The following is a 56,823-nucleotide window of genomic DNA, read 5'->3' on the forward strand; positions in this document are numbered from 1 at the left end:
CTGACCCCATGCCGAACTCAGAAGTGAAACGCCGTAGCGCCGATGGTAGTGTGGGGTCTCCCCATGCGAGAGTAGGGAACTGCCAGGCATCAAATTGCAGTAAGCCGGGGTGACAACCGGTGGAAGTACAGTAAAAAAATTCGGTGGAGCGGTAGTTCAGTCGGTTAGAATACCTGCCTGTCACGCAGGGGGTCGCGGGTTCGAGTCCCGTCCGTTCCGCCACCCTATTAGGGGCGTAGTTCAATTGGTAGAGCACCGGTCTCCAAAACCGGGTGTTGGGAGTTCGAGTCTCTCCGCCCCTGCCAGAAAAAAATAATCCTTTGCTTCGGCAAAGGATTTTTTTTGTCTTTAAAATAGGGATCTCCCGCCGTTTTGCGTATCGCATTCCTTTGCGATATCTCCGCATCCATAGTAGTACAAATCAATCTATCATACTGATTTTCAACAACTCTTTGACCTGCGCCTGCTTGTCACTGTTCTGCAGCCAGATAGCATATAAAGGGCGAGATAGCGTCGAACCGTCGGCAACGACATGTAAATTTTCCTTCTCTTTCGCCCACTGCACGGGCAGCCAGGTGCAGCCATTCAGCCCGGCAAGTTGGCTACGCGCAAGCTCGGCGGAGCTGGTTGTCAGCACGGGAATATCCTCGCTAGAGATCAGCCCAGCCTCGTGCTGCTGGAAGTCAGGCCCCCATTCCAGACGTAAATAATTCAGATCGGCTTTGTTGCGCGACGGTTCAGCACTGTAGAGTGCCAGCGTGAAATGTCCCAGCAACTGGCTGCTAAATTCGTCCATCTTGGGCGATTCTGTCGTGATCAGCAGATCAAGCTGTCGTTCATGAAGTTGCTTAACCAGCGACTGTCGCTGTGCGATCCGGGCATCAAATTGCAGGCTGGTATGCGTCTGATAGAGTTTGCTCAGCCACTCGCTGAGTATGCACTCCCACAGAGACGCGCTGGCGCCGATGGATAACTCGTTATGCCGGGAGGTATGCGCGACTTCTTTGCGTGCGGCCTGCCATGTGCTCATCAGCGTCTCGGCATAAGGCAGTAGTTTCTCTCCGGCATTGGTCAGACGGATGTTATTACGATGACGCGTGAACAGATTCACGCCAAGCTGATTCTCCAGCTGACGAATTCGAAAACTGACGGCTGACTGTGTCAAATAGAGCGCTTCAGCGGCCCGACCGAAGTGCCTGGTTCGACTGACTTCCAGGAAAGTTTTAAGCAAGTCCGTATCCACAGTTTTCTCCACAAAATAATTTGTCGTTATGATTTAAATCTTTTGTTTTACACGATGTCAAGCCTAACTAATACTCCGCGCCATAAATAGCTCGGCCAAAGAATTAGGAGCGTGTAGGATGGCGGAAAGCTTTACGACAACTAATCGTTTTTTCGATAATAAAAATTATCCGCGCGGGTTCTCTCGTCACGGGGATTTCACCATTAAAGAAGCTCAGCTGCTTGAGCGTCTGGGATATGCCCTGAATGAGCTGGAACTGGGCAAGCGTGAGCCTGCAACGGAAGAAGAAAAACATTTTGTCGCGGTTTGCCGTGGCGAAGATGAACCGAATTCCGAGACGGAGCGTGTCTGGTTTAAGTACATGGCACGCATTAAGCGTCCTAAGCGTTTCCATACGCTGTCCGGCGGTAAGCCGCAGATGGAAGGTGCAGAGGACTACACCGAATCTGACGATTAAGAACAGGGGCGAAAGCCCCTTTTTTACGCCAGAAGCTTTTGCAGATGGATAAGCATCCTGTCGATGGCACGATAGCTGAGCGCCTCCTGCAGATGCTGGCGCTGAATAGCGTCACACTGCTCAATGTCCGCAATGGTACGTGCCACCTTCAGCAGCCGCTGCCAGGCGCGAATAGAGAGCCCCAGGCGGGTGAAGGTTTCCTCCAGCCACTGCGCATCCTTAAGCCGTAACACACAGTGAGCGGCTATCTCGCGATTTTCCAGCCGGGCATTCAGCTTATGCTGCCGTGTAAGCTGTCGCTTCTGAATCTGCATGACACGCTGCCGCACCACGGCACTTTTCTCTCCACCCCGATCCGCCTGGCTCAGTACGCCCGGTGGGGGAAGGGGAATTTCCAGAGACAGGTCGAAGCGATCGAGAAAGGGGCCTGACAGCCTGCCCAGATAGCGCAGGGTCTGCTCCGGCGTACAGCGGTTGTGTTTCCCCTGATAGTGTCCTGTCGGGCTGGGGTTCATCGCCGCGATCAGCTGAAAGCGGGCGGGATAGGTTACCTTTGCCCTGGTGCGGGAAATATGGATCTGCCCGGACTCGATAGGTTCCCGCAGCGCATCCAGCGCACGCCTTTCGAACTCGGGAAGTTCATCCAGAAACAGAATGCCATTATGCGCCAGCGAGATCTCGCCGGGCGCGGGTATCGAGCCGCCACCAACGATAGCCGTCAGTGACGCGCTGTGATGTGGGGCACGAAACGGGCGCTGTCGCCACTGTCGGGCGATTAAAGTGGAATTGACCAGGCTTTGTATGGCCGCGCTCTCCAGCGCCTCCTGGTTGCTCAGAGGAGGCAGAAGCCCGTTAAGTCGGCTGGCCAGCATGGTCTTCCCCGTACCGGGCGGGCCAATCAACAGTAAGTTATGTCCGCCGCTGGCGGCAATTTCCAGCGCCCGCTTTCCCTGCTGCTGGCCAATCACATCGCACAGATCGTCCGAGCTGGCGGGCGGCTCTTCCCGGTTTTGTTCCGGTGAGGGCAGCGTAAACTTTCCTTCGAGAAAGGCGCAGACCTCCTGCAGATGGCTGGCAATAAAGCAGTCTTTACCTTCCAGCAGGCCCACCTCTGCTGCGTTTTCGCTGGCGACGATAATACGTCGACCGGACCTGATGGCCTCCATCGCACATGAAATTGCGCCCGGAACGCCGCGCAGTGCGCCCGTAAGCGCCAGTTCGCCAACCAGCTCATACGAAGCCAGTTCCGGCGCCGTAAGCTGCTCAGAGGCTGCCAGGAGCGCAATGGCGATAGGTAAGTCGTATCGTCCGCCCTCTTTTGGCAGATCGGCAGGAGCGAGGTTGATGGTTATCTTCTTCGCCGGGAAGGTATAACCGCTGTTGATAATCGCGCTGCGCACGCGATCCCTGGCCTCTTTTACCGTGGTTTCCGGTAGCCCAACCAGCGTTAGCCCCGGTAGCCCGTTACTGATATGGACCTCGACGGTAATGGACGGCGCTGAGACGCCAAGCGCCGCCCGGGTATAGACGATAGATAGTGACATAGCCCCTCCTGAAAGGGGATTATGCTGTGAACTCGTTACGCCGTAATCTCGTCAATCGCGTATTTACGCGCAGGTTTCCTGCATTTTACCCACGGAATGTACGTTTTCTTTTGTATGGCGAGCTGGCTCGCAAAAGGTGATTTTAACTGGGCTGACGCGCCTGTACGGCGAATAACGGAGGCTGTGAATTCTCAAAATATGGCTATTTTCTTTTTTTCTTATGAAAAACAATTGTTTCCATAGGAAGTATTTGCCCGCTCAGAAAATTAAATGCAAATATTTCTTGTGTCATAACCTCTGTCTATGGTAACTCTTTAGGCATTCCTTCGAACAAGAAGCCAAAAGAACACAAAATGACAGCCCTTCTACGAGTGATTAGCCTGGTCGTGATTAGCGTGGTGGTGATTATTATCCCACCGTGCGGGGCTGCACTTGGACGAGGAAAGGCTTAAAAATCAAGCCTTAACGAACTAAGACCCCCGCACCGAAAGGTCCGGGGGTTTTTTTATGACCTAAAAACATAAGCGAGGAGCAGAGAATGATAAGTAGCATAAAATTCTGTTTCTCTCGATTCACGACGGGGAAGTAACTATGAACGGGGCACAGTGGGTGGTACATGCTTTGCGAGCGCAGGGTGTCGATATGGTCTTCGGCTATCCGGGCGGCGCAATTATGCCGGTTTACGATGCACTGTATGACGGCGGCGTGGAGCACCTGCTGTGCAGACACGAGCAGGGCGCTGCGATGGCCGCTATCGGCTATGCGCGTTCCACCGGCAAAACCGGCGTGTGTATCGCCACATCCGGCCCGGGCGCGACTAACCTGCTGACCGGACTGGCCGATGCGCTGCTCGATTCCGTACCGGTTGTCGCCATCACCGGGCAGGTTGCCGCTCCGCTGATCGGCACCGATGCCTTCCAGGAAGTCGACGTGCTGGGCCTCTCGCTGGCCTGCACCAAGCACAGTTTCCTGGTTGAATCCCTTGAGGACCTCCCGCGCGTGATGGCCGAAGCGTTTGAGGTTGCCAGCTCCGGCCGCCCTGGCCCGGTACTGGTTGATATCCCAAAAGATATTCAGTTAGCCAGCGGCGACCTGGAGCCGTGGTTATCCACCGTAGAAGATGAAGATGCGCTGCCGCATAGCGCGCTGCAGCAGGCCCGCGACATGCTGGCCAGCGCGGAAAAACCGATGCTCTACGTCGGCGGTGGTGTCGGTATGGCTCAGGCCGTTCCTGCTCTGCGCGAATTTATTGCCGTCACAAGTATCCCGTCGGCCGTGACGCTGAAAGGTCTTGGGGCTGTCCCGGCTGAACACCCTTTTTACACCGGTATGCTGGGGATGCACGGTACCAAAGCGGCGAACCTGGCAGTTCAGGCGTGCGATCTGCTGATTGCCGTTGGGGCACGCTTTGACGATCGCGTCACCGGCAAGCTCAATACCTTTGCGCCACATGCGAAAGTGATTCATCTGGATATCGACCCGGCCGAGTTCAGCAAGCTGCGTCAGGCGCACGTTTCTCTGCAAGGCTCCCTGAATCGACTGCTGCCTGCCCTCCAGCAGCCGTTGAAGATTGCCGCCTGGCAGCAGGAGGTTGCCGCGCTGAATGAAGCAAATCCATGGCGCTACGATCATCCGGGCGAGGCTATCTATGCGCCACTCCTGTTGAAACAGCTTTCAGAGCGTATGCCTGCCGAGAGCGTGGTGACCACCGACGTGGGCCAGCATCAGATGTGGACCGCGCAGCATATGGCCTTTAGCCGTCCGGAAAATTTCATCACCTCCAGCGGTCTCGGTACGATGGGCTTTGGCCTGCCTGCGGCGGTTGGGGCTCAGGTTGCAAGGCCGGATGACACGGTAATCTGTATCTCCGGTGACGGCTCCTTCATGATGAATGTTCAGGAGCTCGGCACCGTAAAACGCAAACAGCTGCCGCTGAAAATCGTCCTGTTGGATAATCAGCGCTTAGGCATGGTCCGCCAGTGGCAGCAGCTGTTCTTCAAGGAACGCTACAGCGAAACGACCCTCACCGATAACCCCGATTTCCTCATGCTGGCTCAGGCCTTTGGTATTCCCGGCCAGCACATCACTCGTAAAGACCAGGTTGCTACGGCTCTCGACACTATGCTGAACAGCGAGGGGCCTTACCTGCTTCATGTCTCAATCGATGAGCTTGAAAATGTCTGGCCTCTGGTGCCACCTGGCGCCAGTAACTCGCAAATGCTGGAGAAATTATCATGATGCATCATCAGGTCGCCGTAGAAGCCCGCTTCAACCCCGAAACATTAGAGCGCGTGCTGCGTGTGGTACGCCACCGTGGTTTCCAGGTGTGTGCCATGAATATGGAGCTCGCCACCGACGCCCGTAACATAAATATCGAATTGACCGTTGCCAGCCCCCGACCTGTCGACTTACTGTTTAGTCAGTTAAATAAACTGATCGACGTGGCTCGCGTAGAGATCCAGCAACAGACAACATCATCACAACAAATCAGCGCCTGAGCGCAATAGGAACGAAAATGACGACGAAAAAAGCTGACTACATCTGGTCCAACGGTGAAATGGTGCGCTGGGAAGACGCGAAGGTTCATGTCATGTCCCACGCCCTGCACTACGGTACTTCGGTGTTTGAAGGCATCCGCTGCTACGATTCTCATAAAGGGCCGGTCGTTTTCCGTCATCGTGAACATATGCAGCGCCTGCGCGACTCCGCAAAAATCTACCGTTTCCCGGTTTCTCAGAGCGTTGATGAGCTGATGGAAGCCTGCCGCCAGGTCCTGCGCAAAAACAACCTGACCAGCGCCTATATTCGTCCGCTGGTCTTTGTCGGTGACGTGGGCATGGGCGTAAACCCGCCTGAAGGCTACACCACCGATGTGATCATCGCTGCGTTCCCGTGGGGCGCATATCTGGGTGCGGAAGCGCTGGAGCAGGGCATCGATGCGATGGTCTCCTCCTGGAACCGTGCGGCACCGAACACCATTCCGACGGCGGCAAAAGCCGGCGGTAACTACCTTTCCTCTCTGCTGGTTGGCAGCGAAGCGCGTCGCCACGGCTATCAGGAAGGTATCGCTCTGGACGTGCAGGGCTATATCTCCGAAGGCGCAGGCGAAAACCTGTTTGAAGTGAAAGACGGGATTCTGTTTACCCCGCCGTTCACCTCCTCCGCGCTGCCGGGCATTACCCGCGACGCCATTATCAAGCTGGCAAAAGATCTGGGTATCGAAGTGCGCGAGCAGGTGCTATCCCGCGAGTCGCTCTATCTTGCGGATGAAGTCTTTATGTCCGGCACCGCCGCGGAAATTACGCCGGTGCGCAGCGTCGACGGCATCCAGGTCGGTGAAGGTCGCCGTGGTCCGGTGACAAAACGTATTCAGGATGCATTCTTTGGCCTCTTCACCGGTGAAACGGAAGATAAATGGGGCTGGTTGGATCAGGTTAACTAAGACAGATAATAATGGGGCGGCACGCACCGCCTCATTCAACAGAAAGATTGGGAGTAACAAAGCATGCCTAAGTATCGTTCCGCTACCACAACCCACGGCCGTAATATGGCGGGTGCCCGTGCGCTGTGGCGCGCCACCGGGATGACCGACGACGATTTTGGAAAACCGATTATTGCCGTGGTGAACTCGTTTACCCAGTTCGTGCCGGGGCACGTGCACCTGCGCGATCTCGGTAAGCTGGTTGCGGAGCAAATTGAGGCGTCAGGCGGCGTCGCCAAAGAGTTCAACACCATTGCCGTCGATGACGGTATCGCTATGGGCCACGGGGGGATGCTTTACTCTCTGCCGTCCCGCGAACTGATCGCCGACTCGGTTGAGTATATGGTGAATGCCCACTGCGCCGACGCGATGGTGTGTATCTCCAACTGTGACAAAATCACCCCGGGGATGCTGATGGCTTCCCTGCGCCTCAATATCCCGGTGATCTTTGTTTCCGGCGGCCCGATGGAAGCCGGGAAAACCAAACTCTCCGACCAGATCATCAAGCTGGATCTGGTCGATGCGATGATTCAGGGCGCGGACCCGAAAGTCTCCGACGAGCAGAGTGACCAGGTTGAACGTTCTGCCTGTCCGACCTGCGGCTCCTGTTCCGGGATGTTCACCGCCAACTCAATGAACTGCCTGACCGAAGCGCTGGGCCTGTCCCAGCCGGGCAACGGCTCTCTGCTGGCGACCCACGCCGATCGCGAACAGCTGTTCCTCAATGCCGGTAAGCGCATCGTTGCGCTGACCAAGCGTTACTACGAGCAGGACGATGACAGCGCGCTGCCGCGTAATATCGCCAACAAAGCCGCATTTGAAAACGCGATGACCCTGGATATCGCCATGGGTGGCTCGACCAATACCGTTCTGCACCTGCTGGCTGCGGCTCAGGAAGCGGAAATCGACTTCACCATGAGCGATATCGACAAGCTCTCCCGCAAAGTGCCGCAGCTGTGTAAAGTGGCGCCCAGCACCCAGAAATACCATATGGAGGACGTTCACCGTGCCGGTGGCGTACTCGGTATCCTCGGCGAGCTGGACCGTGCCGGGTTGCTGAATCGCGAAGTGAAAAATATTCTGGGCCTGACGCTGCCCCAGTCGCTGGAGCAGTATGACGTGATGCTGACCAAAGACGAGGCGGTCAAAGAGATGTTCCGCGCCGGTCCGGCGGGCATTCGCACCACTAAGGCGTTCTCGCAGAGCTGCCGCTGGGATACCCTCGATGACGATCGCGCCAATGGCTGTATCCGCTCGATGGAACATGCCTACAGCAAAGACGGCGGTCTGGCGGTGCTCTACGGTAACTTCGCTGAAAACGGCTGTATTGTAAAAACGGCGGGCGTGGATGACAGCATTCTGAAATTCACCGGTCCGGCAAAAGTCTACGAGAGCCAGGACGATGCGGTCGAGGCGATCCTCGGCGGTAAAGTGGTGGCGGGCGACGTGGTGGTGATCCGCTACGAAGGCCCGAAAGGCGGACCGGGGATGCAGGAAATGCTCTATCCGACCACCTTCCTGAAATCAATGGGCCTCGGTAAAGCCTGTGCGCTGATCACCGACGGACGTTTCTCCGGTGGTACGTCGGGCCTCTCTATCGGCCACGTTTCTCCGGAAGCGGCCAGCGGCGGCAGCATCGGGCTTATCGAAGATGGGGACCTGATCGCTATCGATATCCCGAACCGCGGCATCCAGCTGCAGGTCAGCGATGCGGATCTGGCGGCACGTCGTGAAGCTCAGGACGCGCGCGGTGACCAGGCCTGGACCCCGAAAGCGCGCGAGCGTGCGGTGTCCTTCGCCCTGCGTGCCTATGCCAGCCTTGCGACCAGCGCGGATAAAGGCGCGGTTCGCGATAAATCCAAACTCGGAGGTTGATGATGGCTGAGCCGCAACCTCTTTCCGCCACGCCTGACGGGGCGGAATATCTCAGGGCGGTGCTACGGGCACCGGTCTATGAAGCGGTGCAGGTCACGCCGCTGCAGAAAATGGACAAGCTCTCTTCGCGCCTCGATAACGTGATCCTGGTGAAGCGCGAAGACCGCCAGCCGGTCCACAGTTTTAAGCTGCGCGGCGCCTACACGATGATGGCCGGTCTGACGGAGGAGCAGAAAGCGCAGGGCGTGATCACCGCCTCGGCGGGCAATCATGCTCAGGGTGTGGCGTTCTCTTCTGCAAGACTGGGCCTGAAGGCGCTGATTGTGATGCCGGTTGCGACGGCCGATATTAAAGTCGATGCGGTGCGCGGCTTTGGCGGCGAGGTCCTGCTGCACGGGGCAAATTTCGACGAGGCGAAAGCCAAAGCGATTGAGCTGGCGCAGCAGCAGGGCTTTACGTGGGTGCCGCCGTTCGATCATCCGATGGTGATCGCCGGTCAGGGAACCCTGGCTCTGGAGCTGCTCCAGCAGGATGCGCATATTGATCGGGTCTTTGTCCCAGTCGGCGGCGGCGGCCTGGCGGCGGGCGTGGCGGTACTGATCAAACAGCTGATGCCGCAAATCAAAGTGATTGCGGTGGAAGCGGAAGATTCCGCCTGCCTGAAGGCGGCGCTGGATGCCGGGCATCCGGTGGATCTGCCTCGCGTCGGGCTGTTTGCCGAAGGCGTGGCGGTGAAGCGTATCGGAGACGAAACCTTCCGCCTGCTCCAGGAGTATCTCGACGACATTATCACCGTCGACAGCGACGCTATCTGTGCGGCGATGAAAGACCTGTTTGAAGATGTGCGTGCGGTGGCTGAACCGTCCGGCGCGCTGGCGCTGGCGGGAATGAAAAAATATATCGCGCAGCACAATATTCGCGGTGAACGACTGGCGCACGTGCTTTCCGGCGCGAACGTCAACTTCCACGGCCTGCGCTATGTGTCCGAGCGCTGCGAGCTGGGCGAACAGCGGGAAGCGCTGCTGGCGGTAACCATTCCGGAAACCAAAGGCAGCTTCCTCAAGTTCTGCCAGCTGCTGGGTGGTCGGTCGGTCACCGAGTTTAACTATCGCTTTGCCGATGCCAAAGACGCCTGCATTTTTGTCGGGGTACGTCTGAGCCGCGGCCTGGAAGAGCGCAAAGAGATCATCAGCCTGCTGAATGAAGGCGGCTACGGCGTGGTGGATCTGTCTGACGATGAGATGGCGAAGCTGCACGTGCGCTATATGGTCGGCGGACGCCCGTCGAAACCGTTGCAGGAGAGATTGTTCAGCTTTGAATTCCCGGAGTCACCGGGTGCACTGCTGAAATTCCTGCATACGCTCGGCACCCACTGGAATATCTCCCTGTTCCACTACCGCAGCCACGGCACCGACTATGGCCGCGTGCTGGCGGCTTTTGAACTGGGCGAGCACGAGCCGGATTTCGAAACCCGGCTCAACGAGCTGGGCTACGACTGCCACGACGAGAGTCAGAACCCGGCCTTCCGCTTCTTCCTCGCGGGCTAGTTGCCAGGCAGGATTTTCCAGAAAGCTTCAATAAGCGGCTCATGCAGCCGCTTTTTTTGTGCGCAGACGCCCAGCTCAAACGGGGTTTTCTCATCGCTGCGCTCTAAAATCATCACGCGGTTGCGTACCGGCTCCGGGCTATTTTCCAGCACGATTTCCGGCAGCAGCGCCACGCCACAGCCGAGCGCCACCATCGACACCATCGCCTCATGGCCGCCGACGGTGGCGTAAATCGACGGGTTGCTGATTTTCATGCGTCGGAACCACAGCTCAATACGACGGCGGACCGGGCCCTGATCGGCCATGATAAACGGCACCGTTGACCAGTCTGGCTCCGGTTGCGAAACCTGACTACGCACCGGGCAGGGCAGCGCCGGGGCGATCAACACTACCGCCAGATTCTCCAGCATCGAAAACGCCACCGCACCCGGCAGGGTTTCCGGTTTACCGGCAATGGCCAGGTCCGCTTCGCCGGTGGCGACTTTTTCCATCGCATCGGCGGCATCCCCGGTGGTGAGCTTAATTTCCACCGACGGATGCTCGGCGCGGAAGCGGTCAAGGATCGGCGGCAGATGGCTGTAGGCGGCGGTGACAGAACAGAAGATATGCAGCTCGCCGGAGAGCGACGGTCCCTGCTGATCGATGGTATGACGCAGCTGCTGATACTGCAGCAGGGTTTGCTGGGCGAAAGTGCGCAGTTCTTCACCCGCTTCGGTGAGCGTGACGGTGCGGTTATCGCGGACAAACAGCGGCTGGCCGAGATCCTCTTCCAGGCGCTGGATCTGCCGGGAGAGCGTGGAGGCACTGACATGCATGGCGCGGGCGCTGCGGCCAAAGTGGCGGCTCTCTGCCAGGTGCAGGAAGGTTTTCAGATCGCGTAAATCCATGAGACAGACTCCACATTTTGGCGTTGCAGTTCTTGCAACATAACGTTGTTAATATATCAATTTAAGCAACGCATTTCCTGTCATATAGTAAGTACATTCTCGCAAACGCGAACCGAACAATAAGCACAACATCACAACGAGGTTTCACCATGGCTAACTACTTTAATACTTTGAACTTGCGCCAGCAGCTGGCGCAGCTGGGTAAATGTCGCTTTATGGGCCGCGACGAATTTGCCGATGGCGCAAGCTACCTTCAGGGTAAAAAAGTGGTCATCGTCGGCTGTGGTGCTCAGGGTCTGAACCAGGGTCTGAACATGCGTGATTCCGGTCTGGATATCTCTTACGCCCTGCGCAAAGAAGCCATCGCGGAAAAACGCGCCTCCTGGCGTAAAGCGACCGAAAACGGTTTTAAAGTCGGTACCTACGAAGAGCTGATCCCGCAGGCGGATCTGGTGGTTAACCTGACGCCGGACAAGCAGCACACTGACGTTGTGCGTGCGGTACAGCCGCTGATGAAAGACGGCGCGGCGCTGGGTTACTCTCACGGCTTCAACATCGTTGAAGTGGGCGAGCAGATCCGTAAAGACATCACCGTGGTAATGGTGGCACCGAAGTGTCCGGGTACTGAAGTTCGTGAAGAGTACAAGCGTGGCTTTGGCGTACCGACCCTGATCGCGGTTCACCCGGAAAACGATCCGAAAGGCGAAGGCATGGCGATTGCCAAAGCCTGGGCTGCGGCGACCGGCGGTCACCGTGCGGGCGTGCTGGAATCCTCTTTCGTTGCCGAAGTGAAATCTGACCTGATGGGCGAGCAGACTATCCTGTGCGGTATGCTGCAGGCGGGTTCTCTGCTGTGCTTCGACAAGCTGGTGGCGGACGGCGCTCAGCCAGCCTATGCGGAAAAACTGATTCAGTTCGGCTGGGAAACCATCACCGAAGCGCTGAAGCAGGGCGGCATCACCCTGATGATGGATCGCCTCTCCAACCCGGCGAAACTGCGTGCTTACGCGCTGTCCGAGCAGCTGAAAGGCATTATGGCTCCGCTGTTCCAGAAACATATGGATGACATCATCTCCGGCGCATTCTCGTCCGGCATGATGGCTGACTGGGCTAACGACGACAAAAACCTGCTGACCTGGCGTGAAGAGACCGGCAAAACCGCGTTCGAAACCGCAGCGCAGCAGGAAGGCAAAATCAGCGAGCAGGAGTACTTTGACCACGGCGTGCTGATGATCGCAATGGTGAAAGCGGGCGTTGAGCTGGCGTTTGAAACCATGGTCGATTCCGGCATCATCGAAGAGTCGGCGTACTACGAGTCTCTGCACGAGCTGCCGCTGATTGCCAACACCATTGCCCGTAAGCGTCTGTATGAAATGAACGTGGTTATCTCCGACACGGCAGAATACGGTAACTACCTGTTCTCTTACGCTTGCGTACCGCTGCTGAAAGAGTTTATGACCACGCTGCAGGCGGGCGATCTGGGCAAAGCGATTACCGAAGGTGCGGTAGATAACGCCCAGCTGCGCGACGTGAACGAAGCCATTCGCAGCCACGCTATCGAGGAAGTGGGCCAGAAACTGCGCGGCTATATGACGGATATGAAACGTATTGCCGTTGCTGGATAAGTTCTCTGAATAACAAAAAGGCCGCGATTGCGGCCTTTTTACATTGCTGAATCAGTTGCGGTACAGCACTTTAATGATGTGGTAGCCGAACTGGGTGTGCAGCGGGCCGGTTGGCTCCAGCACCGGGCAGGAGAACACGACCTTATCAAAAGCCGGAACCATCTGGCCCTGACGGAATTCACCTAAGTGTCCGCCTTTTTTGCCTGACGGGCAGGTGGAGTGTTTCTTCGCCAGCTTCTCAAAGTCGCCGCCGTTTTTGATCTGCTCCAGAAGTTCCAGAGCCAGTTTCTCTTCTTTTACAAGAATATGCATTGCTGCCGCTGTTTTTGCCATGATCGTGCCTTGAGTCGTATGGATTACGCTCGCTATACTACCACGCACTTTTTTCCCCCTCCCGACTTTCGTTGAAGGACTTCATGCGTTTAAACCCAGGCCAACAACAAGCCGTCGAATTTGTCACCGGGCCCTGTCTGGTGCTGGCGGGCGCCGGTTCCGGCAAAACCCGCGTTATCACCAATAAAATTGCGCACCTGATCCGTGGTTGCGGCTATCAGGCGCGGCATATCGCGGCGGTGACCTTTACCAACAAGGCGGCGCGGGAGATGAAAGAGCGCGTCGGGCAAACGCTGGGACGTGCGGAAGCACGCGGGCTGATGATCTCCACCTTCCATACGTTGGGACTGGATATTATCAAGCGCGAATATGCCGCGCTGGGGATGAAATCCAACTTCTCCCTGTTCGACGATACGGACCAGACGGCGCTGCTGAAAGAGCTGACAGAAGAACTGCTTGAGGATGACAAAGTCCTGCTCCAGCAGTTGATCTCGACGATCTCCAACTGGAAAAACGATCTAATGACGCCCGCGCATGCGGCGGCGCAGGCGCAGGGCGAGCGGGACAGGATCTTTGCCCACTGCTATGGCCTCTATGAGCGGCATATGAAGGCCTGCAATGTGCTGGACTTCGACGATCTGATCATGCTCCCTACGCTGCTCCTGCAGCGCAATGAAGAGGTGCGTGAGCGCTGGCAGAACAAAATTCGCTATCTGCTGGTGGATGAGTACCAGGACACCAACACCAGCCAGTATGAACTGGTTAAGCTGCTGGTCGGCAACCGGGCGCGCTTTACCGTCGTAGGGGATGACGATCAATCGATCTACTCCTGGCGTGGCGCCCGGCCACAAAACCTGGTGCTGCTGAGCCAGGATTTTCCGGCGCTGCAGGTGATCAAACTGGAGCAGAATTACCGTTCTTCCGGGCGCATTCTGAAAGCGGCCAATATCTTGATCGCCAATAACCCGCACGTTTTCGAGAAGCGGCTGTTCTCCGAGTTGGGCTACGGTCCCGAGCTGAAAGTACTAAGCGCCAACCATGAAGAGCATGAGGCGGAGCGGGTCACCGGGGAGCTAATTGCCCACCACTTTGTGAATAAGACCGGATACAAGGACTACGCCATCCTGTATCGCGGCAACCACCAGTCGCGGGTGTTTGAGAAATTCCTGATGCAGAACCGCATCCCGTACCGTATTTCGGGTGGGACTTCGTTCTTCTCGCGCCCGGAAATTAAGGATCTGCTGGCCTATCTGCGGGTGCTGACCAACCCGGACGACGACAGCGCCTTCCTGCGTATAGTGAATACGCCGAAGCGTGAAATCGGCCCGGCGACATTACAAAAACTGGGCGAGTGGGCAATGACCCGCAATAAAGGCCTGTTTGCCGCCAGCTTTGATATGGGCCTGAACCAGACGTTGACCGGCCGTGGCTATGAATCGCTGACGCGTTTTACCCACTGGCTGGGCGAAGTACAGCGCCTCACCGAACGGGAACCGGTCGCTGCCGTGCGGGATCTGATCCACGGCGTGGATTACGAGTCCTGGCTGTATGAAACCTCGCCCAGCCCGAAAGCAGCCGAAATGCGGATGAAGAACGTTAACACCCTGTTCGGCTGGATGACGGAAATGCTGGAGGGTAACGAGCTGGACGAGCCGATGACCCTGACGCAGGTGGTGACCCGTTTTACCCTGCGCGACATGATGGAGCGCGGTGAAAGCGAGGAAGAGGCCGATCAGGTCCAGTTGATGACGCTGCACGCCTCGAAGGGGCTGGAGTTTCCCTACGTCTTCCTGGTCGGAATGGAAGAGGGGCTTCTGCCGCATCAGAGCAGCATTGATGAAGAGAATATCGATGAAGAGCGGCGTCTGGCCTATGTGGGGATCACCCGTGCGCAGAAGGAGCTGATCTTCACTCTCTGCAAAGAGCGCCGACAGTACGGCGAGCTGGTGCGTCCGGAGCCGAGCCGCTTCCTGCTGGAGCTGCCGCAGGACGATCTTATCTGGGAAACCGAACGTAAAGTGGTGAGTGCGGAAGAGCGGATGCAAACCGGACAGAGCCGGGTTGCCGGTTTAAAAGCGATGCTGGCAAAAGCTAAGGGTAAGGAATAAGAGGTTACTCGACTTCCAGCGGCCAGTGCACGTAGCTTTGCCACTGGCTCTCTTGTTCAAGCTGCTCCGCACCCAGCGGATGTGCCGCGAGCCAGTTTTCCTGCAGCGCGAGGTGCAGCGTCTCTCCCGCTGCCGTCAGCGTAATCGCCGCCAGATGGTCGTCCCGACGGCGGCCGGAGAAAATAATCGCCAGCCGCAGCAGGCGGCAAAGATGCTCGGCTACACGCGGCGGGACCGCATTTTGCTGGTGGAGCGATGAGAGGTCGAGCGCATTAGTCTGGTTAAGCAGCAGCGTGGCCAGCAGCTTTTTCTGCGCTGGCGTAAAGCCGGGCAAATCAAGATTCTGCACCAGCCAGGCCGCATGCAGCGGTGCGCGCTTAAACTCAACGCTCAGCCCAATTTCGTGCAGTTCACCGGCCATTTGCAGCAGATCGATGCTGTAGTTGTCCAGGTTCCATTCTGCCTGCACCGATTCGGCAAACCGTCGTGCGAGTGCGGCTACGCGGTGGGCCTGTACGGTATCGACCATAAAACGATGCTGGATATGACGCAGCGTGCGGCTACGGATATCCTGATCGACCGCCAGATGCAGCATGCCGTAGACCAGGCCTTCGCGCAGTGCGCCGCCCGCAAGGGTCATGCACTGAATATTCAGCTCATTGAAAATGGCGATCAGAATGGCCAGACCGCTGGGGAAAACCAGCGCCCGCTCTAGCGTCAGGCCTTCAATTTCCAGCTCTTCCAGGCGTCCACACTGAATGGCGCGCTGTTTGAGCTGCTGGAGCTTGGGCAGGGTAATGCGTTCGTCCATCCCCTGCGCCATCATAATTTCCTGCAGCGCCTGGACGGTGCCTGAAGCGCCGACGCACACTTTCCAGCCGTGATAGCGAAGTTCATCGGCGATCGGACGCAGTACATCCCGGGCAGCCTGTTCTGCTTCGTCAAAATTTTCTTTGGCGAGGTTGCGATCGGTAAAGTAGCGTTCGAGCCAGGTGACGCAGCCCATCGACAGGCTGAAAAGAGAGGTGGTTTGTGCGCCGGTACCTGTCACCAGCTCGGTGCTGGCACCGCCGATATCAACGACCAGACGGCGATCGGCACCGCCGGTGGTGTGCGCCACGCCCTGATAAATCAGGCGGGCTTCTTCTTCACCGCTGATCACCTGAACCGGGCAGCCGAGGATCGCCTGTGCTTTGGCGATAAACGCATCTGCATTTATCGCCAGGCGCAGCGTTGCCGTTGCCACCACACGGATTTGGGCGGGGGGAATATCCTGCAGTCGTTCTGCAAACAGATGCAGACACTGCCAGCCCCGCTCCATCGCCTCATCGGACAGTGAGTTTTCGCCGTTGAGACCCGCGGCAAGACGAACCTTGCGCTTAATGCGCGTCAGGGTCTGAATGCTTCCTGCCACCTCGCGTACAACCAGCATATGAAAACTATTCGAACCGAGATCAATAGCTGCATAGAGCGAGGCGGAGCTGAGCATTTATGTTTTAACCTGAGCGACGACGATTACGGGGAGCACCACCGCCGCTACGGCGTGGGCCATTGCCGGGACGGGCCGTACGCACCAGGCGTTTCGCCTTCGGCAGATCGGTCATCAGGGCATCCGTATTGTACTTACTCACCGGAATCGAGTGACCAATATAGGTTTCAATTCCCGGCAGGTTCAGCGCGTACTCTTCACAGGCCAGGCTGATGGAGTGCCCGCTCGCGCCTGCACGGCCGGTACGGCCAATACGGTGCACGTAGTCTTCGCAGTCGTCTGGCAGATCGTAGTTAAAGACGTGGGTCACGGCAGGAATATGCAGGCCGCGTGCCGCCACATCGGTTGCGACCAGAATATCGAGATCGCCACGGGTGAAATCTTCCAGGATACGCAGGCGTTTTTTCTGCGCCACGTCGCCGGTCAGCAGGCCAACGCGATGACCGTCCGCAGCCAGATGGCCCCAGATATCTTCGCAGCGGTGCTTGGTGTTAGCGAAGATAATCGCGCGATCCGGCCACTCTTCTTCGATGAGCGTCTGCAGTAAACGCATTTTCTCTTCGTTGGACGGGTAGAACAGCTCTTCTTTGATGCGGTGACCGGTTTTTTGCTCGGGTTCCACTTCAACGTATTCGGCGTTGTTCATCTGCTCGAACGCCAGCTCACGAACGCGGTAAGAGAGCGTCGCGGAGAACAGCATGTTCAGACGCTGATCGGTCGCCGGCATACGGCGGAACAGCCAGCGGATATCTTTAATAAAGCCGAGATCGTACATGCGATCGGCTTCATCCAGCACCACAACCTGGATTGCACCCAGATTAATGTGGTTTTGTTTGGTGTAGTCGATCAGACGACCGGTGGTGCCGATCAGAATATCAACGCCGCTTTCCAGCACTTTCAGCTGCTTATCGTAGCCGTCACCGCCGTAGGCCAGGCCCAGTTTCAGACCGGTTGCCTGCGCCAGCACTTCCGCGTCGGCGTGAATTTGTACCGCCAGTTCGCGCGTCGGCGCCATAATCAGCGCACGTGGCTGATTGGTTTTGCGGTCTTCAATTGCCGGGTGAGTGAGTAGGTAATGAAACGTTGACGTTAAAAACGCCATCGTTTTTCCGGTACCGGTTTGCGCCTGACCCGCAACGTCACGACCCGCCAGCGTTAGCGGAAGGGCCAATGCCTGAATGTGCGTGCAATTATGAAACCCTTTACTTTCAAGGGCTTCAATCACCTGAGGGTGCAGGGCGAAGTCGGAAAACTTCTGTTCTGTTAAATGTGTTTTGCTCATAGTGTGGTAGAATATCAGCTTACTATTGCTTTACGAAAGCGTATCCGATGAAATAAAGTCAACCTTTAGTTGGCTAATGCGACATCAAGTCGTTGGTTAATGCTACACCAATACGCCAGGCTTATTCCTGTGGAGTTATATATGAGCGATAAAATTATTCACCTGACTGATGACAGTTTTGACACGGATGTACTCAAAGCGGAAGGGTCGATTCTTGTTGATTTCTGGGCAGAGTGGTGCGGTCCTTGCAAAATGATTGCCCCGATTCTGAATGAAGTCGCTGAGGAGTATGACGGCAAACTGACCGTTGCGAAGCTGAACATCGACCAGAACCCGGGCACGGCTCCGAAGTACGGTATCCGTGGTATCCCGACTCTGCTGCTGTTTAAAAACGGCGAAGTGGCTGCCACCAAAGTGGGTGCGCTGTCTAAGGGTCAGCTGAAAGAGTTCCTTGACGCCAATCTGGCGTAAGCTACCTTTATTCTGGCGTCTGGTGATTCTGAATTGTTCGGATCGCTGGACGCCCGTCTTGAGTCGTGCTAAGTTAATGTTGACTTCGTATTAAACATCTCTAATAGTCGTTGAATCTTGCTTTACCCGAGACTTCCCGCTTCACAAAGCGCGAGAAGCAAAAAATTCCGGGCTCGTCACTCAATCCGTCTTGTCGTTTCAGTTCTGTGTACTCTCCTGTGACCAGGCAGCGAACAGACATGAGTTGATGGCCGCAAACAGGCATGGATGTTCCTGCCATACCATTCACAACATTAAGTTCGAGATTTCCCCCGAGTTTAAGAACCCACATCACTATGAATCTTACCGAATTAAAGAATACGCCGGTTTCTGATCTGATTACTCTCGGCGAAAATATGGGCCTGGAAAACCAGGCGCGTATGCGCAAACAGGACATCATTTTCGCCATCCTGAAGCAGCACGCGAAGAGTGGCGAGGATATCTTTGGCGATGGCGTGCTTGAGATACTGCAGGACGGATTTGGTTTCCTCCGCTCCGGAGACAGTTCCTACCTCGCAGGCCCCGACGACATCTACGTATCCCCTAGCCAAATCCGCCGTTTCAACCTCCGTACTGGTGACACCATTTCAGGTAAGATTCGCCCCCCTAAAGAGGGTGAGCGTTACTTTGCGTTGCTGAAAGTTAACGAGGTGAACTTCGATAAACCGGAGAACGCGCGTAATAAAATCCTGTTCGAAAACCTGACGCCGCTGCACGCAAACTCGCGTCTGCGTATGGAACGCGGCAACGGTTCGACCGAGGATTTAACCGCTCGCGTACTGGATCTGGCTTCACCGATTGGCCGTGGCCAGCGTGGTCTGATTGTGGCACCGCCGAAAGCCGGTAAAACGATGCTGCTGCAGAATATCGCGCAGAGCATCGCCTACAACCACCCGGACTGCGTGCTGATGGTCCTGCTGATCGACGAACGTCCGGAAGAAGTGACCGAGATGCAGCGTCTGGTAAAAGGTGAAGTTATCGCTTCTACCTTTGACGAACCGGCATCCCGTCACGTACAGGTTGCGGAAATGGTTATCGAGAAGGCCAAGCGCCTGGTTGAGCACAAGAAAGACGTGATCATCCTGCTCGACTCCATTACCCGTCTGGCGCGTGCGTACAACACCGTGGTGCCGGCTTCCGGTAAAGTACTGACCGGTGGTGTGGACGCTAACGCCCTGCATCGTCCGAAGCGTTTCTTCGGTGCGGCGCGTAACGTGGAAGAGGGCGGTAGCCTGACCATCATCGCGACGGCGCTGGTTGATACCGGGTCCAAAATGGACGAGGTTATTTACGAAGAGTTTAAAGGCACCGGTAACATGGAGCTGCACCTCTCACGTAAAATCGCTGAAAAACGCGTCTTCCCGGCGATTGACTACAACCGTTCCGGTACCCGTAAAGAAGAGCTGCTCACCACTCAGGAAGAGCTGCAGAAGATGTGGATCCTGCGTAAAATCATCCATCCGATGGGTGAAATCGACGCAATGGAGTTCCTCATCAACAAACTTGCGATGACCAAGACCAACGACGATTTCTTCGACATGATGAAACGCTCGTAATCCGGTATGTGTCAAAAAACGCCACGTTTATACGTGGCGTTTTTCATTTCTGCCTATACGCTTAAGCACGGTAGTTTCGCTGTTGCAGCGTTTCTAAAAATGATTAAGGGAGTAATAAGACGGCCATAAATGGAGTGTCTGGTTGAAAAATAAACGAATTTGCTGGCTCCTTATCTTACTCCCCCTTCTGGAGAGCTGGCTTCATGGTTATACTTTAGGTATCAACATACGCTGAGAACATGCATTGTGAATTTACTGACCGCAGGTACTGATCTATTCAGTATTTTTTTGTTCACGACTCTGTTCCTTTTTTTTGCGCGCAAGGCGGCTAAAAAGGTTGGTTTAGTGGATAAACCGAATTTCCGTAAGCGACATCAGGGACTGATTCCATTGGTTGGTGGTATTTCGGTATACGCTGGGATCTGCTTCTCTTTTGCAATCGCTGATTATTACATTCCGCATGCCACGCTGTACCTGGCCTGTGCCGGCGTGCTGGTGCTGGTGGGGGCGCTTGACGATCGCTATGACATTAGCGTCAAAATCCGCGCCACGGTGCAGGCCGTTATTGGCATCGTTATGATGGTGGTGGGGAAACTTTACCTTAGTAGTCTGGGATACATCTTTGGCTCGTGGGAAATGGTCCTCGGTCCGTTTGGCTACTTCCTGACGCTGTTTGCCGTCTGGGCTGCGATCAACGCCTTTAATATGGTTGATGGGATCGATGGCCTGCTTGGAGGGCTATCCAGCGTCTCCTTCGCGGCGATTGGGATCATTCTGTGGTTTGATGGACAGACCAGCCTCGCGATGTGGTGTTTTGCGATGATCGTCGCGATCCTCCCGTACATTCTGCTTAACCTCGGCGTTCTGGGTACCCGATATAAAGTCTTTATGGGGGATGCCGGCAGTACGCTGATTGGCTTTACGGTGATTTGGATCCTGCTGGAAACGACGCAGGGCGCCACTCATCCTATCAGCCCTGTCACCGCACTGTGGATCATTGCTATCCCGTTGATGGACATGATCGCCATTATGTATCGCCGACTGCGCAAGGGGATGAGCCCTTTCTCACCGGATCGTCAACATATTCACCATCTGATTATGCGCGCAGGGTTTACTTCCCGTCAGGCCTTTGTGCTGATCACGCTCGCGGCTGCCCTCCTTGCCCTAATCGGTGTTCTTGGCGAATATCTTCAGATTGTTCCGGAATGGGCAATGTTGGCATTATTCTTGCTTGCATTTTTCCTCTATGGCTATTGTATTAAACGGGCCTGGAAAGTGGCCAGACTGATTAAACGCGTGAAGCGTCGTATGCGGCGGAAGAACGGCAATACCTCAACATTAACCAAGTAAAGCTGGGGAAGTGATGACACAACCATTACCGGGAGCACAGCAAGTGAGCGCTGAGAATGAACTGGATATCCGCGGCCTGTTTCGGACATTGTGGGCGGGAAAGTTGTGGATAGTGGGCATTGCGCTGTTATTCGCTCTGGTCGCCTTAATCTATACCTTCTTCGCCCGACAGGAGTGGAGCGCTACGGCTATCACCGATCGCCCGACGGTGAATATGCTGGGCGGGTTCTACTCCCAGCAGCAGTTCCTGCGCAACCTTGACGTAAAGGCTAATCTGGCACCGGTCGATCAGCCCTCGGTGATGGATGAGTCATACAAAGAATTTATTATGCAGCTGGCGTCCTGGGACACGCGTCGGGAATTCTGGTCGCAGACGGATTACTACAAGCAGCGCATGGTCGGCAACTCCAAGGCAGATGCCGCTTTGCTGGATGAGTTGATTAACGATATCCAGTTTATGCCCGGCGATGCTGCGCGCAGCGTCTACGACAGCGTCAAGCTGACGGCGGAAAACGGTGCGGATGCCAATAACCTGCTGCGCCAGTACGTGGCGTTCGCCAGCCAGCGTGCGGCGGGTCATCTCAATGATGAGCTGAAGGGGGCATGGGCTGCCCGTACCATCCAGATGAAAGCGCAGGTAAAACGGCAGGAAGAGGTGGCGAAATCCATTTTTAACCGCCGTATCCACAGTATTGAACAGGCGCTGAAAATTGCCGAGCAGCACAATATCTCCCGCAGTGAAACGGACGTGCCGGCGGACGAACTGCCGGACTCCGAGCTATTCCTGCTGGGTCGTCCAATGCTGCAGGGGCGCCTGGAGAATCTGCAGGCCGTGGGGGCTGAGTATGACCTCGACTACGACCAGAACCGGGCAATGCTGACTACACTCAACGTGGGGCCAACGCTGGACCCGCGTTTCCAGACCTACCGTTATTTGCGAACGCCTGAAGAACCCGTTAAACGCGACAGCCCGCGCCGTCTGTTCCTGATGATCATGTGGGGAATCGTCGGTGCGTTGATCGGGTCAGGTGTGGCGCTCGTCCGCCGTCGCAAAATATAAACTGCCGTCCGTGGTGAAGGCGGCGGGCCTTCACCATCCAATCGAAGAGAATCGATGTGAAAGTACTGACTGTATTTGGTACGCGTCCGGAGGCTATAAAGATGGCGCCTCTGGTCCATGCGCTGGCAAAGGATCCGTATTTTGAGGCGAAAGTTTGCGTGACTGCCCAACACCGGGAGATGCTCGATCAGGTGCTGAACCTGTTTTCCATCGTCCCGGATTACGATCTCAATATTATGCGCCCGGGCCAGGGACTGACGGAAATCACCAGCCGCATTCTGGAAGGCCTGAAGCCTATTCTGGAATCCTTTAAGCCAGATGTTGTCCTGGTTCACGGCGACACCACCACCACGCTGGCCACCAGTCTGGCCGCGTTTTATCAGCGTATCCCGGTCGGGCACGTTGAGGCGGGGCTGCGCACGGGCGATCTCTACTCCCCGTGGCCGGAAGAGGCGAACCGGACCCTGACCGGCCATCTGGCGATGTACCACTTTGCGCCGACGGAGAATTCCCGGCAAAACCTGCTGCGGGAAAACCTCTCCGATAGCCAGATCTTCGTGACCGGCAATACGGTGATTGATGCCCTGTTCTGGGTGCGCGACAGCGTACTGGCCGATGAACAGCTGCGTGCCAAACTGGCGGCGAAGTACGCTTTCCTCGACGAAGAGAAAAAATTGATTCTGGTCACCGGCCACCGCCGGGAGAGCTTTGGTCGCGGATTTGAACAGATCTGCCACGCGCTGGCGGATATCGCCGCACGGCATGAAGACGTGCAGATTGTCTATCCCGTCCATCTGAACCCTAACGTTAGCGAGCCGGTCAACCGTATTCTCGGCCATGTGCCGAACGTGGTGCTGATCGAACCCCAGGATTATCTGCCGTTTGTCTGGCTGATGACCCGTGCCTGGCTGATCCTGACCGATTCCGGCGGGATCCAGGAAGAAGCGCCTTCCCTCGGCACCCCGGTACTGGTGATGCGCGATACCACCGAACGTCCGGAAGCTATCGAAGCGGGCACCGTTCGACTGGTGGGCACCAGCAACCAGCGTATCGTGGAAGAAGTCACCCGCTTGCTGAATGACAAAGAAGAATATGACGTCATGAGCCGGGCCCATAACCCTTACGGGGATGGCCAGGCCTGTGGCCGGATTTTGCACGAACTAAAAAATAATCGGATAACGCTATGAGTTTTTCTACCATTTCCGTGATTGGCCTCGGCTATATCGGTCTGCCAACGGCGGCGGCCTTCGCCTCGCGTCAGAAGCGCGTGGTGGGTGTGGATATCAACCAGCATGCCGTGGATACCATCAATCGCGGCGAGATCCATATTGTTGAACCCGATCTGGGCAGCGTCGTCAAAACGGCGGTGGCCGGTGGCTATCTGCAGGCTCGCACCACGCCGGTTGAAGCTGACGCGTATTTGATTGCGGTTCCGACGCCGTTTAAGGGCGATCACGAGCCGGATATGGTGTATGTCGAAGCGGCGGCAAAATCTATCGCGCCGGTACTGAAAGCGGGCGCGCTGGTGATCCTCGAGTCCACCTCGCCGGTGGGTGCCACCGAGCTGATGGCCGAATGGCTGGCGGAAATGCGTCCCGACCTGACCTTCCCGCAGCAGGCGGGTGAACAGGCGGATATCAATATCGCCTACTGCCCGGAGCGCGTCCTGCCCGGTCAGGTCATGATTGAACTGATTAAAAACGATCGGGTGATCGGCGGGATGACGTCGGTTTGCTCGGCCCGCGCCAGCGAGTTGTATAACATTTTCCTTGAAGGTAAATGTGTGGTGACGAATTCGCGCACCGCCGAAATGTGCAAACTGACGGAAAACAGCTTCCGCGACGTCAATATTGCCTTTGCCAACGAGCTGTCGCTGATTTGCGCCGACCGCGAGATTAACGTCTGGGAGCTGATCCGTCTGGCGAATCGCCATCCTCGCGTCAATATCCTCCAGCCAGGACCGGGCGTGGGTGGCCACTGCATCGCGGTCGATCCCTGGTTTATCGTGGCGCAAAACCCGGAACAGGCTCGCCTGATCCGCACCGCACGTGAAGTGAACGACGGGAAGCCGCACTGGGTGATTAACCAGGTCAAAGCGGCGGTGGCGGACTGCCTGACCGCCAGCGGCAAGCGCGCCAGCGAAGTCAAAATTGCCTGCTTCGGGCTGGCATTTAAGCCCAACATCGACGATCTGCGCGAAAGCCCGGCGATGGAAATTACCGAACAGCTGGCCCGCTGGCACAGCGGAGAAACGCTGGCGGTGGAGCCGAATATTCATCAGCTTCCTGCCCGTCTGAATGGCTTGTGCACGCTGGCGACGATTGACGAGGCGCTGGCTACCGCTGACGTACTGGTGATGTTGGTCGATCACCAGCCGTTCAAAGCGATTGACGGAGCGACGGTGACACAGCCGTATATCGTCGATACCAAAGGGGTATGGCGTTGATGGCGGGCCAGTAACATGTCCATCCGCGCCAGTATTGAGCCGCTGAGCTGGGAGAGCGAATTCTTCGGCCTGCCCAGCGCGATTCTGCGAATTAACGAGACGGCAGCGCCGCTGAGTGAAGCGATGCTGGCGGGCTGGGCGCGACTGCAGGTGAAAATCCCGGCGGCACGTGCCGACTGGCTGGATGCGCTGCAGCAGATGGGCTTTCGACTGGTTGAAGGTGAGATCGATCTCTCCCTGCGCGTGGGTCAACATCAGGCGACGACGGCAGAGATCGCCACGGAGGCGGATATCCCGCGACTGCGACAGCAGGCCGCCGCCGCATTTGCCCAAAGCCGGTTTCGTACACCCTGGTATGCAGACGATGCCAGCGGTCGATTTTATGCCCGCTGGATTGAGAATGCGGTAAAAGGTTTGTTCGATCATCAGTGCCTGGTGCTTCGCGCCGATGACGGCGATATCCGGGGCTTTGTCTCCCTGCGTCAGCTCGGTGATGAAGAGGCCCGAATTGGCCTGCTGGCAGGACGCGGGGCGGGTGCTGAACTGATGCAGGCCGCGCTGGGCTGGGCACAGGCGCGACAGCTGACCACACTGCGGGTGGCAACCCAGACCGGGAATACCGCCGCGCTTAAACGTTACATTCAGAGCGGGGCCAATGTTGAAAGCGCCGCGTACTGGCTATACAGGTAAAAGATCATGATCCCATTTAATGCGCCTCCCGTGGTCGGCACGGAACTGGATTACATGCAGTCAGCTATGGGCAGCGGCAAGCTGTGCGGCGACGGTGGCTACACGCGACGCTGCCAGCAGTGGATGGAGCAGCGATTTGGCAGCGTCAAAGTCCTGCTGACCCCGTCCTGTACCGCTTCGCTGGAGATGGCGGCGCTGCTGCTGGATATCCAGGCCGGTGATGAAGTGATCATGCCCAGCTATACCTTTGTCTCCACCGCCAATGCTTTTGTGCTGCGTGGAGCCAAAATCGTCTTTGTCGATGTTCATCCGCAGACGATGAACATCGATGAAACGCTGATTGAAGCGGCGATCACCGATAAAACCCGGGCTATCGTACCGGTGCATTACGCTGGCGTGGCCTGCGAAATGGACACCATTATGGCCATCGCCAAAAAACATAACCTGTTTGTGGTGGAAGACGCCGCGCAGGGTGTGATGTCGACCTATAAAGGCCGTGCGCTGGGGTCGATTGGCCATATCGGCTGCTTCAGCTTCCACGAAACCAAGAACTACACGGCGGGTGGTGAAGGCGGTGCGACCTTGATCAACGATAAGGCGCTGGTCGAGCGGGCGGAAATTATTCGCGAGAAGGGGACCAACCGCAGCCAGTTCTTCCGTGGACAGGTGGATAAATACACCTGGCGCGATATTGGTTCCAGCTACCTGATGTCGGATTTACAGGCGGCCTACCTGTGGGCACAGCTTGAAGCCGCAGAGCGTATTAACCAGCAGCGCCTGGCCCTGTGGCAGACCTACTATGACGCATTGCTGCCGCTGGCGCAGTCCGGGCGTATCGAGCTGCCCGTCATTCCGGCAGACTGCGGCCATAACGCGCATATGTTCTACATTAAGCTGCGCGATATGGAAGATCGTAACCGTCTGATTGCCTGGCTGAAAGAGGCCGAAATTCTCGCGGTGTTCCATTACATTCCGCTGCATGCCTGTCCGGCAGGGGAAAAATTTGGCGTATTCCACGGCGAAGATCGCTACACCACCAAAGAAAGTGAGCGTTTGCTACGCCTGCCGCTGTTTTATAACCTGGCATCGGTGAACCAGCGCAACGTGATTAATACGCTGCTGAGCTACTTCCGCTGATATGTCGCTGGCCAAAGCATCACTGTGGACGGCTGCGTCCACGCTTATCAAAATTGGTGCCGGGCTGGTAGTGGTCAAACTGCTGGCCGTGTCCTTCGGGCCGGCAGGGGTCGGTCAGGCCGGTAACTTTCGCCAGATGGTGACTGTACTGGGCGTGCTGGCAGGCGCCGGGATTTTTAACGGCGTAACAAAGTTTGTTGCTCAGTATCAGGATGATCCGACGCAGTTGAACAAGGTCGTCGGCACCTCATCGGCGATGGTGCTGGGTTTCTCCACGCTGCTGGCACTGGTGTTTCTGCTGGCGGCGGCACCCATCAGCCAGGGGCTGTTCGGCCACACGCACTATCAGGGACTGGTACAGCTGGTGGCGCTGGTGCAGATGGGGATCGCCTGGGCGAACCTGCTGCTGGCGTTAATGAAGGGCTTTCGCGATGCGGCGGGCAATGCGCTGTCGCTGATTGCCGGTAGCCTGATCGGCGTCGCGGCCTACTATCTCTGTTACCGCCTGGGCGGCTATCAGGGCGCGCTGCTGGGTCTGGCGCTGGTACCGGCGCTGGTGGTGGTGCCTGCGGGGATTATGCTCTGGCGACGTGGCCGCGTGCCGCTGGCCTGGCTCAAACCCCGCTGGGACGGCTGGCTGGCCGGGCAGCTGGGTAAGTTTACCCTGATGGCGCTGATCACGTCGGTGACGCTGCCGGTAGCCTATGTGATGATGCGTAACCTGATGGCGGCGCACTACAGCTGGGACGAAGTGGGGATCTGGCAGGGGGTCAGCAGCATTTCCGATGCTTATCTCCAGTTTATTACCGCCTCGTTCAGCGTCTGGCTGCTGCCGACCCTGTCGCGCCTGACCGAGAAACCGGCGATTGGCCGGGAAGTGATGCGCTCGCTGAAGTTTGTGTTACCCGCCGTTGCGGCCGCCAGTCTGACGGTCTGGCTCCTGCGGGACTTTGCTATCTGGCTACTGTTTTCCGACCGGTTTACCGCTATGCGGGATCTGTTTGCCTGGCAACTGGTGGGCGATGTACTGAAAGTGGGTGCTTACGTTTATGGCTACCTGGTGATCGCTAAAGCCTCACTGAGATTTTACATTCTGGCGGAGATTAGCCAGTTTGCGCTGCTGAGCGGCTTTGCATACTGGCTGATCCCGGCACACGGCGCGCTGGGCGCGGCGCAGGCCTATATGGCGACCTATATCGTTTACTTTACGCTCTGTAGCGTGGTGTTCTTACTTTGGCACAGACGGGCATGACTGCACTGATACACGTACTGGGATCGAATATCCCACACCATAACCAGACCGTTCTGCGGTTCTTTAACGACGATCTGGCGCCGACAAGCGCGCTGGCGCGTGAATTTATAGTTGCCGGTCCGGACGATGGCCTGAGCCAGGCCTGCCCGGCGCTCGCGCTGACGTTTTTTGCCGATAAAAAATCGCTGGCCGCGGCCGTTATCGCCCGGGCGAAGGCAAACCCTGAGCAGCGTTTTTTCTTCCACGGCCAGTTTAATACCGGCCTGTGGCTGGCGCTGTTGCGCGGCGGTATCCGTCCACAGCAGTTTAACTGGCATATCTGGGGTGCGGATCTCTACGAGGTCTCCAGCGGCTGGAAATTCCGCCTCTTCTATCCGCTGCGTCGGTTAGCCCAGGGCCGCGTCGGCTGCGTGTTCGCCACTCAGGGCGATATCCACTATTTTGCGCGGCGGCACCCGAAGGTCCGTAGCGAACTGCTCTATTTCCCGACCCGCATGGACCCGACGCTGAACACGCTGGCCAACGACACGCCGCGTGAAGGCAAGCTGACGGTGCTGGTGGGGAACTCCGGCGATCGCAGCAACGAGCATCTGCAGGCGCTGCGGGCGGTCCATCAGCAGTTTGGTGACACGGTCAACGTCATCGTCCCGATGGGTTATCCGGCCAACAACGGGGCGTATATCGCCGAGGTTGAGCGGGAAGGGCTGACGTTATTTAGCCGCGATAACCTGCAGATCCTCCGTGATAAGCTGGCCTTTGACGACTATCTGGCGCTGCTGCGCCGCTGCGATCTGGGCTATTTCATTTTTGCCCGTCAGCAGGGGATCGGCACGCTGTGTCTGTTGATTCAGGCTGGTGTGCCCTGCGTTCTGAACCGCGAGAACCCGTTCTGGCAGGATATGAGCGCCCAGGGTATTCCGGTGCTGTTTACCGTTGATACGCTTAACGAGCAGGTGGTGCGCGAAGCGCAACGGCAGCTGGCGCTGGTCGATAAAAGCCAGATCGCGTTTTTCCGTCCCAACTACCTGGCGCCCTGGCATCAGGCGCTGCTTATCGCAGCAGGAGAGGCGCAATGAGCCTGATGCAGTTCAGTGGATTACTGGTGGTCTGGCTGCTGGCGACGCTGTTTATCGCCACCCTGACGTGGTTTGAATTCCGCCGGGTACGCTTTAACTTCAATGTCTTTTTCTCATTGCTGTTTTTACTGACTTTTTTCTTCGGGTTCCCGCTGACCAGCGTACTGGTCTTCCGCTTTGACGTTGGCGTGGCTCCGCCGGAGGTGCTGTTGCAGACCCTGCTGGCCGCCGCCTGTTTTTACGCGGTGTACTATGTGGCGTATAAAACCCGGCTGCGGACTCGGAGCCACATTGAGCGACCCCGTCGGCCGCTGTTCACCATGAACCGCGTGGAAACCCATCTGACCTGGATATTGTTGATGGGGATTGCGCTGCTCAGCGTGGGCGTGTTCTTTATGCACAACGGTTTCCTGCTGTTTAAGCTGACCTCCTACAGCCAGATTTTTTCCAGCGATGTTTCGGGCGTGGCGTTAAAGCGGTTCTTCTACTTCTTTATTCCGGCAATGCTCGTTATCTACTTTTTGCGCCAGGGCGTAAAAGGCTGGCTGTTTTTCCTCGTCGCCACCGTCACTTTTGGCCTGCTGACCTACGCCATCGTCGGCGGCACGCGGGCCAATATTATTATCGCTTTCGCCATTTTCCTGTTTATCGGCATTATTCGCGGCTGGATCTCGCTGTGGATGCTGGCGGCGGCGGGCGTGCTGGGGATTGTCGGCATGTTCTGGCTGGCGCTGCGTCGCTATGGCCTGGACGTCAGCGGCGATGAGGCGTTTTATACCTTCCTCTATCTGACGCGTGATACCTTCTCGCCGTGGGAGAACCTGGCGCTCCTCCTGCAAAACTACGACAAGATTGAGTTCCAGGGCCTGGCGCCTATCGTGCGCGACTTCTACGTCTTTATTCCGACCTGGCTGTGGCCGGACCGTCCGGGAACGGTGCTGAACTCCGCCAACTACTTCACCTGGGAAGTGCTGAATAACCACTCCGGGCTGGCGATTTCGCCGACGCTGATTGGCTCTCTGGTGGTGATGGGCGGCGTCTGGTTTATTCCGCTGGGGGCAGTGGTGGTCGGGCTGATTATTAAATGGTTCGACTGGCTCTACAGCCTGGGCAACCGGGAAACCAATCCCTATAAGGCGGCGATCCTGCACAGCTTCTGCTTTGGTGCCATCTTCAACATGATTGTGCTGGCCCGTGAAGGCCTTGATGCATTTGGCTCGCGGGTGGTTTTCTTTATGCTCATCTTTGGCGCGTGCCTGGTGGTAGCAAAATTGCTTTACTGGCTGTTGGATAGCGCAGGGCTGATAAAACGTCGCCTGAAGCTTTCCACACAGCCGCAGCTTTGAAAGGGATGGAGAATATGACGGATAGGCATTCGGCACCGCAGTACAATCTGCGTGGCCTGGCGCTTCTTGGCTGGCGGGATATGCAGCATGCGCTGGATTTCCTGTTCGGAGACGGGCAAATCCGCCAGGGTACGCTGGTCGCGATTAATGCGGAAAAAATGCTGGTGGTGGAAGATGACGCCGAGGTACGTACGCTGATTCAGAACGCAGAATTTAAGTATGCGGACGGCATAAGCGTGGTGCGCTCCGTGCGTGCGAAATACCCGGAGGCGAAAGTCTCCCGCGTGGCGGGTGCCGATCTGTGGGAAGCGCTGATGGCGCGTGCGGGCGAGCAGGGTACGCCGGTATTTCTGCTCGGCGGAAAGCCCGATGTACTGGCGCAAACGGAAGCGAAGCTGCGCAGCCAGTGGAACGTTAACGTTGTTGGGACTCAGGACGGCTATTTCCAGACGGACCAGCGGCAGGCGCTGTTTGAGCGTATTCGCGACAGCGGAGCGAAAATTGTTACCGTGGCGATGGGGTCTCCGCGTCAGGAGATCCTGATGCGCGACTGCCGGCTGGTGCATCCGCAGGCGCTCTATATGGGCGTAGGCGGCACCTACGACGTCTTTACCGGCCACGTTAAGCGTGCGCCTAAGGTCTGGCAGAACCTCGGCCTGGAGTGGCTGTATCGCCTGCTGTCGCAGCCGAGTCGCATTACCCGACAGATCCGTCTGCTGCGCTATTTGCGCTGGCACTACACCGGTAAATTATAAGAGCCTGATAGCAGCGCGTTCTGACGCGCTGCGCTGTCTGTTGCACAAAAAATAGCCCGCCTCAGCAATTTTCTCATACTTTATTTGCCATTCTTCAAAAATTGTTAAAACATGCGCACCGCGTAAGGCGGCTTTGCCACAACGATGTTACGTATAAAAATAACCGGCCCTGTCCGGACAGAAGCAAACACAAGAGGTTTCTATGGCAGATAACAAACCAGAGCTTCAGCGAGGCCTGGAGTCACGACATATCGAACTGATCGCCCTCGGGGGGACCATCGGCGTAGGGCTATTTATGGGCGCGGCAAGCACCCTCAAGTGGGCCGGTCCGTCGGTACTACTGGCCTATATTCTCGCCGGGCTGTTCGTCTTCTTTATCATGCGCTCAATGGGCGAAATGCTGTTCCTTGAGCCGGTTGCCGGTTCTTTCGCTGTCTATGCACACCGCTATATGAGCCCGTTTTTTGGCTACCTGACCGCCTGGTCCTACTGGTTTATGTGGATGGCGGTGGGGATCTCTGAAATCACCGCGATAGGTGTCTACGTCCAGTTCTGGTTCCCGGATATGGTCCAGTGGATCCCGGCGCTGATCGCCGTGGGGCTGGTGGCGCTGGCGAACCTGGCGGCGGTGCGCCTCTACGGTGAGATTGAGTTCTGGTTCGCGATGATTAAGGTCACCACCATTATTGTGATGATAGTGATCGGCCTGGGGGTTATTTTCTTCGGCTTCGGTAACGGCGGCCATTCCATTGGCTTCAGCAACCTGACCGAACACGGCGGCTTCTTTGCAGGCGGCTGGAAAGGCTTCCTGACTGCGCTTTGTATCGTGGTGGCATCCTATCAGGGCGTGGAGCTGATCGGCATCACCGCCGGTGAAGCGAAAAATCCGCAGGTGACCCTGCGTAGCGCGGTCAGCAAGGTGCTGTGGCGCATTCTGATTTTCTATGTGGGTGCGATCTTCGTTATCGTGACCATCTTCCCGTGGAATGAGATTGGCACCAACGGTAGCCCGTTTGTCCTCACCTTCGCCAAAATCGGTATCACCGCGGCGGCAGGAATTATTAACTTTGTGGTGCTGACGGCTGCACTCTCGGGTTGTAACAGCGGCATGTACAGCTGCGGGCGTATGCTCTACGCGCTGGCAAAAAACCGTCAGCTGCCGGCGGCGGTGGCGAAAGTGTCCCGCAACGGCGTGCCCTATGTGGGCGTGGCGCTCTCCATCGTTATCCTGCTGGTTGGCTCCTGCCTGAACTACATTATCCCTAACCCGCAGCGCGTATTCGTTTATGTCTATAGCGCCAGCGTCCTGCCGGGGATGGTGCCGTGGTTTGTGATCCTGATTAGCCAGCTGCGCTTCCGCCGCGTGCATGCTGAGGCGATTAAGACGCATCCTTTCCGCTCGATGCTGTTCCCGTGGGCGAACTGGCTGACGATGGCGTTCCTGGTGTGCGTGCTGATCGGTATGGGCATCAACGAAGATACCCGTATGTCTCTCTTTGTGGGAATGGGCTTCCTGGCGATTGTGACCGCGATCTACACGCTTTTGGGCTTTCACCGGACGGGTGAGGCTGCAAGAGTGAAGGAATAAGCGGCAAAGTGAGCAAAGCATAATCAAACGCTCATTTTCTTAAAAAAAGCACTAGACAGCAGCACACGAAGCCCGTACTATCCACCCCCGCAACGGCGCTAAGCGCCCGTAGCTCAGCTGGATAGAGCGCTGCCCTCCGGAGGCAGAGGTCTCAGGTTCGAATCCTGTCGGGCGCACCATTTAGGTGAGGTGCTGGAGCTGAGGTGGACTGTGGAAGTGACACAGGGCCGCAAAAGATTGCAGTGGTGGCTATAGCTCAGTTGGTAGAGCCCTGGATTGTGATTCCAGTTGTCGTGGGTTCGAGTCCCATTAGCCACCCCATTATTTAAAAGTTGTGATATGCGAAGGTGGCGGAATTGGTAGACGCGCTAGCTTCAGGTGTTAGTGTCCTTAGGATGTGGGGGTTCGAGTCCCCCCCCTCGCACCATGACTTTAAAGAATTGAACTAAAAATTCAAAAAGCAGTACATCGGCGAGTAGCGCAGCTTGGTAGCGCAACTGGTTTGGGACCAGTGGGTCGGAGGTTCGAATCCTCTCTCGCCGACCAATTTTGAACCCCGCTTCGGCGGGGTTTTTTGTTTTCTTTTTTCCGCTTATTTTTCCTCTGTTGCCAATGTGCGACACAGCGCATTTCCTCTGTCGCCGATTGGTGACTAATAATTATCTGATAAATAACGTTTTATTGTTAACGCGGCAAAACTGTCGCGGTAAGGCGACACTTTTATGTCGTCCGAAGCGCCTGCTGTGGTGAGAAGCGCGTGCAGTGCGGCTGTTTGCGGGCTTTTCGGCTGCCATTATGCGGGGGTACAACATTGGCATGCTATGTGCAATAATATCCCTGTAGATGCTCATTCCATCTCTTATGTTCGCCTCAGGGCCTCATAAACTCAGGAATGACGCAGAGCCGTTTACGGTGCTTATCGTCCACAGACAGATGTCGCTTCGGCCTCATCAGACACCATGGACATAACGTTGAGTGAAGCACCTTATGTTGTCGAATAGACCTGTTTTAACGCCTGCCTTTATGGCAGGCGTTTTTTTATCTGTCATTCGCCAAATCGCGGACAGTAAAAAGGGAGCCGAAGTGGCTCCCTTTTGTTATCGCTGAGTATTTAAGGCTGCCCGTTATTCTTTAACGTCAGCATCAGTCCATCCCGCCGCAGGGTGGCGGCCTCTTCAGGCTGCTTCATGCGATCCAGGCTGTCAGCCAGCCAGGCGTAGTCGAAGGCGTCCGGGCGCTGCTTGATCGCCGCACGGAAAGCGATACTCGCTTCCTGCCACTCACCGTGTTTCATCAGCGACTGACCCAGCGTGCTCCAGAGCAGGGGGCGATCGCCGACGGTTTTGATCTGCTGGCGAAGAATTTTTTCCAGCATCTCCGGATTGTTGGTTTTCAGACGCGGGATCGGCAGCAGGAGACGATCGTCATACTGGCGTTTCAGACCGTCGATAATGATCTGCTGAGCGGTGTCATGATCGTCACACTCAATAAGATGATCCGCCATCGCGACCTGCAGAGCCACATGGTGACGCGTTTTGCGGCTCTGGTTTTTCCACCAGTCGCGCAGTCCTTCGCTACCCTGGTCGGCGCGAGCCTGATCCATCAGGCCAATCCAGGCCTGCTGCTCAAGCGCGGCACGATGCTCTTCATCACCGACGTTGGCTTTCGCCATGGACGGAATGACGTCCAGCAGCGAGCCCCAGGCACCGGTGCGGATATAGGCCTGTTCTGCCAGTCTCAGCACTTCCGGATGACGCGGGGTCACTTCCAGTAGCTTATCGATACCGTGGCGGGCAGCGTGATCTTCATGACGCGCCAGCTGCAGCCGGACACGGGTGATTTCCACCGGGATAAGATCGTTACCGGCCAGCTCCGTCGCGCGCTCCAGATGCTGGTTAGCGCGGATTTCATCGCCGCGTTGCTGGGCCGCTTCCGCCGCCAGCAGATAGTTTACGACCGGCTGCTCGGCGTGATCGGCATTCTTCGACATCAGCTTTTCAACCTGCTGATAATCGCCCTCTGCCAGTTTCAGCAGCGCCTGTTCCGTCTGTTTACGGGCGCGACGGCGCTTGCGTCCGGTGAACCAGCCTCGGGTATGCGCACCGGTGCGGAAAATACGGCGCAGCAGCCACTCGACGGCAAACAGGACCACCATGGCGAGGATCAGGATGATGACCAGCCCGGTCACGCTGGTTTCGATATTGTAATTGTCGGTCTGGATCAGGACGTAGCCCTGGTGTCCGGCAACCATCGGTCCCAGCACGACGCCAGCAAGCAACAGTGCAAAGAGCAATAATACTTTCAGCATGATTATTCTCCCTGCGACGCGGCGGCGGGTTCATCGGCGGCCGGAGCCTCTGTCGGCGTCGGCGACGCAGCCGCAGGCTGTGCCAGCAGATTACGTACCCGGGTCTGCATCAGTTTTTCCAGCAGCGGCTGGCTCTGTAGCGTGTCCGGTACGTTCATCGTGATGCTTTGCTGACCCAGTTTATCTACGTCTTCGAGGAAGGCTTTGGTGGTCGCGTCATCCGTGTCGTAATAGGCGCGAACCCAGGTAGAGACGTTATCCAGCGCCTGCTTGTAGGTTTCTTCCTGATGGCGCGGCACGGCCTGTGCGGCAACCAGCAGACGCGAGCGGATATTTTCGCGCAGATAGACGTCCTGGTTAGGTGCCAGCAGTGGGACGGTTGTTTCGTCGCGGCGGCGCACGGTAATAAAGCTGTCCATAAAGGTGCGCCAGCTTTTTTGCAGGTTGATGCGCCACTCGCTGATGGAGGCCGACAGCTCGCCGCTGTCGTTATCCATTGGCGTATCGTCGTCGTTATTATCCGCGAGGCGCAGGTTATCAATCTGGTTGGAGAGCTGGTTCACTTTCAGAATAATGCCGTCGTAGTCGATCTGCGCGACCGCAGAAAGACCGGCGATATCGTCCGTGATGGCGCGACGTGCGGCGATAAGGCTGGGGTCATTCATATCGGCCAGGCTGGCATCCGCGCTTTTCAGCAGGGCTGCCGCGGTGGTGACATCCTGATCGCTCCACAGCTTACGACCGGCCAGCTTGACCAGAAAATCCGCCTGGGCCAGCAGCCAGGTTTTGGCATCGGTCCCGGAAATACTGGCGACCTTCTGCTGAACCTCATCAAGCTGTTGGGTCAGCGCGGCCTGCTGACGACCGGCGGCTTCCAGCTGGGTTGCCTGCTGTTTAATGATATTTTCCAGCTCGGCTTTTTGCGTTTCCTGCGACTTCTGCAGGGCAATCAGCTGATTCGCCAGCGTGTCGCTGGCGGCACTTTGACTGGCGGCCTGCTGTTTGCCCCAGCCGTAAAGTCCGGTGCCTGCCGCGAGGGCGATAGCAATGGCGATAACGCTTAATACGAGGCCGGTTTTATTGCCGCGCTCTTTCCTCTCTGTCTGTTCCGTCGGTTGTGGCCTACCGTTATCCACGGCGTCCCTGGTTTCTTCAACCACGGCGGAGGCGTTTTTTTGTTCCGTCATTATGGTTTCCCGTATCAGAGTGATTGTAATGCGCGCAGCAGCGCATCGTTGTCCGCGCCATCGGCAATATGAATATTCTGCCAGCCCAGTTCACGGGCAAGATGCGCCAGACGTTCACTGACGACCAGCAGCCGGCAGCGAAGTAACCATGTTTCACTATATTGCTGTGGCACCAGCTCGCACAGACGCTGGAGCATTTCACCGCTGGTCACCACCAGCGTATCGACACCGCGCAGATGCCAGCGCATCGCTTCTTCCGCGCCGTCGTAGTGTACCGGCTCACGCTGGTAGCACTCGCAGCACTCGACGAGTGCGCCACGGGCGGCAAGGGTTTCGGCCAGCAGCTCTCGCCCGCCGTTACCGCGTAAAATCAGCGCCCGCTTACCCGCAATATTTTGTAATTCAGGTAATTGTAGCAAGACTTCGCTGATTTCCCGATCGTGAGGATAGCGAATTTGCTGCCCGCTGACGGTGTGCAGCGCCAGCGCGGTTGTCCGCCCGATGGCAAAATAGTGCGGAGCCGTTGGCCAGTGCCGCAGTTGCTGCTGAAGTCGGGCATGGGCAAACTCTACCGCATGCTGCGACAGGGTAAAGAGCAGATCGTCTGACGTCAGTGCCGCCAGCCGCTCGCCGAGCGTTGCCAGCTCGCGGCCCGGCGTAAATTCAATTAACGGAAAGTGCCATGCCACCCGACCCAGCGCGCGCAGTCGGCTCACTAATTCTTCTCCCTGAGGGAGAGGGCGGGTGACAAGGATATTCATTCCGGCGTGGCTCCGTTATACACCTCGGCTAAAATCGCCCGGGCGCCGCGTTCCAGTAGTTCGTCCGCAAGGGAGACGCCCAGCTGCTCTGCGTCTTCCGGTTTACCGCGGCGCTCACCGCGAATAACCTGCTCTCCGTCCGGCGAGCCGACCAGCGCCCGCAGCCACAGCTCGCCGTCGATAAGCTCCGCATAGCTGCCGATAGGCACCTGGCAGCCGCCTTCAAGGCGCGTATTCATCGCCCGCTCCGCAAGGACGCGGGTGGCAGTTTGATCGTGGTTCAGCGGGGCCAGTAAGTCGCGGGTATGCTGGTCGTCGAGACGGCACTCAATACCCACTGCGCCCTGGCCTACTGCGGGCAGGGATTGCTCAGGCGGCAGCGCAACGCGCACGCGGTCCGAAAGCTGCAGGCGTTTAAGCCCGGCGACGGCGAGGATAATCGCATCGTATTCGCCGCTATCCAGTTTGCTCAGCCGGGTACCGACATTGCCGCGCAGCGAGCGGATCACCAGATCGGGGCGCTGTTCAGCAATCTGGCACTGACGGCGCAGGCTTGAGGTGCCCACGATGCTGCCCGCAGGCAGCGCTTCGAGCGAGTCATAATGGTTGGAAACAAAGGCATCGCGCGGATCTTCACGCTCACAGATGGTCACAAGACCCAGTCCGGCGGGGAACTCGACGGGCACGTCTTTCATTGAGTGCACGGCGATATCGGCGCGATTTTCCAGCAGCGCCGTCTCCAGCTCTTTAACAAAGAGGCCTTTGCCGCCGACTTTGGCCAGCGGAGTGTCAAGGATCACGTCGCCTTTCGTCACCAGCGGCACCAGTTCAACCTGAAGCCCCGGATGGCAAGCCATCAGGCGGTCTTTGACATAATGTGCCTGCCAGAGCGCGAGGGGGCTTTGGCGTGTGGCAATTCTTAAAACATTGTCTAACATGCTTGTTACCGTCATTATCGTCCCCCGACATCCTACCATTGATAATAGAATGCTGTCAGTGATTGGGGGGAAATGCCGTGCAGGGCCGGGCGCTGTACCGCCTCATTGACAGATTATGGTGGGTGCTACACTTACAGTTAGCGCTTCATTCTTTACGCTCAATCCTGCAGGTGTTAGATTGATCACGTTTTAAGCCATTTTTCCGTCTGTACCATCATAATCATAAGGACGGGAAGGTTTTCGGAATACTGAAAGCACACTCGCTTTTGGTCGCGGGCAGAAGCGGCCGGTGGTCGAGTGTATAAACATCAGGCGATATGTCTTGTACCTCTATATTGAGACTCTGAAACAGAGACTGGATGCCATTAATCAACTGCGTGTCGATCGCGCACTTGCTGCTATGGGTCCTGCTTTCCAGCAGGTTTACAGTTTACTGCCGACATTGCTGCACTATCATCATCCGCTGATGCCGGGTTACCTTGATGGTAACGTTCCCTGTGGCATCTGCCTGTACACGCCTGATGAAACCCAACGCCACTACCTCGACGAACTTGAGCTGAGCCAGGGCATACCGCCGCAGGAATCGCCCAAGGGCGAACTGCCGATCACCGGTATCTACTCTATGGGCAGCACCTCGTCCGTTGGGCAGAGCTGTACCTCCGATCTGGATATCTGGGTTTGCCACCAGTCCTGGCTGGATAACGAAGAGCGTCAGCGGCTACAGCGTAAGTGCAGCCTGCTGGAGAGCTGGGCTGCTTCCCTCGGCGTTGAAGTCAGCTTCTTCCTGATCGATGAAAACCGCTTCCGCCACAATGAGAGCGGCAGCCTCGGCGGGGAAGACTGCGGTTCGACGCAGCATATCCTGTTACTCGATGAATTCTACCGTACCGCAGTGCGCCTGGCCGGTAAGCGTATTCTGTGGAATATGGTGCCCTGTGACGAAGAAGAGCATTACGACGATTACGTGATGACCCTGTATGCACAGGGCGTCCTGACGCCGAATGAATGGCTCGACCTTGGCGGATTGAGCTCGCTCTCCGCGGAAGAGTATTTCGGTGCCAGCCTGTGGCAGCTGTATAAAAGCATCGACTCCCCTTATAAAGCGGTGCTGAAAACCCTGCTGCTGGAAGCGTATTCCTGGGAATATCCCAACACGCGCCTGCTGGCGAAAGACATTAAACAGCGCCTGCACGACGGCGAGATCGTCTCTTTCGGTCTGGACGCCTACTGCATGATGCTGGAACGTGTGACGGCCTATCTCACCGCGATTGAAGACACCACCCGTCTGGATCTGGTGCGCCGCTGCTTCTACTTAAAAGTCTGCGAGAAGCTGAGCCGTGAACGCGCCTGCGTGGGCTGGCGTCGTGAAGTGCTGAGCCAGCTGGTGAAAGAGTGGGAGTGGGACGAGGCGCGACTGGCGATGCTCGACAACCGCGCCCACTGGAAAATTGACCAGGTGCGTGAAGCGCATAACGAACTGCTCGATGCCATGATGCAGAGCTACCGTAACCTGATTCGTTTTGCCCGTCGCAATAACCTGAGCGTCTCCGCCAGTCCGCAGGATATTGGCGTGCTGACCCGTAAGCTGTATGCCGCCTTTGAAGCGCTGCCGGGGAAAGTGACGCTGGTGAACCCGCAGATTTCACCGGATCTCTCAGAGCCGAATCTGACCTTTATTCACGTGCCGCCAGGCCGCGCTAACCGTTCCGGCTGGTATGTCTATAATCGCGCGCCGAATATGGACTCCATCGTCAGTCATCAGCCGCTGGAATATAACCGCTATCTGAACAAGCTGGTGGCCTGGGCCTGGTTTAACGGCCTGCTGACGTCGCGTACCCATCTGTTTATCAAGGGCAACGACACGGTTGACCTGGCGAAGCTGCAGGAGATGGTGGCCGACGTATCGCACCACTTCCCGCTGCGTCTGCCTGCACCGACGCCGAAAGCGCTCTACAGCCCGTGTGAAATTCGCCATCTGGCGATTATCGTCAACCTGGAGTATGACCCGACGTCCGCCTTCCGTAATCAGGTGGTGCATTTCGACTTCCGCAAGCTGGACGTACTCAGCTTTGGCGAAGCGCAAAACTGCCTCGTCGGCAGCGTGGATCTGCTGTACCGCAACTCGTGGAATGAAGTGCGAACTCTGCACTTTAACGGCGAGCAGGCGATGATCGAAGCGCTGAAAACCATTCTCGGCAAGATGCACCAGGATGCCGCGCCGCCGGATAGCGTAGAAGTGTTCTGCTATAGCCAGCATCTGCGTGGCCTTATTCGTACCCGCGTTCAGCAGCTGGTGTCGGAATGTATTGAACTGCGTCTTTCCAGTACGCGTCAGGAAACCGGGCGCTTTAAGGCGCTGCGTGTGGCGGGACAAACCTGGGGTTTGTTCTTCGAACGCCTGAACGTGTCGGTACAGAAGCTGGAAAACGCCATTGAGTTCTACGGCGCTATCTCCCATAACAAACTGCACGGCCTGTCGGTGCAGGTTGAAACCAATCAGGTGCAGCTTCCGCCGGTGGTGGATGGCTTTGCCAGCGAAGGGATTATTCAGTTCTTCTTCGAAGAGAGCGGTAACGACAGCGGCTTTAACATCTATATTCTGGATGAAAGCAACCGTGCGGAAGTGTATCACCACTGCGAAGGCAGTCGGGAAGAGCTGGTACGCGACGTCAGCCGTTTCTACTCTTCGTCACACGACCGTTTCACCTACGGCTCCAGCTTTATCAACTTCAACCTGCCGCAGTTCTACCAGATTGTGAAGGTCGAAGGCCGCACCCAGGTGATCCCCTTTCGTTCACCGGTGATTGGCTCCGCCGTTCCGCTCAGTGCGGAAAGCCCGGCGCCGCTGATGCAGCAGTATCTTTCTTAATTGTTCAGGGCTGGCAAGCCAGCCCCGATCGTCCTTCAGCGGAAGCTGACGCTCTCTCCCGCCTGCTGGCTTGCCGCCTGCTCAAGCAGTTCCCAGAAGGGCGTGCCGCTGCGGTCGCAGATCCATTCGTCACCCTGCAGATTGAAATGGTAGCCGCCCTGTTTGGCTGCCAGCCACACCTGATGCAGCGGCTCCTGACGGTTAATAATGATTTTGCTGCCGTTTTCGAAGCTGATGGTCAGCACGCCGCCGTTGATCTCACAGTCGATATCGCTGTCACCGTCCCAGTCATCGAGACGTTCTTCAATGGTCATCCACAGACTGTCGGCGAGGCGATGAAATTCACTGTCGTTCATTTTGCGTTCCTGTTTTTCGTGATGGCCGCAGTATAACGCGAAACAAATCCCAATGCAGGAACACGGTAAACGCTTGCTTTTGCGTCTTCTCCTGCGATGATAGAAAGCAGAAAGCACGAACTACAGGCAAATCTCTGATGAAAAATATTACCCGTTCTCTGGCCATGCTGGTGGCGCTATTAAGTCTGGCCGGCTGTGGTCTGAAAGGGCCGCTTTATTTCCCTCCTGCGGATACGAAGGCGCCTGCGCCAACCCGACCTGCCGAGAACAACACTCAGCCTTCCATGCCGGATAACAACAATCGTGGCGACAGCGGTGGCCCGACTCAGGTGAATAACTGATATCCGATTGTGTGTACCCGCGTGAATGGAGTGAAGAATGCAGTTCTCTAAAATGCATGGCCTTGGCAACGATTTTATGGTCGTCGACGCGGTAACGCAGAATGTCTTTTTTTCCCCGGAGCTGATTCGTCGACTGGCGGATCGCCATCTGGGCGTCGGGTTCGATCAGCTGCTGGTGGTTGAACCGCCTTACGATCCCGATCTGGATTTCCACTACCGTATTTTTAACGCCGACGGTAGCGAAGTGTCGCAGTGCGGCAATGGCGCCCGCTGTTTTGCCCGTTTTGTCCGTCTGAAAGGGCTGACTAACAAGCGTGATATCCGGGTCAGCACCGCCAATGGCCGCATGGTTCTGACCATCACCGACGACGAGCTGGTACGCGTGAATATGGGCGAGCCCAATTTTGAGCCGTCCGACGTGCCGTTCCGCGCTAACAAAGCGGAAAAGACCTATATTATGCGTGCGGCAGAGCAGACAGTATTGTGCGGGGTGGTATCGATGGGTAACCCACACTGCGTCATTCAGGTTAATGATGTGGAAACGGCCGATGTTGAAACCTTAGGTCCGGTACTGGAAAGTCATGAGCGTTTCCCGGAGCGGGCCAATATCGGTTTTATGCAGGTCGTGAGTCGGCAGCATATTCGTCTGCGCGTCTTTGAACGCGGTGCCGGGGAAACCCAGGCCTGCGGTAGCGGCGCGTGTGCGGCGGTTGCCGTCGGAATTCTGCAGGATTTACTGGCGGAAGAGGTGCGGGTAGACCTGCCCGGTGGGCGTCTCGATATCGCCTGGAAAGGCCCGGGTCATCCTCTGTTTATGACCGGCCCGGCAGCACATGTCTATGACGGGTTTATTCATCTATGAAGCAAGTCGAGGAAGAACAGCAGGAAACCCCCGCCGAACTCAATGACAGCACGGTGGTGGATTATCTGTTGCAGCATCCCGAGTTTTTTATCCGCAATGCGCGGGCGGTAGAACAGATGCGGGTGCCGCATCCGGTGCGCGGTACCGTCTCTCTGGTTGAGTGGCAGATGGCGCGATCGCGCCACCGTATCAACGCCCTCGAAGAGAACATGACCCTGCTGATGGAGCAGGCGACGGCCAACGAAGGGCTGTTTTATCGCCTGCTGCGCCTGCAAAATCGCCTGGCCTCTGCGCAGAGCCTGGAAGAGATGCTGAATCGCTTTCACCGCTGGGCGCGTGAGCTGGGGCTGGCCGGGGCGACGCTTCGCCTGTTCCCGGATCGCTGGCGTCTTGGTGCGCCCTCCGGATTTACCCGACTGGCGCTGAGCCGTCAGGCTTTTGAGCCGCTGCGTATTCAGCGTCTTGGGCAGCAGAACCACTACCTTGGTCAGCTAAACGGGCCGGAATTGCTGGTGGTCCTGCCCGAGGCGAAAGCCGTCGGCTCCGTGGCGATGTCGCTGATGGGCCAGGATGGCGATCTGGGGGTGATCCTGTTCAGCAGCCGCGATGCGCATCACTACCAGTCGGGTCAGGGCACCCAGCTGCTACAGGAGATCGCGCTGATGCTACCCGACCTGCTGGAGCGCTGGATTGAGCGCGTATGAGCAGCGAGCTGCACGATCCGGTTACCCGATTCCTCCGCTATCTGGGCGTTGAGCGCCAGCTCAGCCCGATCACCCTGCTGAACTATCAGCGTCAGCTTGATGCCATCATTGCCTTAGCCGGGGAAACCGGCGTCAAAAGCTGGCAACAATGTGACGCTGCCGCGGTGCGTACCTTTGCCGTACGCAGCCGCCGTAAAGGTCTGGGCGCCGCCAGCCTGGCTCTTCGCATCTCCGCGCTGCGCAGTTTTTTCGACTGGCTGGTCAGTCAGGGCGAGCTACAGGCTAATCCGGCCAAAGGCGTGGTGACGCCGAAAGCGCCCCGCCATTTACCGAAAAATATCGACGTCGATGATGTGAGCCGCCTGCTGGATATCGATCTTAACGATCCCCTGGCGGTACGCGATCGGGCGATGCTGGAGGTGATGTACGGCGCGGGCCTGCGTCTTTCCGAACTGGTCAACCTCGATATTCGCCATCTCGATCTCGACAGCGGCGAAGTCTGGGTCATGGGGAAAGGCAGCAAAGAGCGACGTCTGCCGATCGGCCGCAATGCCGTGGCATGGATTGAGCACTGGCTTGATCTGCGCGGTCTGTTCGGAACCGATGACGACGCGCTGTTTTTATCAAAGCTGGGCAAGCGTATTTCTGCCCGCAACGTACAGAAACGCTTTGCGGAGTGGGGGATTAAGCAGGGGCTGAACAGCCACGTTCATCCCCATAAGCTGCGCCACTCCTTCGCTACCCATATGCTGGAGTCGAGCGGCGATCTGCGCGGCGTACAGGAGCTGCTGGGCCACGCCAATCTCTCCACCACCCAGATTTATACCCATCTCGACTTTCAACACCTTGCTTCGGTTTACGATGCGGCGCATCCACGCGCCAAACGGGGGAAATAATGCTTTTTTACCGCCCGCTGGGTCATATCTCAGCACTGACGTTTGACCTGGATGACACCCTTTATGATAACCGCCCGGTGATCCTGCGTACCGAGCAGGAGTCGCTGGCGTTTGTGCAGAATTACCATCCGGCCCTGAAGGGGCTGCAGAACGCGGACTTCCAGCGGATGCGTCAGGCGCTGCGCGATAGTGACCCGGAAATTTACCATGACGTCACCGAATGGCGGCGGCGTGCGGTGGAGCGCACCATGCTGGATGCGGGATTGAGCGGCCATGAAGCGAAGGCCGGTGCCGATGCGGCAATGGAAAACTTCGCGTCCTGGCGCAGTCGCATTGATGTACCGGAGCAGACCCATGAAACCCTGCGCCAGCTGGCTAAAAAATGGCCCCTGGTGGCGATCACCAACGGCAATGCCCGGCCGGAGCTGTGCGGCCTCGACGGCTATTTTGACTTTGTGCTGCGGGCCGGGCCGGATGGCCGCTCCAAGCCGTTTGAGGATATGTATCATCTGGCGGCCAGGCGACTGAACCTGCCGCTAAATGAGATTCTTCATGTCGGGGACGATCTGACCACCGACGTGGCCGGGGCGATTCGCTGCGGGATGCAGGCCTGCTGGATCAAACCGGAAAATACCGACCTGATGCTGGCCCTTGATGGCCGCCTGCTTCCGCACGTGGAAATTTCACGGTTGGCATCCCTCTCCGCGCTGATATAATCACCGCAGTTCTGTATATATTAACAGGGGTCTTAGCGCCCCTTTTTTAGCCGACGGTGCCCATGGACGTTTCTTATCTGCTAGACAGCCTCAATGACAAACAGCGCGACGCCGTGGCGGCGACGCGCAGCAATATGCTGGTTCTGGCAGGGGCAGGCAGCGGCAAGACGCGCGTGCTGGTGCACCGTATCGCCTGGCTGATCAGCGTGGAAAACTGCTCTCCGTATTCCATTATGGCGGTGACCTTCACCAACAAAGCCGCCGCCGAGATGCGCCACCGTATCGGCGATCTGATGGGCACCACCCAGGGCGGAATGTGGGTCGGCACCTTCCACGGGCTGGCGCACCGTCTGCTGCGTGCGCACCATCTTGATGCCCGGCTGCCGCAGGATTTTCAAATTCTCGACAGCGAAGACCAGCTGCGTCTGCTGAAACGTCTGATCAAAGCCATGAACCTCGACGAGAAGCAGTTCCCTGCGCGTCAGGGGATGTGGTACATCAACGGCCAGAAGGACGAGGGGCTGCGTCCGCACCATATTGAAACCTACGGTAATCCCATCGAGCAGACCTGGCAGAAGGTGTATCAGGCCTATCAGGAAGCCTGCGACCGCGCAGGGCTGGTGGATTTCGCCGAGCTGCTGCTGCGTGCCCATGAGCTGTGGCTGAACAAGCCGCATATTCTCCAGCACTATCGCGAGCGCTTTACCAATATCCTGGTAGACGAATTCCAGGATACCAACAATATTCAGTACGCCTGGATCCGCCTGCTGGCGGGCGAAACCGGCAAAGTGATGATCGTCGGCGATGATGACCAGTCGATCTACGGCTGGCGCGGGGCGCAGGTGGAAAACATCCAGCGCTTCCTTAACGACTTCCCCGGCGCGGAGACCATTCGCCTTGAGCAGAACTATCGCTCAACCAGCAATATCCTCAATGCGGCCAACGCCCTGATTGAGAACAACGACGGTCGACTGGGCAAAAAACTGTGGACCGACGGCAGCGAAGGCGAACCGATCTCCCTCTACTGCGCCTTTAACGAACTCGATGAAGCGCGCTTTGTCGTTAACCGGATCAAGACCTGGCAGGAGAACGGCGGGCAGTTGACCCAGTGCGCCATTCTCTACCGCAGCAACGCCCAGTCACGCGTGCTGGAAGAGGCGCTGCTGCAGGGCAGCATGCCGTACCGAATTTACGGCGGGATGCGCTTCTTCGAACGTCAGGAAATTAAAGACGCGCTTTCATATCTGCGTCTGATCGCGAATCGCAATGACGATGCGGCGTTCGAGCGCGTGGTCAATACGCCGACCCGCGGCATTGGCGATCGTACTCTCGACGTGGTGCGCCAGGCCTCACGCGACCGCCAGCTGACGCTGTGGCAGGCGACCCGTGAACTGTTGCAGGAAAAAGCGCTGGCCGGACGTGCCGCCAGTGCGATGCAACGTTTCCTCGAGCTGATTGATGCGATGGCGCAGGAAACCGCTGATATGCCGCTGCATGTGCAGACTGACCGGGTCATCAACGACTCCGGGCTGCGCACCATGTACGAGCAGGAAAAAGGCGAAAAGGGTCAGGCCCGCGTCGAGAACTTAGAGGAACTGGTGACGGCAACGCGCCAGTTCAGCTATCAGGACGAAGATGAAGATCTGATGCCGCTGCAGGCGTTTCTATCCCATGCGGCCCTGGAAGCAGGTGAAGGCCAGGCGGACAGCTGGCAGGACGCGGTGCAGCTGATGACGCTGCACTCGGCGAAAGGGCTGGAGTTCCCGCAGGTGTTTATCGTCGGTATGGAAGAGGGGATGTTCCCGAGCCAGATGTCGCTGGATGAAGGTGGCCGTCTTGAAGAGGAGCGTCGTCTGGCCTACGTGGGCGTAACCCGTGCGATGCAGAAGCTGACCCTGACCTACGCCGAAACCCGCCGTCTTTACGGCAAAGAGGTTTACCATCGGCCCTCACGCTTTATCGGCGAGCTGCCGGAAGCCTGTGTGGAAGAGGTGCGCCTGCGCGCCACGGTCAGTCGCCCGGTGAACCATCAGCGGATGGGCACGCCGCTGGCGGAAAACGACACCGGCTACAAGCTGGGCCAGCGCGTGCGTCATGCGAAATTTGGCGAAGGGACCATCGTCAATCTGGAAGGCAGCGGTGAACACAGTCGGCTGCAGGTGGCGTTTCAGGGGCAGGGGATCAAGTGGCTTGTGGCCGCCTATGCCCGTCTGGAAACAGTCTAACTTTCAGAAAAATATCATTATTTTGTAATATTCTGCTAGCCTTATAGGCCAGAGGTTAATTATTGCCCTTTCGCGTTTCGTTGCGTGTTGACGCCTTATGGCTGCTGGCGTAACATGCGCGCACGATTACGCTAAGAGGACATTCGCCTTGGACACACCCAGTAGATGCTGGCTCAATTCCCTGTCAATCAGGAACAACTCCTAAGGCTATCTCCTCCTGCTGATGGCCTTAGTGGTTGTCAGCGATATGCGTTATTCCCGTCGCTCTGAGTCAGGCTGTTTAATGGTCTGAAACCCAAATTGTTTCTGTGTGCCCACCGAACTGTCCGATAATTTTTTTGCATTGGGAGTCCCGGTCATGCTGAGCGCATTCCAACTGGAAAATAACAAACTTTCTCGCCTGGAAGCGGATGAGCCACAGCCTCTAATTGACGCTGTGTGGGTTGATCTAGTCGAACCGGACGACGACGAGCGACAACGCGTACAAACCGAGCTGGGGCAGAACCTGGCGACCCGCCCGGAGCTGGAAGATATCGAGGCCTCGGCGCGCTTCTTTGAAGACGAAGACGGTCTGCATATCCACTCCTTTTTCTTCTTCGAAGATGCTGAAGATCACGCCGGTAACTCCACCGTGGCATTTACGATCCGCGACGGTCGCCTGTTTACCCTGCGCGAGCGCGAGCTGCCTGCGTTTCGTCTCTACCGCATGCGCGCCCGCAGTCAGGCCATGATGGACGGCAACGCCTACGAGCTGCTGCTGGATCTGTTTGAAACTAAAATCGAACAGCTGGCGGATGAGATCGAAAACATCTACAGCGATCTGGAAAAGCTAAGCCGGGTGATTATGGAAGGGCGACAGGGCGATGAATACGACGCCGCGCTCTCTACCCTGGCGGAACAGGAAGATATCGGCTGGAAGGTACGTCTGTGTCTGATGGATACCCAGCGGGCGCTGAACTTCCTGGTGCGTAAGGCGCGTCTGCCGGGCGGTCAGCTGGAGCAGGCGCGTGAAATCCTGCGCGATATCGAATCCCTGCTGCCACACAACGAATCCCTGTTCCAGAAGGTTAACTTCCTGATGCAGGCGGCGATGGGCTTTATCAACATTGAGCAGAACCGCATTATCAAGATCTTCTCGGTGGTCTCGGTGGTCTTTCTGCCGCCAACGCTGGTGGCATCAAGCTACGGGATGAACTTCGAATTTATGCCGGAACTGAACTGGAGCTTTGGCTACCCGGGCGCAATCATCTTTATGATGCTTGCCGGCCTGGCGCCGTATCTCTACTTCAAACGTCGTAACTGGTTGTAATCTTTTCTTTTTCCCCTCTCCTTCGGAGAGGGGAAGATATCCTACAGTCCCTTTCTTACCCTGCGCTGGGTATAAATCGCATCGATGATAAACAGCGCCAGCGCCGCCCAGATAAAGGCAAAAGTCACCATCTTATCCGTTCCTGGCACCTCGCCGTAAAACAGCACCGCCAGTAAAAACATCAGGGTCGGACCGATATACTGGAAGAAGCCCAGAGTTGAAAGACGCAGTCGCGTCGCCGCGCCGGTAAAGCACAGCAGCGGGATTGTGGTGACCACGCCAGCGGCGATCAGCAGCAGGTTTAGCGACCAGGGATTGCTGCTCAGATGGCTGGTCGGGCTGTCGGTAATGCCAAACAGCCAGATCGCGGCGACAGGCAGCAGCCACAGGGTTTCGACCAGCATGCCGGTCTGGGCATCAACGGCAATTTTCTTACGCAACAGGCCATAAAACGCAAAGCTAAAGGCCAGGCCGAGGGCAATCACCGGCAGGGAGCCAAAGGTCCATAGCTGGACCAGGACGCCGGTTGCTGCCAGCATCACTGCCAGCCACTGCATCCGGCGAAAGCGCTCGCCGAGGAACAGCATCCCCAGTAGCACATTGACCAGCGGGTTAATAAAGTACCCGAGGCTGGCCTCCAGCATATGATTATGATTGACCGACCAGATAAACAGCAGCCAGTTACCGCCAATCAGCACCGCCGACAGCGCCAGCAGGGCGATTTTTTTTGGCATCCGCAGCAGTTTTTTCATCTGCGGCCACTGACGGCTGACTGAAATCAGCGCCACCATAAAGAAAAATGACCAGATCACCCGGTGGGTCAGAATTTCATCGGCGGGGACGAACCCAATAAGCTTGAAATAGGCCGGGGCGATGCCCCAAATAAAATAGGCGGCGAGGGCGAGGATGACCCCTTGCCGCGTCTGTTTTGCATCCATCGGGAGAACTCATTGCAGAAATGTAAACGTATTTTACCCGATTTTGTGTACTCAACCCACCATATAAGTGGCGGTCGCGCTGGCGATATGGATTTGTTCCTCGTTGTGTAACTCAACCCGCGCCACCGCGACTTTGTTACCGGCACGCAGCAGGCTGCTGCTGGCAGTAAAGCGGTTGCCGCGTCCCGGACGCAAATAGTCGACCCGCAAATCGATGGTGCCCATTCTGGATAAGCGCTGACGCAGTTCCTCCTCGCTAATGGTGTCGTGGCGGGTGAGGGTACTGCCCACGCAGACCAGACCGGCGGCGACGTCCAGAGCGGAGGCGATCACGCCGCCGTGCAGAATACTTTGCGCCCAGTTGCCGACCATCATCGGCTGATTGTTAAAAGCCAGCTGGGCAAAGTCTTTCTCATAGCGCTCTAGCTCAAGACCCAGAGCGCGGTTGAACGGCATATGGTAGACGAAGATTTCGCCGACCAGTTTCAGCGCCTCTTCGGCGGTGAGCGGGGATGGGGTGGTCATACGCCCTCCTTGGGTTAATGAGATGTTGATTTTATGCTTCCATTTTGTTTCTTTCCACTTTAAGAACGGATAACCGGGCAGGATTTAAGGAAGTCTGTAAAATAGGGCAAAATTTCCCCCTTTTACACAGATCTGGTTCAGGAGAAGACAACCGATGCGGGCAATACTGGGTTGGTTACTGGCGGCTGCCGCGCTGCCGTTTACAGCATTTGCGCAGGAAGCGACAGTAAAAGAAGTCCATGACACACCGGCCGTTCGCGGCAGCATTATCGCCAATATGCTGCAGGAACATGACAATCCGTTCACCCTCTATCCTTACGAGTCGAACTACTTACTCTATACCTGGACCAGCGATCTCAATAAAGAAGCGATTAGCTCTTATAACTGGGCAGAGCATTCGCGTAAGGATGAAGTGAAATTCCAGCTGAGCCTCGCTTTCCCGCTGTGGCGCGGTATCCTCGGGGACAACTCCGTGCTCGGGGCTTCCTATACGCAGAAATCCTGGTGGCAGCTCTCCAATAAAGGTGAATCTTCCCCGTTCCGTGAAACCAACTATGAGCCACAGCTGTTCCTCGGTTTCGCGACCGATTACCGCCTGGCGGGCTGGACTCTGCGTGACGTTGAACTCGGGTATAACCACGACTCAAACGGCCGCTCCGACCCGACATCCCGCAGCTGGAACCGCCTCTATACCCGCCTGATGGCGCAGAACGGTAACTGGCTGGTGGAGGTGAAACCCTGGTATGTTATCGGCGACACCGACGATAACCCGAATATCACCAAATATATGGGTTACTACCAGCTGAAGCTCGGCTACCAGCTGGGTGACGCGATACTGAGCGCGAAAGGGCAGTACAACTGGAATACCGGCTACGGCGGTGCGGAAATTGGCGTGAGCTATCCGGTCACTCGCCACGTGCGCTTCTATACCCAGGTGTATAGCGGCTATGGTGAATCGCTGATTGATTACAACTTTAACCAGACGCGCGTTGGCGTTGGCGTGATGCTTAACGATCTGTTCTAACCTTTATTCTGCCGGACGGCTCGCAAAGCCGTGTCGGTCGATTGTCCAGCGGGCGTTTTGATTGCGTCGCGGCACGAAGGATTTCATGTAAAGCATTGCAGTTTCTCTCGCAGGCGCTGAAAATAGCGCCTGTTTTTATTTTTTGACAGACGGGGTTGATGTGGCGCAGGCGGAAGTGTTGAATCAGGAATCGCTGGCCAGACAGGTTTTGCAAGAAACCTTCGGCTACCAGCAGTTCCGCCCGGGACAGGCCGAGATTATCGACACGGTGCTTACCGGGCGCGATTGCCTGGTGGTAATGCCGACCGGCGGCGGTAAATCCCTGTGCTACCAGGTCCCCGCCCTGGTTCTCGACGGCCTGACGGTGGTCGTTTCCCCGCTGATTTCCCTGATGAAAGATCAGGTTGATCAGCTGCTCGCCAACGGCGTAGCCGCCGCCTGTCTCAACTCGACCCAGACCCGTGAGCAGCAGCAGGAGATTATGGCCGGCTGTCGCAACGGCCAGGTTCGTCTGCTCTATATCGCGCCGGAACGCCTGATGCTGGATAACTTCCTTGAGCATCTTGGCAACTGGAACCCGGTACTGCTGGCGGTCGATGAAGCGCACTGTATTTCTCAGTGGGGGCACGATTTCCGCCCGGAATATGCTCTCTTAGGGCAGCTACGCCAGCGTTTCCCCGCTCTACCGTTTATGGCACTGACGGCGACGGCGGATGACACCACCCGTCGGGATATCGAACGCCTGCTGGGGCTGCGTGACCCGCTGATTCAGGTCAGCAGCTTTGACCGTCCCAATATTCGCTACATGCTGATGGAGAAATTTAAGCCTCTCGATCAGCTGATGCGCTACGTCCAGGAGCAGCGCGGCAAGTCGGGTATTATCTACTGCAACAGCCGCTCGAAGGTGGAAGACACCGCCGCCCGTCTGCAAAGCCGCGGTATCAGCGCGGGCGCCTATCATGCCGGACTGGATAACGCCGTGCGTGCCGACGTGCAGGAAAAATTCCAGCGCGATGACCTGCAAATCGTGGTGGCGACGGTCGCCTTCGGCATGGGCATCAACAAGCCCAACGTGCGCTTTGTGGTCCACTTCGACATTCCGCGTAATATCGAATCCTACTATCAGGAAACCGGCCGCGCCGGGCGCGACGGGCTACCGGCCGAAGCGATGCTGTTTTACGATCCGGCGGATATGGCCTGGCTGCGCCGCTGCCTGGAAGAGAAGCCTGCCGGACAATTACTGGATATCGAACGCCATAAGCTGAATGCGATGGGCGCTTTCGCCGAGGCGCAGACCTGCCGTCGTCTGGTATTGCTGAACTACTTTGGTGAAGGTCGCCAGGAGTCTTGCGGCAACTGCGATGTCTGCCTCGATCCCCCGCGTCAGTACGACGGCTTGCAGGACGCACAGAAAGCGCTCTCCGCGATCTACCGCGTCAATCAGCGCTTCGGTATGGGCTATGTGGTTGAAGTGCTGCGCGGGGCGAATAACCAGCGTATCCGCGAGATGGCCCACGACAAACTCCCGATCTACGGCATCGGGCGCGATCAGAGCCATGAGCACTGGGTCAGCGTGATCCGCCAGCTGATCCATATGGGCTTCGCCACCCAGGATATTGCCCGCCATTCGGCGCTGCAGCTGACCGAGGCCGCACGTCCCGTCCTGCGTGGCGAAGTGCCGCTGATGCTGGCCGTTCCTCGCGTGGTGGCGCTTAAGCCACGGGCAATGCAGAAATCCTTTGGCGGTAACTATGACCGCAAACTCTTTGCCAAGCTGCGCAAACTGCGTAAGGCCATTGCTGACGAAGAGAACATTCCGCCGTACGTCGTCTTTAACGATGCCACGCTGATCGAAATGGCTGAGCAGATGCCGCTTTCCGCCGGGGAGATGCTCAGCGTGAACGGCGTCGGCACCCGCAAGCTTGAGCGCTTCGGTAAGCCGTTTATGACGCTTATCCGCCAGCATGCGGACGGTGATGATGACGAGTAGCCAGCCGGGGTGAACGGTGGCAATATAGTTTTCCAATGAATTATTACTTCGCGAGTCAATTATGCTGATGCTATTTCTGACCGTGGCGATGGTGCATATCGTTGCGCTGATGAGCCCGGGACCGGACTTTTTCTTCGTCTCACAAACGGCCGTAAGCCGTTCGCGCAAAGAAGCGATGATGGGCGTGCTGGGGATCACCGCAGGCGTTATGGTCTGGGCGGCCGTGGCGTTGCTGGGTCTGAACCTGATCCTCGCCAAAATGGCGTGGCTGCATACCATCATTATGGTCGGCGGCGGCCTGTATCTGTGCTGGATGGGCTACCAGATGCTGCGCGGCGCGTTGAAGAAAGAAGAGAAAAGCACAGAAGCCCCGGCGGTGGAGCTGGCGGCGGGCGGGCGGAGCTTTATGAAGGGCCTGCTGACCAACCTCGCGAATCCAAAAGCCATTATCTACTTTGGCTCCGTGTTCTCACTGTTCGTCGGCGACAGCGTTGGCGCTGGCGCACGCTGGGGGATCTTTGCCCTGATCGTCGTGGAGACGCTGGCCTGGTTTACCGTGGTGGCGAGCCTGTTTGCCCTGCCGAAAATGCGCCGTGGCTATCAGCGTCTGGCGAAGTGGATTGACGGTTTTGCTGGTGCGCTCTTTGCCGGTTTCGGTATCCACCTGATTATTTCCCGCTAAAACCCTCTTATTGACTCGTCCTCTCCCATTGGGTGAGGACGAGTCAACGTCTCAGGCGTGACGCGCCGACGCCAACAGTGCGCCAATCAGCATAAACAGCGAACCAAACACCTTGTTCAGCGCCTTCATCTGACGCGGGCCTTTGATCCAGCCTGCGATACGCTGGGCCAGGGTCGCATAGCCAATCATCACCACGATATCGACCACGATGGTGGTTACGCCCAGCACCACGTACTGCATAATCTGGGGCTGGTGCGGCACGATAAACTGCGGGAACAGGGCGGCGAGAAAAACGATACTCTTGGGGTTGGTCAGGTTGACGAAGACCGCCCGCTTAAACAGACGCCCGCGAGACTGGGTTTTTGCCAGCGTATTCAGATCGATCGCGCCTGCGGCGCGCCACTGCTGAATGCCCAGCCAGATCAGATAGGCTGCACCGGCCCACTTCAGCACCTCGAAGGCCAGCACCGAGCGGGAAAACAGCGTGCCCAGACCGATACCCACCAGCACGATATGAATGCCCAGCCCGGTTTGCAGACCGGCGATGGACGCCGCCGCACCGCGATAGCCGTGGCTAATCGAGGTGGTCATGGTATTGATCGCGCCAGAGCCCGGTGAGACGCTGAGGATGATCGATGTCAGCAGGTAGGCGAACCACCATTCGAAGGTCATGTGAAACTCCCTGATTGCTCTTTTTTATGCCACAATACGCTATTGTTTGAGCGTTGTGTGACGGGACGCAAAAAAACGATTTTACACGGTTAGCAGGGGCGTAAACCCGATGTTTCAGCAGAAAACGGACTGGGAAACCAGAGAAAACGCGTTTGCCGCGTTCGCCACCGGGCCGCTGATGGATTTCTGGCGTCAGCGAGAAGAGGCGGAGTTTCACGGCGTGGACGACGTGCCGATACGCTTCGTCCGGTTTCGCGCAGAAAAGCACGATCGGGTGGTGGTGATTTGCCCCGGTCGTATTGAAAGCTATGTAAAATACGCCGAGCTGGCCTGGGATCTGTTCCACCTGGGCTTTGACGTGCTGATTATCGATCATCGTGGTCAGGGGCGATCCGGGCGGATGCTGGACGATACCCACCGTGGTCACGTAATGAACTTCAGCGATTACGTGGACGATCTGAACGCTTTCTGGCAGCAGGAGGTTCAGCCGGGCGGATGGCGGAAACGCTATATTCTGGCCCACTCTATGGGTGGCGCGATCGCCACGCTGTTTTTACAGCGTTACCCGCATCAGTGCGATGCTATCGCCCTCTGTGCGCCCATGTTCGGGATTGTTATACGCCTGCCTGACTGGATGGTCCGCCCGCTGCTCGACTGGGCGGAAGGCAACCCAAAAGTCCGGGATGGCTATGCTATCGGCACCGGGCGCTGGCGGGCGGTTCCTTTTGCCCTCAACCAACTGACCCATAGCCAGGCGCGCTATCGTCGCAATCTGCGTTTTTACGCTGACGATCCGCATCTACAGGTGGGCGGCCCGACCTGGCACTGGGTGCGGGAAGGGATGCTGGCGGGTGAGCAGGTGCTTGCCGGTGTCGCGGAGGACACAACCCCGACGCTGCTGATTCAGGCGGAGGCCGAGCGGGTCGTGGATAACCGCATGCACGGTCGCTTCTGCGAACTGCGCGCCGCGGCGGGAGCGCCCTGTGAGGGTGAACAACCGCTTGTCATAAACGGCGCTTACCATGAGATCCTTTTCGAAAAGGACGCTATGCGCTCAGTCGCGCTCCACGCCATCGTCGACTTTTTCGACAGGCATAACTAATCCGGCGTCATGCCGCTTGATCCAGAGGTTGAATTTTCTTATGTACCAGGTTGTTGCGTCTGATTTAGATGGCACGCTGCTGTCCCCCGACCATCGGTTATCCTCCTATGCCAAAGAAACGCTGAAGCTGCTGACCGCACGCGGGGTGAACTTTGTTTTTGCCACCGGCCGTCACCATGTCGATGTCGGGCAGATCCGCGATAACCTGGAGATAAAATCCTGGATGATCACCTCCAACGGTGCGCGGGTGCACGATACCGATGGTAACCTGGTCTTCACCCACAATCTGGACAGCGATATCGCCACCGACCTGTTCGGCGTGATGCATAACGACCCGGATATCATCACCAACGTTTACCGCGACGATGAGTGGTTTATGAACCGCCACCGTCCGGACGAAATGCGCTTCTTTAAAGAGGCGGTCTTTAACTATTCGCTGTATGAGCCAGCTCTGCTGGAGCCGACGGGCATCAGCAAAGTCTTTTTCACCTGTGAAAGCCATGAAAAACTGCTGCCGCTGGAGCAGGCGTTCAACGCCCGCTGGGGCGATCGCGTCAACGTTAGCTTCTCGACCCTCACCTGCCTGGAAGTGATGGCGGGCGGCGTATCGAAAGGACATGCGCTGGAAGCAGTGGCAAAAGCGATGGGGTACAGCCTTAAAGACTGTATCGCTTTTGGCGATGGTATGAACGACGCCGAAATGCTGTCGATGGCAGGTAAAGGCTGCATTATGGGCAATGCCCATCAGCGTCTGAAAGATCTCTATCCCGAGCTGGAAGTGATCGGCACCAACGGCGATAACGCCGTGCCGAATTATCTGCGCGAGCTGTATCTCGGTCAGGATAAATAGATCTTTTATTGAGCCTTGCCGCTTATCGGCAAGGCTCAATATATTATGCATTCGATCTTAATTAAGATTTTTATTTGAGTTAAGTTTGTTTATAGGTGCCGTAAATTTTATTTAGGTTTATAGATCGTATTGCAGTTCTGGTTAGTAATGACAATCAATTTCCTTTATCCCTCGCCTTTGTTGTATTTCAGTCTTATCCTATTTATTATTGATAAAAACAATTAACGTAATCCTCTGAAATGGAATGGACAGGATGTCTCTGCGTATAGCCTCTGTGGCCGTGCTGGCCTTTATTACCACCCCGCTTTTTGCTGTTGAACCCTTATTACCCGCGGACCGCGATGCGGTGCGTCAGCAGCAGGAACAATTACTGCTTCAGACTCAGCAACAGCGCGACGAGCTTGAGCGCAGTATTGTGCTTCCCCGCTCCGGGCCAGCAGCGCCGCAGGCCCAGCCTGCGGGACCCTGCTTTGAGATCCAGACTATTGTGCTGGATGGCGCGACCCTTATTTCCTCTCGCGAACAGCAAAAACTTATTTCGCCCTGGCTAAACCGCTGCCTGAACTTAGCGCAAATTACCGCGGTTACCGAATCGGTTTCCGACTGGTATATCAGCCGGGGCTATATTACCAGTCGTGCTTTTCTGACCGAACAGGACTTATCCCGGGGGGAGTTACGTCTTGCGGTGCTGGAAGGGAAATTGCGCGATATTCGCCTGGAAGGTGAATCTCCGCGCCTGCTGAAGATGGCCTTCCCGGGGCTGAAAGGCAACGTTCTGAACCTGCGGGATATCGAGCAGGGGATGGAGCAGATTAACCGCGTCCGCACGCAGCCGGTCCAGATTGAAATTCTGCCCGATGAGCAGCCCGGTTATTCCGTGGTGAATCTCACCGCCACCCCGGAATTCCCCCTCAGCGCCAGTGTGACCTTC

At 56.9% G+C, this 56,823-nt stretch carries 53 protein-coding genes, 6 tRNA genes and 1 rRNA gene (1 of these 60 only partly in view); 46 read left to right on the plus strand and 14 right to left on the minus strand.

Annotated features, from left to right (window positions below; genetic code table 11):
• From rrf to EDF81_RS22855, 3 genes are all read left to right on the plus strand, one after another.
• Positions 1-88 (plus strand): 5S ribosomal RNA (rrf, locus tag EDF81_RS22845); the annotation flags it as partial.
• A 57-nt stretch (positions 89-145) separates the two neighbouring features.
• Positions 146-222, plus strand: a tRNA-Asp gene (locus tag EDF81_RS22850).
• Positions 223-229: 7 nt separating this feature from the next.
• Positions 230-305, plus strand: a tRNA-Trp gene (locus EDF81_RS22855).
• Positions 306-421: 116 nt separating this feature from the next.
• Here the strand turns inward: EDF81_RS22855 and hdfR are convergent.
• Positions 422-1,243, minus strand: a complete 822-nt coding sequence (gene hdfR / locus EDF81_RS22860; protein WP_123350470.1) for an HTH-type transcriptional regulator HdfR — start codon at positions 1,241-1,243, stop codon at positions 422-424.
• Positions 1,244-1,361: 118 nt separating this feature from the next.
• Here hdfR and EDF81_RS22865 point away from each other — a divergent pair, with 118 nt between their 5' ends.
• Positions 1,362-1,700, plus strand: coding sequence for a DUF413 domain-containing protein (locus EDF81_RS22865; protein ID WP_123350471.1), 339 nt, complete (start codon positions 1,362-1,364; stop codon positions 1,698-1,700).
• Between the two features lie 23 nt (positions 1,701-1,723).
• On the opposite strand, the gene EDF81_RS22870 is transcribed toward EDF81_RS22865, so the two are convergent.
• Positions 1,724-3,244 (minus strand): YifB family Mg chelatase-like AAA ATPase, encoded by a 1,521-nt coding sequence (locus EDF81_RS22870; protein ID WP_123350472.1) that lies wholly within the window; start codon positions 3,242-3,244, stop codon positions 1,724-1,726.
• Positions 3,245-3,597: 353 nt separating this feature from the next.
• Here EDF81_RS22870 and ilvL point away from each other — a divergent pair, with 353 nt between their 5' ends.
• From ilvL to ilvA, 7 genes are all read left to right on the plus strand, one after another.
• Positions 3,598-3,696 carry an ilv operon leader peptide gene (gene ilvL, locus EDF81_RS22875; protein WP_001311244.1) on the plus strand — a complete coding sequence of 33 codons (99 nt, stop codon included), beginning with the start codon at positions 3,598-3,600 and terminating at the stop codon, positions 3,694-3,696.
• 86 nt (positions 3,697-3,782) lie between these two features.
• Positions 3,783-3,833, plus strand: a complete 51-nt coding sequence (gene ilvX, locus EDF81_RS24390) for a peptide IlvX (protein ID WP_221180841.1) — start codon at positions 3,783-3,785, stop codon at positions 3,831-3,833.
• A 2-nt stretch (positions 3,834-3,835) separates the two neighbouring features.
• Positions 3,836-5,482, plus strand: a complete 1,647-nt coding sequence (ilvG, locus tag EDF81_RS22880) for an acetolactate synthase 2 catalytic subunit (RefSeq protein ID WP_123350473.1) — start codon at positions 3,836-3,838, stop codon at positions 5,480-5,482.
• Complete coding sequence (gene ilvM, locus EDF81_RS22885; RefSeq protein ID WP_123350474.1) at positions 5,479-5,742, plus strand: acetolactate synthase 2 small subunit; 264 nt, start codon at positions 5,479-5,481, stop codon at positions 5,740-5,742. Before ilvG ends, ilvM begins: the two co-directional genes overlap by 4 nt.
• 17 nt (positions 5,743-5,759) lie before the next feature.
• Entirely contained in the window at positions 5,760-6,686 is a 927-nt protein-coding gene (locus EDF81_RS22890; protein WP_123350475.1) for a branched-chain amino acid transaminase, read from the plus strand.
• A 63-nt stretch (positions 6,687-6,749) separates the two neighbouring features.
• Positions 6,750-8,600 carry a dihydroxy-acid dehydratase gene (ilvD, locus tag EDF81_RS22895; RefSeq protein ID WP_123350476.1) on the plus strand — a complete coding sequence of 617 codons (1,851 nt, stop codon included), beginning with the start codon at positions 6,750-6,752 and terminating at the stop codon, positions 8,598-8,600.
• 2 nt (positions 8,601-8,602) lie between these two features.
• On the plus strand, positions 8,603-10,147 hold the full coding sequence (gene ilvA / locus EDF81_RS22900) for a threonine ammonia-lyase, biosynthetic (protein ID WP_123350551.1): 1,545 nt from the start codon (positions 8,603-8,605) through the stop codon (positions 10,145-10,147).
• Here the strand turns inward: ilvA and ilvY are convergent.
• On the minus strand, positions 10,144-11,034 hold the full coding sequence (ilvY, locus tag EDF81_RS22905) for an HTH-type transcriptional activator IlvY (RefSeq protein WP_123350477.1): 891 nt from the start codon (positions 11,032-11,034) through the stop codon (positions 10,144-10,146). The two genes, ilvA and ilvY, sit on opposite strands and share 4 nt — an antisense overlap.
• Before the next feature lie 149 nt (positions 11,035-11,183).
• Between ilvY and ilvC the strand changes: the two genes are divergently transcribed.
• Positions 11,184-12,659 carry a ketol-acid reductoisomerase gene (ilvC, locus tag EDF81_RS22910; protein WP_123350478.1) on the plus strand — a complete coding sequence of 492 codons (1,476 nt, stop codon included), beginning with the start codon at positions 11,184-11,186 and terminating at the stop codon, positions 12,657-12,659.
• 51 nt (positions 12,660-12,710) lie between these two features.
• Here the strand turns inward: ilvC and ppiC are convergent, their stop codons facing one another.
• Complete coding sequence (gene ppiC, locus EDF81_RS22915) at positions 12,711-12,992, minus strand: peptidylprolyl isomerase PpiC (RefSeq protein WP_032615193.1); 282 nt, start codon at positions 12,990-12,992, stop codon at positions 12,711-12,713.
• Between the two features lie 83 nt (positions 12,993-13,075).
• Here ppiC and rep point away from each other — a divergent pair, with 83 nt between their 5' ends.
• Positions 13,076-15,100, plus strand: a complete 2,025-nt coding sequence (rep, locus tag EDF81_RS22920; protein ID WP_123350479.1) for a DNA helicase Rep — start codon at positions 13,076-13,078, stop codon at positions 15,098-15,100.
• Positions 15,101-15,104: 4 nt separating this feature from the next.
• Here the strand turns inward: rep and gppA are convergent, their stop codons facing one another.
• The gene (gppA, locus tag EDF81_RS22925; RefSeq protein ID WP_123350480.1) at positions 15,105-16,589 is read right to left on the minus strand and encodes a guanosine-5'-triphosphate,3'-diphosphate diphosphatase; all 1,485 of its coding nucleotides are present in this window, start codon (positions 16,587-16,589) and stop codon (positions 15,105-15,107) included.
• Positions 16,590-16,596: 7 nt separating this feature from the next.
• Positions 16,597-17,871: an ATP-dependent RNA helicase RhlB gene (gene rhlB / locus EDF81_RS22930; RefSeq protein ID WP_123350481.1), complete on the minus strand. Its 1,275-nt coding sequence runs from the start codon at positions 17,869-17,871 to the stop codon at positions 16,597-16,599.
• Between the two features lie 141 nt (positions 17,872-18,012).
• Between rhlB and trxA the strand changes: the two genes are divergently transcribed.
• The 18 genes from trxA (at position 18,013) to EDF81_RS23015 (ending at position 33,183) form a co-directional block, all read left to right on the plus strand.
• Positions 18,013-18,342: a thioredoxin TrxA gene (gene trxA, locus EDF81_RS22935; RefSeq protein WP_123350482.1), complete on the plus strand. Its 330-nt coding sequence runs from the start codon at positions 18,013-18,015 to the stop codon at positions 18,340-18,342.
• Between the two features lie 164 nt (positions 18,343-18,506).
• The gene (locus EDF81_RS24295) at positions 18,507-18,590 is read left to right on the plus strand and encodes a rho operon leader peptide (protein WP_260232768.1); all 84 of its coding nucleotides are present in this window, start codon (positions 18,507-18,509) and stop codon (positions 18,588-18,590) included.
• A gap of 87 nt (positions 18,591-18,677) precedes the next feature.
• Positions 18,678-19,937: a transcription termination factor Rho gene (gene rho, locus EDF81_RS22940; RefSeq protein ID WP_123350483.1), complete on the plus strand. Its 1,260-nt coding sequence runs from the start codon at positions 18,678-18,680 to the stop codon at positions 19,935-19,937.
• A 246-nt stretch (positions 19,938-20,183) separates the two neighbouring features.
• Positions 20,184-21,287, plus strand: coding sequence for a UDP-N-acetylglucosamine--undecaprenyl-phosphate N-acetylglucosaminephosphotransferase (gene wecA, locus EDF81_RS22945; RefSeq protein WP_123350484.1), 1,104 nt, complete (start codon positions 20,184-20,186; stop codon positions 21,285-21,287).
• Positions 21,288-21,300: 13 nt separating this feature from the next.
• Positions 21,301-22,347 carry an ECA polysaccharide chain length modulation protein gene (gene wzzE / locus EDF81_RS22950; protein WP_123350485.1) on the plus strand — a complete coding sequence of 349 codons (1,047 nt, stop codon included), beginning with the start codon at positions 21,301-21,303 and terminating at the stop codon, positions 22,345-22,347.
• A gap of 56 nt (positions 22,348-22,403) precedes the next feature.
• On the plus strand, positions 22,404-23,534 hold the full coding sequence (wecB, locus tag EDF81_RS22955) for a non-hydrolyzing UDP-N-acetylglucosamine 2-epimerase (protein WP_123350486.1): 1,131 nt from the start codon (positions 22,404-22,406) through the stop codon (positions 23,532-23,534).
• Positions 23,531-24,793, plus strand: coding sequence for a UDP-N-acetyl-D-mannosamine dehydrogenase (gene wecC, locus EDF81_RS22960; protein WP_123350487.1), 1,263 nt, complete (start codon positions 23,531-23,533; stop codon positions 24,791-24,793). The genes wecB and wecC overlap by 4 nt, the downstream gene beginning before the upstream one ends.
• A 15-nt stretch (positions 24,794-24,808) precedes the next feature.
• Positions 24,809-25,483 carry a dTDP-4-amino-4,6-dideoxy-D-galactose acyltransferase gene (gene rffC, locus EDF81_RS22965; protein WP_123350488.1) on the plus strand — a complete coding sequence of 225 codons (675 nt, stop codon included), beginning with the start codon at positions 24,809-24,811 and terminating at the stop codon, positions 25,481-25,483.
• A 6-nt stretch (positions 25,484-25,489) separates the two neighbouring features.
• The gene (gene rffA / locus EDF81_RS22970) at positions 25,490-26,620 is read left to right on the plus strand and encodes a dTDP-4-amino-4,6-dideoxygalactose transaminase (protein ID WP_123350489.1); all 1,131 of its coding nucleotides are present in this window, start codon (positions 25,490-25,492) and stop codon (positions 26,618-26,620) included.
• A gap of 1 nt (position 26,621) precedes the next feature.
• Positions 26,622-27,872 carry a lipid III flippase WzxE gene (gene wzxE / locus EDF81_RS22975; protein ID WP_123350490.1) on the plus strand — a complete coding sequence of 417 codons (1,251 nt, stop codon included), beginning with the start codon at positions 26,622-26,624 and terminating at the stop codon, positions 27,870-27,872.
• Positions 27,869-28,948, plus strand: a complete 1,080-nt coding sequence (locus EDF81_RS22980; RefSeq protein ID WP_123350491.1) for a TDP-N-acetylfucosamine:lipid II N-acetylfucosaminyltransferase — start codon at positions 27,869-27,871, stop codon at positions 28,946-28,948. Before wzxE ends, EDF81_RS22980 begins: the two co-directional genes overlap by 4 nt.
• The gene (gene wzyE, locus EDF81_RS22985) at positions 28,945-30,294 is read left to right on the plus strand and encodes an ECA oligosaccharide polymerase (RefSeq protein ID WP_123350492.1); all 1,350 of its coding nucleotides are present in this window, start codon (positions 28,945-28,947) and stop codon (positions 30,292-30,294) included. Before EDF81_RS22980 ends, wzyE begins: the two co-directional genes overlap by 4 nt.
• 14 nt (positions 30,295-30,308) lie before the next feature.
• A complete protein-coding gene (gene wecG, locus EDF81_RS22990) occupies positions 30,309-31,049 on the plus strand; it encodes a lipopolysaccharide N-acetylmannosaminouronosyltransferase (protein WP_123350493.1) in 741 nt (246 codons plus the stop codon).
• Positions 31,050-31,251: 202 nt separating this feature from the next.
• Entirely contained in the window at positions 31,252-32,637 is a 1,386-nt protein-coding gene (locus tag EDF81_RS22995) for an amino acid permease (protein ID WP_123350494.1), read from the plus strand.
• Between the two features lie 102 nt (positions 32,638-32,739).
• Positions 32,740-32,816: transfer RNA gene (locus EDF81_RS23000), tRNA-Arg, on the plus strand.
• 66 nt (positions 32,817-32,882) lie between these two features.
• Positions 32,883-32,958, plus strand: a tRNA-His gene (locus EDF81_RS23005).
• Positions 32,959-32,978: 20 nt separating this feature from the next.
• A tRNA-Leu gene (locus EDF81_RS23010) sits at positions 32,979-33,064 on the plus strand.
• A gap of 42 nt (positions 33,065-33,106) precedes the next feature.
• Positions 33,107-33,183, plus strand: a tRNA-Pro gene (locus EDF81_RS23015).
• 565 nt (positions 33,184-33,748) lie between these two features.
• Here EDF81_RS23015 and hemY read toward each other — a convergent pair.
• Genes hemY through hemC form a run of 4 tightly spaced genes read right to left on the minus strand, consistent with a single transcriptional unit; the run spans position 33,749 to position 37,831 of the window.
• Positions 33,749-34,945 carry a protoheme IX biogenesis protein HemY gene (hemY, locus tag EDF81_RS23020; RefSeq protein ID WP_123350495.1) on the minus strand — a complete coding sequence of 399 codons (1,197 nt, stop codon included), beginning with the start codon at positions 34,943-34,945 and terminating at the stop codon, positions 33,749-33,751.
• 2 nt (positions 34,946-34,947) lie between these two features.
• Positions 34,948-36,132, minus strand: a complete 1,185-nt coding sequence (gene hemX, locus EDF81_RS23025) for a uroporphyrinogen-III C-methyltransferase (protein ID WP_123350496.1) — start codon at positions 36,130-36,132, stop codon at positions 34,948-34,950.
• A 14-nt stretch (positions 36,133-36,146) separates the two neighbouring features.
• On the minus strand, positions 36,147-36,893 hold the full coding sequence (hemD, locus tag EDF81_RS23030) for a uroporphyrinogen-III synthase (RefSeq protein ID WP_123350497.1): 747 nt from the start codon (positions 36,891-36,893) through the stop codon (positions 36,147-36,149).
• Positions 36,890-37,831 carry a hydroxymethylbilane synthase gene (gene hemC, locus EDF81_RS23035; protein ID WP_123350498.1) on the minus strand — a complete coding sequence of 314 codons (942 nt, stop codon included), beginning with the start codon at positions 37,829-37,831 and terminating at the stop codon, positions 36,890-36,892. Before hemC ends, hemD begins: the two co-directional genes overlap by 4 nt.
• A gap of 322 nt (positions 37,832-38,153) precedes the next feature.
• On the opposite strand from hemC, the gene cyaA reads away from it, so the two are divergent.
• Positions 38,154-40,700, plus strand: coding sequence for a class I adenylate cyclase (gene cyaA, locus EDF81_RS23040; protein WP_123350499.1), 2,547 nt, complete (start codon positions 38,154-38,156; stop codon positions 40,698-40,700).
• Positions 40,701-40,735: 35 nt separating this feature from the next.
• On the opposite strand, the gene cyaY is transcribed toward cyaA, so the two are convergent.
• A complete protein-coding gene (cyaY, locus tag EDF81_RS23045; RefSeq protein ID WP_123350500.1) occupies positions 40,736-41,056 on the minus strand; it encodes an iron donor protein CyaY in 321 nt (106 codons plus the stop codon).
• Positions 41,057-41,193: 137 nt separating this feature from the next.
• Between cyaY and EDF81_RS23050 the strand changes: the two genes are divergently transcribed.
• From EDF81_RS23050 to corA, 8 genes are all read left to right on the plus strand, one after another.
• Positions 41,194-41,397, plus strand: a complete 204-nt coding sequence (locus EDF81_RS23050; RefSeq protein WP_123350501.1) for an LPS translocon maturation chaperone LptM — start codon at positions 41,194-41,196, stop codon at positions 41,395-41,397.
• Between the two features lie 37 nt (positions 41,398-41,434).
• Positions 41,435-42,259: a diaminopimelate epimerase gene (gene dapF, locus EDF81_RS23055; RefSeq protein ID WP_123350502.1), complete on the plus strand. Its 825-nt coding sequence runs from the start codon at positions 41,435-41,437 to the stop codon at positions 42,257-42,259.
• Positions 42,256-42,963 carry a DUF484 domain-containing protein gene (locus EDF81_RS23060; RefSeq protein WP_123350503.1) on the plus strand — a complete coding sequence of 236 codons (708 nt, stop codon included), beginning with the start codon at positions 42,256-42,258 and terminating at the stop codon, positions 42,961-42,963. Before dapF ends, EDF81_RS23060 begins: the two co-directional genes overlap by 4 nt.
• Positions 42,960-43,859: a tyrosine recombinase XerC gene (xerC, locus tag EDF81_RS23065; RefSeq protein WP_123350504.1), complete on the plus strand. Its 900-nt coding sequence runs from the start codon at positions 42,960-42,962 to the stop codon at positions 43,857-43,859. The genes EDF81_RS23060 and xerC overlap by 4 nt, the downstream gene beginning before the upstream one ends.
• A complete protein-coding gene (gene yigB, locus EDF81_RS23070) occupies positions 43,859-44,575 on the plus strand; it encodes a 5-amino-6-(5-phospho-D-ribitylamino)uracil phosphatase YigB (RefSeq protein WP_123350505.1) in 717 nt (238 codons plus the stop codon). The genes xerC and yigB overlap by 1 nt, the downstream gene beginning before the upstream one ends.
• 62 nt (positions 44,576-44,637) lie before the next feature.
• The gene (gene uvrD / locus EDF81_RS23075) at positions 44,638-46,800 is read left to right on the plus strand and encodes a DNA helicase II (protein ID WP_123350506.1); all 2,163 of its coding nucleotides are present in this window, start codon (positions 44,638-44,640) and stop codon (positions 46,798-46,800) included.
• Positions 46,801-46,897: 97 nt separating this feature from the next.
• Entirely contained in the window at positions 46,898-47,005 is a 108-nt protein-coding gene (gene ysgD, locus EDF81_RS24395; protein WP_404851511.1) for a YsgD/CorL family protein, read from the plus strand.
• A gap of 153 nt (positions 47,006-47,158) precedes the next feature.
• Complete coding sequence (gene corA / locus EDF81_RS23080; protein ID WP_123350507.1) at positions 47,159-48,109, plus strand: magnesium/cobalt transporter CorA; 951 nt, start codon at positions 47,159-47,161, stop codon at positions 48,107-48,109.
• Positions 48,110-48,150: 41 nt separating this feature from the next.
• Here the strand turns inward: corA and rarD are convergent, their stop codons facing one another.
• Both rarD and yigI read right to left on the minus strand, forming a co-directional pair.
• Positions 48,151-49,047: an EamA family transporter RarD gene (rarD, locus tag EDF81_RS23085; RefSeq protein WP_123350508.1), complete on the minus strand. Its 897-nt coding sequence runs from the start codon at positions 49,045-49,047 to the stop codon at positions 48,151-48,153.
• Between the two features lie 51 nt (positions 49,048-49,098).
• Positions 49,099-49,572 carry an acyl-CoA thioesterase YigI gene (gene yigI, locus EDF81_RS23090; RefSeq protein ID WP_123350509.1) on the minus strand — a complete coding sequence of 158 codons (474 nt, stop codon included), beginning with the start codon at positions 49,570-49,572 and terminating at the stop codon, positions 49,099-49,101.
• A gap of 154 nt (positions 49,573-49,726) precedes the next feature.
• On the opposite strand from yigI, the gene pldA reads away from it, so the two are divergent.
• The 3 genes from pldA to rhtC all read left to right on the plus strand — a co-directional run bounded on the left by pldA (position 49,727) and on the right by rhtC (position 53,268).
• Complete coding sequence (pldA, locus tag EDF81_RS23095; RefSeq protein ID WP_123350510.1) at positions 49,727-50,596, plus strand: phospholipase A; 870 nt, start codon at positions 49,727-49,729, stop codon at positions 50,594-50,596.
• Positions 50,597-50,756: 160 nt separating this feature from the next.
• Complete coding sequence (gene recQ / locus EDF81_RS23100) at positions 50,757-52,586, plus strand: ATP-dependent DNA helicase RecQ (RefSeq protein ID WP_123350511.1); 1,830 nt, start codon at positions 50,757-50,759, stop codon at positions 52,584-52,586.
• A gap of 61 nt (positions 52,587-52,647) precedes the next feature.
• Positions 52,648-53,268 (plus strand): threonine export protein RhtC, encoded by a 621-nt coding sequence (gene rhtC, locus EDF81_RS23105; protein WP_123350512.1) that lies wholly within the window; start codon positions 52,648-52,650, stop codon positions 53,266-53,268.
• A gap of 51 nt (positions 53,269-53,319) precedes the next feature.
• On the opposite strand, the gene rhtB is transcribed toward rhtC, so the two are convergent.
• Positions 53,320-53,940: a homoserine/homoserine lactone efflux protein gene (rhtB, locus tag EDF81_RS23110; protein WP_123350513.1), complete on the minus strand. Its 621-nt coding sequence runs from the start codon at positions 53,938-53,940 to the stop codon at positions 53,320-53,322.
• Between the two features lie 109 nt (positions 53,941-54,049).
• On the opposite strand from rhtB, the gene pldB reads away from it, so the two are divergent.
• The 3 genes from pldB to EDF81_RS23125 all read left to right on the plus strand — a co-directional run.
• Complete coding sequence (pldB, locus tag EDF81_RS23115) at positions 54,050-55,042, plus strand: lysophospholipase L2 (RefSeq protein WP_123350514.1); 993 nt, start codon at positions 54,050-54,052, stop codon at positions 55,040-55,042.
• Between the two features lie 40 nt (positions 55,043-55,082).
• Positions 55,083-55,892, plus strand: coding sequence for a sugar/pyridoxal phosphate phosphatase YigL (gene yigL, locus EDF81_RS23120; RefSeq protein WP_123350515.1), 810 nt, complete (start codon positions 55,083-55,085; stop codon positions 55,890-55,892).
• A 253-nt stretch (positions 55,893-56,145) separates the two neighbouring features.
• On the plus strand, positions 56,146-56,823 hold the start of the coding sequence (locus tag EDF81_RS23125; protein ID WP_123350516.1) for a ShlB/FhaC/HecB family hemolysin secretion/activation protein. It continues 990 nt past the right edge of the window; only the first 678 of its 1,668 coding nucleotides appear in the window; its start codon is at positions 56,146-56,148; its stop codon lies off the right edge, out of view.

Source organism: Enterobacter sp. BIGb0383 (genome assembly GCF_003751845.1).
Classification (GTDB): domain Bacteria; phylum Pseudomonadota; class Gammaproteobacteria; order Enterobacterales; family Enterobacteriaceae; genus BIGb0383.

Excerpts from the sequence above, each read along its gene's own strand:
- EDF81_RS22865 (WP_123350471.1), top strand. The coding sequence starts at position 1,362 with ATGGCGGAAAGCTTTACGACAACTAATCGTTTTTTCGATAATAAAAAT.
- EDF81_RS22870 (WP_123350472.1), bottom strand. The coding sequence starts at position 3,244 with ATGTCACTATCTATCGTCTATACCCGGGCGGCGCTTGGCGTCTCAGCG.
- ilvL (WP_001311244.1), top strand. The coding sequence starts at position 3,598 with ATGACAGCCCTTCTACGAGTGATTAGCCTGGTCGTGATTAGCGTGGTG.
- ilvG (WP_123350473.1), top strand. The coding sequence starts at position 3,836 with ATGAACGGGGCACAGTGGGTGGTACATGCTTTGCGAGCGCAGGGTGTC.
- ilvM (WP_123350474.1), top strand. The coding sequence starts at position 5,479 with ATGATGCATCATCAGGTCGCCGTAGAAGCCCGCTTCAACCCCGAAACA.
- EDF81_RS22890 (WP_123350475.1), top strand. The coding sequence starts at position 5,760 with ATGACGACGAAAAAAGCTGACTACATCTGGTCCAACGGTGAAATGGTG.
- ilvD (WP_123350476.1), top strand. The coding sequence starts at position 6,750 with ATGCCTAAGTATCGTTCCGCTACCACAACCCACGGCCGTAATATGGCG.
- ilvA (WP_123350551.1), top strand. The coding sequence starts at position 8,603 with ATGGCTGAGCCGCAACCTCTTTCCGCCACGCCTGACGGGGCGGAATAT.
- ilvY (WP_123350477.1), bottom strand. The coding sequence starts at position 11,034 with ATGGATTTACGCGATCTGAAAACCTTCCTGCACCTGGCAGAGAGCCGC.
- ilvC (WP_123350478.1), top strand. The coding sequence starts at position 11,184 with ATGGCTAACTACTTTAATACTTTGAACTTGCGCCAGCAGCTGGCGCAG.
- ppiC (WP_032615193.1), bottom strand. The coding sequence starts at position 12,992 with ATGGCAAAAACAGCGGCAGCAATGCATATTCTTGTAAAAGAAGAGAAA.
- rep (WP_123350479.1), top strand. The coding sequence starts at position 13,076 with ATGCGTTTAAACCCAGGCCAACAACAAGCCGTCGAATTTGTCACCGGG.
- gppA (WP_123350480.1), bottom strand. The coding sequence starts at position 16,589 with ATGCTCAGCTCCGCCTCGCTCTATGCAGCTATTGATCTCGGTTCGAAT.
- rhlB (WP_123350481.1), bottom strand. The coding sequence starts at position 17,871 with ATGAGCAAAACACATTTAACAGAACAGAAGTTTTCCGACTTCGCCCTG.
- trxA (WP_123350482.1), top strand. The coding sequence starts at position 18,013 with ATGAGCGATAAAATTATTCACCTGACTGATGACAGTTTTGACACGGAT.
- rho (WP_123350483.1), top strand. The coding sequence starts at position 18,678 with ATGAATCTTACCGAATTAAAGAATACGCCGGTTTCTGATCTGATTACT.
- wzzE (WP_123350485.1), top strand. The coding sequence starts at position 21,301 with ATGACACAACCATTACCGGGAGCACAGCAAGTGAGCGCTGAGAATGAA.
- wecC (WP_123350487.1), top strand. The coding sequence starts at position 23,531 with ATGAGTTTTTCTACCATTTCCGTGATTGGCCTCGGCTATATCGGTCTG.
- rffC (WP_123350488.1), top strand. The coding sequence starts at position 24,809 with ATGTCCATCCGCGCCAGTATTGAGCCGCTGAGCTGGGAGAGCGAATTC.
- rffA (WP_123350489.1), top strand. The coding sequence starts at position 25,490 with ATGATCCCATTTAATGCGCCTCCCGTGGTCGGCACGGAACTGGATTAC.
- wzxE (WP_123350490.1), top strand. The coding sequence starts at position 26,622 with ATGTCGCTGGCCAAAGCATCACTGTGGACGGCTGCGTCCACGCTTATC.
- EDF81_RS22980 (WP_123350491.1), top strand. The coding sequence starts at position 27,869 with ATGACTGCACTGATACACGTACTGGGATCGAATATCCCACACCATAAC.
- wzyE (WP_123350492.1), top strand. The coding sequence starts at position 28,945 with ATGAGCCTGATGCAGTTCAGTGGATTACTGGTGGTCTGGCTGCTGGCG.
- wecG (WP_123350493.1), top strand. The coding sequence starts at position 30,309 with ATGACGGATAGGCATTCGGCACCGCAGTACAATCTGCGTGGCCTGGCG.
- EDF81_RS22995 (WP_123350494.1), top strand. The coding sequence starts at position 31,252 with ATGGCAGATAACAAACCAGAGCTTCAGCGAGGCCTGGAGTCACGACAT.
- hemY (WP_123350495.1), bottom strand. The coding sequence starts at position 34,945 with ATGCTGAAAGTATTATTGCTCTTTGCACTGTTGCTTGCTGGCGTCGTG.
- hemX (WP_123350496.1), bottom strand. The coding sequence starts at position 36,132 with ATGACGGAACAAAAAAACGCCTCCGCCGTGGTTGAAGAAACCAGGGAC.
- hemD (WP_123350497.1), bottom strand. The coding sequence starts at position 36,893 with ATGAATATCCTTGTCACCCGCCCTCTCCCTCAGGGAGAAGAATTAGTG.
- hemC (WP_123350498.1), bottom strand. The coding sequence starts at position 37,831 with ATGTTAGACAATGTTTTAAGAATTGCCACACGCCAAAGCCCCCTCGCG.
- cyaY (WP_123350500.1), bottom strand. The coding sequence starts at position 41,056 with ATGAACGACAGTGAATTTCATCGCCTCGCCGACAGTCTGTGGATGACC.
- EDF81_RS23050 (WP_123350501.1), top strand. The coding sequence starts at position 41,194 with ATGAAAAATATTACCCGTTCTCTGGCCATGCTGGTGGCGCTATTAAGT.
- dapF (WP_123350502.1), top strand. The coding sequence starts at position 41,435 with ATGCAGTTCTCTAAAATGCATGGCCTTGGCAACGATTTTATGGTCGTC.
- EDF81_RS23060 (WP_123350503.1), top strand. The coding sequence starts at position 42,256 with ATGAAGCAAGTCGAGGAAGAACAGCAGGAAACCCCCGCCGAACTCAAT.
- xerC (WP_123350504.1), top strand. The coding sequence starts at position 42,960 with ATGAGCAGCGAGCTGCACGATCCGGTTACCCGATTCCTCCGCTATCTG.
- yigB (WP_123350505.1), top strand. The coding sequence starts at position 43,859 with ATGCTTTTTTACCGCCCGCTGGGTCATATCTCAGCACTGACGTTTGAC.
- uvrD (WP_123350506.1), top strand. The coding sequence starts at position 44,638 with ATGGACGTTTCTTATCTGCTAGACAGCCTCAATGACAAACAGCGCGAC.
- ysgD (WP_404851511.1), top strand. The coding sequence starts at position 46,898 with ATGGCTGCTGGCGTAACATGCGCGCACGATTACGCTAAGAGGACATTC.
- corA (WP_123350507.1), top strand. The coding sequence starts at position 47,159 with ATGCTGAGCGCATTCCAACTGGAAAATAACAAACTTTCTCGCCTGGAA.
- rarD (WP_123350508.1), bottom strand. The coding sequence starts at position 49,047 with ATGGATGCAAAACAGACGCGGCAAGGGGTCATCCTCGCCCTCGCCGCC.
- yigI (WP_123350509.1), bottom strand. The coding sequence starts at position 49,572 with ATGACCACCCCATCCCCGCTCACCGCCGAAGAGGCGCTGAAACTGGTC.
- pldA (WP_123350510.1), top strand. The coding sequence starts at position 49,727 with ATGCGGGCAATACTGGGTTGGTTACTGGCGGCTGCCGCGCTGCCGTTT.
- rhtC (WP_123350512.1), top strand. The coding sequence starts at position 52,648 with ATGCTGATGCTATTTCTGACCGTGGCGATGGTGCATATCGTTGCGCTG.
- rhtB (WP_123350513.1), bottom strand. The coding sequence starts at position 53,940 with ATGACCTTCGAATGGTGGTTCGCCTACCTGCTGACATCGATCATCCTC.
- pldB (WP_123350514.1), top strand. The coding sequence starts at position 54,050 with ATGTTTCAGCAGAAAACGGACTGGGAAACCAGAGAAAACGCGTTTGCC.
- yigL (WP_123350515.1), top strand. The coding sequence starts at position 55,083 with ATGTACCAGGTTGTTGCGTCTGATTTAGATGGCACGCTGCTGTCCCCC.